Here is a 57,671-nt window from a genome sequence, read left to right as displayed (position 1 = left end):
AGGGCGGGGCACGTGAAACCCTGTCTGAATTTGGCGGGACCATCCGCTAAGGCTAAATACTCCTGAGAGACCGATAGTGAACCAGTACCGTGAGGGAAAGGTGAAAAGAACCGTGAATAACGGAGTGAAATAGATCCTGAAACCATACGCTTACAAGCGGTCGGAGCCCTTTAGTGGGGTGACGGCGTGCCTTTTGCATAATGAGCCTACGAGTTAACGTTGCTGGCAAGGATAAGTGATTAAGTCATGGATCCGTAGCGAAAGCGAGTCTGAATAGGGCGCTTTAGTCAGTAGTGTTAGACGCGAAACCGTGTGATCTACCCATGGGCAGGATGAAGCTGTGGTAACACATAGTGGAGGTCCGAACCGGTTGACGTTGAAAAGTCTTCGGATGACCTGTGGGTAGGGGTGAAAGGCCAATCAAACTCGGAAATAGCTCGTACTCCCCGAAATGCATTTAGGTGCAGCGCGGCGCATAAAGTTATATAGAGGTAGAGCTACTGATTGGATGCGGGGGCTTCACCGCCTACCAATTCCTGACAAACTCCGAATGCTATATAATGTTTCGCCGCAGTGAGGGCATGGGTGCTAAGGTCCATGTCCGAGAGGGAAAGAACCCAGACCATCAGCTAAGGTCCCCAAATATATGCTAAGTTGAAAAAACGAGGTTTGTCTGCCCAGACAGCTAGGATGTTGGCTTGGAAGCAGCCATTCATTTAAAGAGTGCGTAACAGCTCACTAGTCGAGCGGACGAGCATGGATAATAATCGGGCATAAGCATATTACCGAAGCTATGGACTTGTATTACTACAAGTGGTAGGGGAGCATTCTATCAGGGTTGAAGGTGTGTCGTAAGGCATGCTGGACTGGATAGAAAAGAAAATGTAGGCATAAGTAACGATAATGCGGGCGAGAAACCCGCACACCGAAAGACTAAGGTTTCCTCAGCTATGCTAATCAGCTGAGGGTTAGTCGGGTCCTAAGGCGAACCCGAAAGGGACAGTCGATGGCCAACGGGTTAATATTCCCGTACTTCTTATAATTGTGATGGGGTGACGGAGTGATGAAAGTACCGCGAACTGACGGAATAGTTCGTTAAAGCACCTACCTATAAGAGCCGCAGGCAAATCCACGGCTTTTGGGGAAATGCGATAGTACTCGGAGTCTTCGGACAAAGAGATAGTGTACCTAAGGGCTTCCAAGAAAAACCTCTAAACTTAGATTATAAGAACCCGTACCGTAAACCGACACAGGTAGTCGAGGAGAGAATCCTAAGGTGCTCGAGAGATTCATGGCTAAGGAATTAGGCAAAATAGACCTGTAACTTCGGGAGAAAGGTCGCCAGCGCAAGCTGGCCGCAGTGAAAAGGTCCAGGCGACTGTTTATCAAAAACACAGGGCTCTGCAAAATCGTAAGATGAGGTATAGGGCCTGACACCTGCCCGGTGCTGGAAGGTTAAGAGGAGATGTTATCTTCGGAGAAGCATTGAATTGAAGCCCCAGTAAACGGCGGCCGTAACTATAACGGTCCTAAGGTAGCGAAATTCCTTGTCGGGTAAGTTCCGACCTGCACGAATGGTGTAACGATCTGGACACTGTCTCAGCCATGAGCTCGGTGAAATTGTAGTATCGGTGAAGATGCCGATTACCCGCAGTGGGACGAAAAGACCCTGTGCACCTTTACTATAGCTTAGTATTGGTCTTGGATAAGTGATGTGTAGGATAGGTGGGAGACTATGAAGTGGCGTCGCCAGGCGTTGTGGAGTCATTGTTGAAATACCACCCTTTGCTTATCTGAGGTCTAACCCCGTTTTACGGGGGACATTGCTTGGTGGGTAGTTTGACTGGGGTGGTCGCCTCCAAAAGAGTAACGGAGGCTTCTAAAGGTTCCCTCAGCACGCTTGGTAACCGTGCGTAGAGTGCAATGGCATAAGGGAGCTTGACTGAGAGACATACAGGTCGATCAGGTACGAAAGTAGAGCATAGTGATCCGGTGGTTCCGTATGGAAGGGCCATCGCTCAAAGGATAAAAGGTACGCCGGGGATAACAGGCTGATCTCCCCCAAGAGCTCATATCGACGGGGGGGTTTGGCACCTCGATGTCGGCTCGTCACATCCTGGGGCTGGAGAAGGTCCCAAGGGTTGGGCTGTTCGCCCATTAAAGTGGCACGCGAGCTGGGTTCAGAACGTCGTGAGACAGTTCGGTCTCTATCTACTGTGGGCGCAAGAAATTTGAGTGGATCTGATTCTAGTACGAGAGGACCGAATTGGACAAACCTCTGGTGTATCTGTTGTTCCGCCAGGAGCACCGCAGAGTAGCTACGTTTGGAAGGGATAAGCGCTGAAAGCATATAAGCGCGAAACCCACCACAAGATGAGATTTCTTTTAAGGGTCGTGGAAGATGACCACGTTGATAGGCTATAGATGTAAAGGCAGTAATGTCATAGTCGAGTAGTACTAATAACCCGTAAGCTTATGTACGTCATCCAGCCTCGCAAGAGGCTGGAGAAACTTTCTTCCATAAAATTATTTTTTTTATCTCAGTATGTTAAGATATTGTGTAATGCTAATTGACAACAAGTTGATTATCCGTTGCAAACCGGTTTAAGGTGGTTATTGCGTCGGGGCTCACCTCTTCCCATTCCGAACAGAGAAGTTAAGTCCGACTGCGCAGATGGTACTGCAGTTATGTGGGAGAGTATGTCGCCGCCTTTTTTAGTGGAAAGCCTGTCTTTTAGACAGGCTTTCTTGTTTTTAAGCGGTGCGGCGCAGTCGCAGGCTCGTGTCGCCGCCTTTTTTTTGAAACCCTGTTCATTTATTTGATGGGGATTTTTTGTTTTATATTAATGTCCGAAAGGTATTTTCTCTATTATATCCGAGTATTGCTTCGTTTGTTCGTTGAATTTTCGAATGTAGATGGCATCACAGTTAAATTGAAAATTTACCTCAGTATTTTGAAATAATTTATAAGCGGTTTCCATCTTTCCGGCATCGAGTCCGCGGGCAATGCTTAAATGAGCGTTAGCCGATTTAGCTTTGAAGCCTAAGTATTGGTGCAAATCGAGGATAAGATTATCAAGATATTGCTGAGAAGTTTCATCCGGCGCAATAAAAAAAGTCCTTTCACCAAAAGAACTCCATGCATTTAAGGTTACATTTTGAGTGATAACTGTTTTGCAAAATGCTCTAATTTGTTCAAGATGAAGATTGAGCATAAATTCATTGTCGAATTGTATTATGGTTATATGTGCCGTGGCATTGGCACTCCCAAACCAACCAATATGACTTTTAAGTAACTGTTTATAGGATTTCACAAGCGCCATTTGTTCAGGAGAAGGAAAGATGACTAGTGAAAAAAGTGGAATTTGTTTCATGATTTATGCGAATTGCGTGAGGGATAGGAGAGGCTACCCTGCCTGACGCCAGGAAGGCATGTAGCCCGGATAGCCCGGCCCCTTTCGACAGGCTCAAGGCAGGCCAAGGGGACACGCCCCGATTATAAAGTTTTTAAAGGATATTGACAGTTATTTTGAATTGGACAAAGCGGACATTTCGGATTAGTTGGGCGACAGGTTTCCCTTCCTAAAAAGGATATTGCCATGCCGACTTCACCCCAAATGGCTTTCGGAAGTGCTTCCATCAATTGTTTTTCGACTTTATTACCGTCTTTGGCTTCTTGGATGACACCAATTCTTGGTGCGACTCGAATGACGTGTAAATCTGCTATAATGCCTTCGGCCGGGACTTTCATTTCACGCATAATCACATTGGCTGATTTTCTTCCAATACCTTTTAAAGCAATTAATTCAGGTAAATTGGTTGGTATGTTACTGTCGGTTTTCAGGGTTTGTGCAATTTCAATGAGCCAACTTGATTTGGTGTTGAAGTTACGCACTTTGCTCACCAAAGGAAATAAACTGTCAAAAGTAGCCGTGGATAAAGCTTCTAAGTCGGGATATTCTTTGAATAAAGCCGGCGCTATTTTATTGATATTAGCGTCTGAATCCTGAGCCGACAAAATCACCATGACCATTAATTGGTATAGGTTTTCGTAGTCTAAAGGATGTTTTTTATCTCGGTATAAGTCGATGATAGGTTGTAGTTTTGGAGCCCAATCGGTGGTTTCAAATAAACTCATAACTTATGCTTTTAAAAATTCTTTAATGCGATTAATAACAATTTCATTGCCTAATATTTTGCGATGGCCTAAGTGTTCGGTAATCATCAGTTCACTATTTTCAAGGTGTTTGTCGATATTGTAAGCCGCTTTTACCGATACCTCGGAATCATCTTGATCGTGTATGACCAGCACGGGGATTTTAACTTTTTGAGCGGCAAAATGAGCCGAATAGTTCTCCATGGTTTCTCCAAACTTCTTTTCAAAATGCTGCTTCAGCATCACAGCGATTTTGGGTTTTAGTTTTAGCTTTAGTACAAAATCGTCTAAAATGTCCTGTATAATATCACCGCTACCTATAGTCACCGCTTTTTTTACCTTAAAACCTTGTTTTATGGCATTCAAAATCGACATGCCGCCAAGTGAATGGCCAATTGCAAATTCGAATGGGCCACATTGTTTTTCAATTTCATGAATAGCTGCAATAAACTCGGTCATAATGGTAGCTTTTCCTTGAGATTTGCCGTGCGCCGGGGCGTCAAAACTTAAGGTTTGGTAGCCCATTTTTAGCAATTCATCCGCTATTTTTACCAATTGCGTTCCTCTGCCGGACCAACCGTGAACCAATAAAACTTTCTTTTGTCCTTCACCATATTCATAAACAGTAATTTCTTTTTTGATGCTGGAAACCAATAATTTGCTTTGACGGCTATTTTGCTCCATGTGTAGTTCTCTCTTGGGAATTTTGTGTTTTATGGGAGTCGTAAATAATTTAGCAGCAAAGAGTGTGACTAATTTTGGAGAAATTGCCTCTAATAATGTAGCCGTAAGAAGAATTGGCTTAGGAATTTGCAATGATTGGTTGCTTATTGGGGATTTTTTTGTCATTTCAATAAATTTTGTGGCTGACCAAAAGTTAAAATAATTTTTTTTAAATTTCAACATCATAAATATAAGTCAAAATGCAAAATCAAACCCGAATAATTATTGAAAATGTCACGCCTCAATTGGATGGAGGTGCTTTTTATATCAAGCGAATTGTTGGACAGACTGTTGTAGTAAAAGCCAATGTTTTTGCTGATGGTCACGATGTGATTGCTTGCTGTGTTAAATTCAAACATGAAAAAGACAAAAAGTGGCAAGAGGTAAGATTAAATGCTTTAGGCAATGATGAATGGACTGCCCAATTCAAAGTAGAAAAGCAAGGACATTATTCATATTATGTTGAAGGTTGGGTTGATTATGCATTAAACTGGCAACACGGAACGGAAAGAAAAATACAAGACAACCAACACGTAAAATCAGAATTACTCGAAGGCGCCGAATATTGTCAAGCGATTTTAAAAGAAGTCGATGCAGCCGAGAAAGCCTATCTAACTTCAGCTATCAAAGCCTTCCAAGACGAAAAGCAATACGATAAAGCTACTGAGATTGCTTTATCAAAAGAGTTACACCACATCTTCGAAAAATACCCAACCCGAACATTAGCCAATACTTCTGCCGAATTAAAAATTTACGTCGACAGAAAGAAAGCGTTGTTCAGTACGTGGTATGAATTTTTCCCGCGTTCCGCTTCCCAAGAAAAAGGCAAACACGGCACGTTTAAAGACTGTGAAAAGTTATTGCCAAGAGTAGCCGCAATGGGATTTGATACTTTGTATTTTCCACCAATTCATCCTATAGGAGAAGTCAATCGTAAAGGGAAAAATAATGCGACCAATGCCCAATCCGGTGATGTTGGTTCGCCTTGGGGAATCGGTTCCAAATATGGCGGGCATAAGTCAACGCATCCTGAATTGGGAACAATCGAAGAATTCAAATCTTTAGTTAAAACGGCTCAAAGTTTGGGAATTGAAGTCGCTATGGATTATGCGTTGCAAGCCGCACCGGATCATCCTTACGTAAAAGATTTTCCACAATGGTTCAAATGGCGTCCGGACGGAACGGTACAATATGCCGAAAACCCACCCAAAAAATACCAAGATATTCAGCCGATTTACTTCGAAAGCAGTGATTGGAAAAACCTTTGGAAAGAATTGCTCGACGTGGCTTTGTTCTGGGTCGAAGAATGTGATATTCGTGTATTCAGAGTCGATAATCCGCATACCAAACCGTTTTATTTTTGGGGCTGGCTAATCGCCGAAATCAAGAAAAAACATCCTGATGTGCTCTTTTTAGCCGAAGCTTTTACGGCACCAAAAGTAATGCATGAGTTGGCCAAACAAGGTTTCTCACAATCCTATACGTATTTCACTTGGCGCAATACCAAAGCCGAACTAATCGAATATGTGGAAGAACTCACCAAAACCAATCAAGCCGATTTTTACCGACCAAACTTTTGGCCCAACACGCCGGATATTTTACCGTATGCTTTACAAAGCGCCAACGAAAGTGTATATCTTCACAAATATTTCTTAGCAGCTACCTTGAGTTCCAGCGTTGGAATTTACGGTCCGGCCTATGAATACATGGTTTCCGAAGCGATGCCGGGCAAAGAAGAATATTTTAATTCAGAGAAATACGAAGTCTATCATTGGGATTGGACTGTGCAAAACAAATTGATTACGCTGATTACTCGATTAAACCGAATCCGCCACGAACAACCTTCGCTTCAGCAAACCAACAATATTCAGTTCTGCAATACCGACAACGACCAAGTCTTGGCTTATTACAAATACGACGATTCGCGATTAGATGAAACGCTGATGATTTGCAGTCTCGATCCTTATTATGCCAAGCAAACTTGGGTGCAGTTGCCTTTGCAAGCTTTGGGAGTTCAGCCCGGGCAAACCATCAAAGTAGTCGATTTGATTACCGGTAACAGCTATTATTGGGATAAAGAATGGAACTTCGTAGAATTACATCCGGCACTGCCATTTCATTTATTTAAAATTCAGAAATAATGATTGATGCAAAAATTAATGAAGATGAATTTATCAATCCTTATGTTTTTAAAACGGATTGGAAAACCGCTTTTGAAGACGATGATTTTGTCAAAGTATTCTCGTCTGATATCTTAGAAAACTATATCATTAACAAACGATGGTATGGCGGAAAAGCGAGCACGCTAAAGTATATCGAAGTCGTAGATTGGTTTAAAATCACTTCGAAGAAGAATACTTATTATGGAGTTCTATTGGAAGTTAATTTCAAGGAGGCTTTTTACCAACATTATTTTATGCCGATTTCCTTCATGTCGGAAGACGAACTCGATACCAATACGATCATCGCGCCTGTAAAAATGGGTGGACAAGAAGGGTTTTTAGTCGATGCGTTACACCAAGAAGATTTCCGAAGATTATTATTCGATAAAATAGTCACTTCTGCAGGAAAAGACGAAAAAGTCAAGTTCCACAAAGGCGAAAAGCTTGAAGAGACCGAATACAAATCGTCTAAATTCATGGGCGTGGAGCAAAGCAATACGTCTATTATTTACAATGGAACTTTGGTACTCAAAATCTTCCGAAGAATCTACATCAGCATGAATCCCGATTACGAAATCAGCCGCTTCTTAACCGAAACAATGGATTTCCAACATTCGCCGGCGTATACGGGAAGCATCAGTGTTGTTTTATCCGAAGGAAATATCACACTAGGTTTAATGCAAGAACTGGTGCCGAATCAAGGCGATGCCTGGCAGTTTATGCTCGAAGAAGTCGATAGAATTTTTGACAACCTCAAACACAAAAAAATTAAAATCGCCAAACTTCCCGATATCGAATTGTTCAAGCGACTCAAGATAAACGAAGTACCACACGAAATCATCGATTGGGCCGGATTGAGCATTTTTCTGCGTATTCACACTTTGGCAACACGCACGGCCGAAATGCACATCGCACTCGGAGGCGATATTCGCGATACGGCTTTTACACCAACGACTTACAACGGCGATTATACCGTTTGGCTCAAAAATCGTTTGACATATCAGTTCCAAAACAGATTGAATATTTTAGAAAACAATTTGCACAAACTCGATGGTTTGGCGCTTGAACTCGCCAATCAATTTCTGGACAACAAAAAAGAAATCCGTAAAATTTTCCTCGATTTCGACTGGACCAAAATGAAATCAGAACGCATCCGAATCCACGGCGACTACCATCTCGGACAGGTTTTGGTCAACGGAGACGATTTTTATCTGCTTGATTTTGAAGGCGAACCCGAAAGCACGATTCGTGATAGAAAAGTAAAACAACCGCCGCTGAAAGACGTCGCAGGTATGTTCCGCTCTTTTCATTACTCGATTTACGCGACCATTTTTAACAACAAGGACAAATATCCGTACGAACAAAAAGAACTGTTCCAAGCTGGTGAAATCCTGTTCAAATATTTCGTAGGTGTGTTTTTGCAAACCTACACCGAAGTCGCCCAAGGCGGCAATTTAAATATAGGGTACCGAAAAGAAATCGACTTCCTGCTCAAATATTGCATCCTCGAAAAAGCGGTTTACGAACTCGGCTACGAACTCAACTCACGTCCACGCTGGGCCGTTATTCCACTAACCGGAATTGCCAGTATAATGGAATTTGAAGCGAAAGTGTAGGGCAGTTTCAGGAATGGCAGTTCCCGCTTTCCGGGCTACGCGGTAGCCTCTACAATCGGGGCTAGATAGGATTTGAATTGATATACAATAAAAGACAGTCGCGAATTCGCGATAAAAATAAAAAACAACATGAACCAAGTACAAGTACATTCGCTTTTTACCGATTTTGACATCGATTTATTCAAAGCCGGAAAACATTTCAGACTCTATGAAAAACTCGGCGCTCACCTCACCGAAGTGAATGGCGTAAAAGGTGTTTACTTTGCCGTTTGGGCGCCATCAGCACGCTCCGTTTCAGTTGTAGGTGATTTCAACTATTGGATACAAGGTGAGCACCAACTCAACGTACGCTGGGATTCTTCCGGAATTTGGGAAGGATTTATTCCCGGAGTTGATAAAGGCACGACTTACAAATACAAAATACAATCCAACAACAACGGCATCATCACCGAGAAAGCCGATCCGTTTGCGCTCTACTGTGAGCATCCGCCACAAACTGCTTCCGTCATTTGGGACTTAGACTACAAATGGAAAGACAAAAAATGGATGGACACGCGTAAAGACAAAAATGGTTTAGACAAACCTTTTTCGGTATACGAAGTACATTTGGGTTCATGGCGAAGAAACAGTGAGGGCAAATTTTTGACGTATTTGGAAATGGCAGACCAATTGGTCGCTTATGTCAAAGAAACCGGTTTCACCCATGTCGAATTCATGCCGGTCATGGAATATCCGTACGATCCTTCATGGGGTTATCAGTTGGTGGGTTATTTTGCCCCAACATCCCGTTTTGGAAAACCGCAGGATTTCATGGTTTTGGTCGATAAATTACACCAAGCCGGTATCGGAGTCATCTTGGATTGGGTGCCGTCGCACTTCCCGGATGACGCACACGGACTCGGATTCTTCGACGGTTCCAACTTATACGAACACCCGGACAGAAGAAAAGGCTATCATCCCGATTGGAAAAGTTTGGTATTCAATTATGGCCGCAATGAAGTACGTTCGTTCTTAATCAGCAATGCCATTTTTTGGTTACAACAATACCATGTTGACGGTTTGAGAGTAGATGCAGTGGCGTCGATGTTGTACTTAGATTATTCCAGAGAAGAAGGCGAATGGGAACCAAACATTTACGGCGGAAGAGAAAACTTAGATACCATTAGTTTCCTAAAAGATTTCAACGAAGCGGTTTACAGCGCTTTTCCGGATGTGCAAACCATAGCCGAAGAAAGCACGAGTTTCCCAATGGTTTCGCGACCAACCTTCATAGGTGGTTTAGGCTTCGGCATGAAATGGATGATGGGCTGGATGCACGATACTTTGCAATATTTCAAAAAAGAACCGATATACAGACGTTTCCACCAAAACGATTTGACTTTCTCAATGACGTATGCTTTTACAGAGAACTTTATGTTGCCGTTGTCGCATGACGAAGTCGTTTATGGCAAACATTCTATTTTAGGCAGAATGCCCGGCGACGAGTGGCAGAAATTTGCCAATCTTCGTTTGTTGTATGGCTATATGTTTACGCATCCGGGCGGAAAATTATTGTTCCAAGGAGCCGAATTCGGGCAAAGCAGCGAATGGAATTTCGAAGGCAGTTTAGATTGGCATTTGCTACAATACGGCTACCACGAAGGCATCAAAAAATGCATCACCGATTTGAATGCGTTGTACAAAAACAATCCGGCGATGTATGAAAAACAATTCCACGTTGACGGTTTTGAATGGATTAACTACACCGATAGCGATAATGCGGTATTGAGCTATATTCGAAAAGGGCTGGATCCTAAAGATGATTTGATTATCGTGGCCAATTTCACTCCGGTAGTAAGAGAAAATTACAGAATAGGATTGCCTGCAAAAGGAAAACTCACGCAGATTTTCAACTCAGACAGTGTCGAATACGGCGGTAGTGGTGTAGTAGCAACCAAACCAATTAAAATTGACAAGACGGCCTGGAATTACAGAGGTTATTCAGCCGAATTGGTATTGCCGCCATTAGGAGTTACCGTTTATAAGATTTCGTAAAAGGTTATATATTCATTTACTAAACCTGTCAGATTTTTAAAATCTGACAGGTTTAATTATACTATCATCAACCGCAAACGTTGTAGTTAAAAACTACTTTACCTATATGTAAAATTATCGTTGTCATCTTTGTAAATTTGGCATTCGACACAAATAAATCAGTATGATTACCAACACAGAACTGGAACACAAAGGAGATCAATTTCCCTCCAAAATAGTTTCCTTCGAACAAGATGTTGACAATATTTATTTCAACACTGACAACAATGTAATATTAAAAATTACAATACTTCGCGACAGTCTGATTCGCTTCCGTTATACTACTAAAGGTTATTTTAGCAATGATTTCTCCTATGCCATAGACAAAACGCAATCACATGGGTACAACCAACTTGAAGTGGTTGAAGAGCAACAGTTTTATCTAATCAAAACCAGTAAAGTTTTTTGTAAAGTCAACAAAAAAGATTTAAAAGTCTCAATTCACGATATTGACGGATTTACGATATTGGAAGATGAAATTGGTTTCCATTGGGAAGAATGTTATGAACATGGAGGAAATATCGTAAAGATGAGTAAACTGTCTAAAGACGGTGAAAGTTTTTACGGACTGGGTGACAAACCAACGCATTTGAATCTGAAAGGAAAACGCGTTGAGAATTGGGCCACCGACCAATATGCGTTCCACAAAGACCAAGAACCTTTATACAAAGTAGTGCCATTTTACATTGGTTTACACCACAACAAAGCCTACGGCATTTTCTTTGACAATACCTTTAGAACTTATTTTGATTTTTGTCACGAACGCAGAAATGTGACCAGTTTTTGGGCCGAAGGTGGAGAAATGAATTATTATTTCTTCTACGGACCGAAGATGAGCGATGTTGTAATCAATTATACGCATTTGACCGGGAAACCGGAATTGCCACCGATGTGGACATTAGGTTACCATCAATGTAAATGGAGTTATTATCCCGAAAGCAAAGTAAAAGAAGTTACCAGTAAATTTAGGGAACTTAAAATACCTTGTGATGCTATTTATTTAGACATCGATTATATGGAAGGCTTCCGTTGTTTTACTTGGAGCAAAGAATATTTTCCCGAACCCAAACGTATGGTTGCCGAATTGGCCAAAGACGGTTTCAAAACTGTCGTTATAATTGACCCCGGAATTAAAATCGATAAAGATTATTGGGTTTACCAAGAAGCTTTAGCCAAAGGATATTTTTGTAAACGTGCCGATGGTCCGTTTATGAAAGGAAAAGTATGGCCGGGCGAATGCAATTTCCCCGATTATACCAATCCCGAAGTGCGCGAATGGTGGGCAGGATTGTTCAAAGAATTGATTTCGGAAATAGGCGTAAAAGGTGTTTGGAATGATATGAACGAACCGGCTGTAATGGACGTTCCGGGGAAAACTTTCCCAAATGATGTTCGACACGATTACGACGGAAATCCATGTAGTCATAGAAAAGCACACAACGTTTACGGAACCCAAATGGCGCGTGCAACGTATGAAGGAGTTAAGCGTTTTGCTTATCCGAAAAGACCTTTCATCATTACGCGTTCGGCTTATTCCGGTGCGCAGCGATATACGTCGTCTTGGACCGGTGATAACGTTGCGAGTTGGGAACATTTATGGATTGCCAATATCCAAATGCAACGCATGTCGATTTCAGGAATGGGCTTTACCGGTTCTGACATCGGTGGTTTTGCTGAGCAGCCTTCGGGCGAATTGTATGCGCGTTGGATTCAGCTTGGGGTTTTCCATCCTTTTTGCAGAACACATTCTTCGGGCGATCACGGTGAACAAGAGCCTTGGTCATTTGGCGATGAAGTAATTGATATTACCCGAAAATTCGTGGAATTGCGTTACCAGTTATTGCCGTATTTGTACACCATGTTCTGGCAATATGTGAATGAAGGAACGCCGATGTTAAAACCTTTAGTGTATTTTGATCAAGAAGATTTCCATACGCATTACAGAACGGATGAGTTTATTTTTGGGAACCAAATTTTGGTGTGTCCAATATTGGAACCCAATGCGCAAGGTCGCAGAATGTATTTGCCTAAAGGCAATTGGTACAACTTCTGGAACAATGAAGTGATTGAAGGGAAAAGAGAACTTTGGATTAATACCAGCTTCGACCAAATCCCGATTTTTATCAAAGAAGGCGCTATTATCCCAAAATATCCGGTGCAACAGTATGTAGGCGAATTACAATTTGATGAACTCATTTTGGATGTTTATTACAAATTAGGGAAAGAAAAATCAACGGTGTATGAAGATGCTCAAGACGGTTATGATTACAACAAAGGCCGTTTTTCATTGCGTACATTTACCTTAAATGGTAAAGAAAAAGAACTGATTATTCAGCAACATACCGAAGGAACCTTTGAAACACAGTATTCCAAATTTATAATCAACTTAAAAGGATTACCGTTTAAGGTTAAAAAGGTAGAAGTTGATAATGAAAAAATCAGTTTAGATAAAGTCCACCTAAATGGAGCTAATTCCTTAATTATTGATAAAGATTTCACAGAGTTGCACTTGATTGGATAATAAATTATGTAAATTTATAAGCCAAATTATGTAACCTTTTGAGATATGAATTAGGTAAATTTGTAATTCAAATTAAACAATTATGAAAAAAGGAATTTTATTTTGTGCACTGCTGACTATTATGTTGGTAGCTTCGTGTGCTAAAAATCCGTTTACCGGAAAAAGTACCATGGCTTTGGTAGACAACAGCCAAATTTTCCCAACAGCATTTCAGCAATATGGGACATTCTTAAAGGAAAACAAAGTAGTGGTCGGAACTGCAGACGCAAAAAAGGTAGAAACTGTTGGGATGAAAATCAAAGCGGCTGCCGAAAAATGGTTGAATGCTAACGGCTATTCAGATTACTTAAAAGATTACCAATGGGAATATAAATTGGTGGAAAGTAAAGAAGTGAATGCTTGGTGCATGCCCGGCGGAAAAATTGTAGTATACTCGGGGATTCTTCCTATCACTCAAGACGAAACAGGATTGGCCACAGTTATGGGTCATGAGGTTTCACACGCTTTGGCCAACCACGGTCAGCAGCGTATGAGTGCCGGAATGTTACAACAAGCAGGTGCGGCCGGTGTAGCTGTTGCTACCGGAAGCAAAAGCGCTGAAACACAACAATTAGCCATGTTGGCCTATTCAGGTGTTTCACAGTTTGGCGGTATGATGCCTTTTAGCAGAAGCCATGAAAGTGAGGCTGATATGATAGGACTTAAATTGATGGCCATTGCAGGCTACAATCCTGAAAAAGCAGTTGATTTTTGGCAAAGAATGTCCTCTAAATCGGGTGGGCAAAAACCACCTGAATTCATGAGTACTCACCCGTCTGATGAAACAAGAATCGCCAACATCAAAAAACAAATTCCCGCTGCAAAAGCAGAAGCCGCTAAGTTTGGTGTTACATTTAAATAAAAAATAACTTATATTTGAATCCCGTTCCATGTTGAGCGGGATTTTTTATTTAAAGCTAATTTTTATGTCAGCACTTCCTAAAGGTCATCCAAAATTACTCAATGCCTGGGCTTTCTATGACTGGGCTAATTCAGTTTATAGTTTAGTGATTGCTTCGGCAGTTTTTCCGATATTTTATAATGCCTTGTTTGAGGAAGACAATCCTTATGTAAATCTGTTCGGATATAGTTTTAAAAACTCAGCATTGATTAGTTTTGTAACAGCAGGTGCTTTTCTTTGTGTTGCCATTTTTTCTCCGTTATTGTCCGGAATTGCCGATTATACAGGAAACAAGAAAATCTTCATGCGCATCTTCAATTATATTGGTGCTTTATCGTGTATTGGTTTGTACTTTTTTGATTTAGAAAACATTCTTTTAGGATTGGTTTTTTACTTTTTTGGACTAATAGGTTTTTGGGGAAGTTTAGTTTTTTATAATTCGTATTTACCGGACATTGCTTTTGAAGAACAACAAGATAAAATTAGCGCCCGTGGTTATTCTATGGGTTATTTGGGTAGTGTTTTACTCCTGATAATCAATTTGGCCATGATTATGAGCGCCGATAAAGCCGATAAAATTGACATGATGAAATATTCATTTGTTATGGTTGGAATTTGGTGGATAGCATTTAGTCAATATACCTATTATTATTTGCCTAAAGGCAATGCGAATCAACAAAAAGTAACCCGTTCTGTCATTTTTAATGGTTTTAAAGAATTGAGAAAAGTTTGGAACAAACTGCAAACAGAAGTGCCATTGAAAAGATATTTGTTGAGCTTCTTTGTATTTAGTATGGCTGTACAAACCGTGATGTTGGTCGCGACTTATTTCGGAGCTCAGGAAATTGAATGGGCAAACGACGAAGAAAGTCAAACCGGATTAATTACCTGCATACTTTTAATACAACTAATTGCGGTATTGGGTGCCTTTTTAACCTCTAGGGCTTCCGGCAAATTCGGTAATATTAAAGTATTGATTGTCTTGAACGCTTTTTGGGTTTTACTATGTGGATTTGCTTATTTCATTACTTCACCAATGGAATTTTATATCATGGCTTCCTTAGTCGGATTGGTGATGGGTGGTATACAATCTTTAGCCCGTTCCACTTATTCAAAATTCTTACCCGAGACAGAAGACACTACTTCTTTTTTTAGCTTCTATGATGTTTCTGAGAAAGTTGGAATCGTAATAGGGATGTTGGTTTATGGATTGATTGACCAAATTACAGGTAGTCCGAGATTTGCCATTGTTTTTTTGGGATTATTTTTCTTATGTGGATTGTTATTATTGTTGAGAATCCCAAAAAAACACTTGTCATCAATTTAAAAAAAATTATATTTGAGCAATATTTACAAAATGGTTATGAAAAACATCAAATTTTTAGCCGGAATAGTTTTGTTCCTTACGGCTTTTACCTTTACTTCTTGTGAAAATGAACCTATTGATCCGGCCATTGATTTAGACAATTTCGGAGGAGGAACCACTGGTCCGGCAGTTTTTAAAGCAGATTTTAGTGGAAATACTTGGGTTGCTTCAACCGCTCAAGCATTGATAGGAGGAAATTATATTACAATCTCAGGGATAAAACCTAACGGAGAGGGATTTGGTCTTTTGGTGGAAGCATCAGCTACAGGAACTTATCCTGCCAATACTAATATATTGGCTTTCACACCGGCAGGTTCAGAATACAGCTATTGGTCGACTAACTTTGACAATCCGGAAGAAAATACGGGCTCAATTACTATTACAAATATTAATACAGTTAACAATACAATTTCCGGAACTTTTAGTTTTAAAGGATATTGGTCGGATACCACAACAACTTCAATACTTCCGGTACAGTTCTCAAATGGTGTATTTGAAAATATTCCTTTTGTAACACAAGGGCAAACCGGAGATAGTTTCTATGCTAAAGTTGGTGGCGTTGAATTTGTTGATACCGATATTTTTACGGCCGAATTTTTTATAGGTGCTGAAGAATGGCTAACTATTGCTGCAGAAGATGCCAATTTCAATGCCATTAATGTTTCCGTAAGAAGAAGTGTTGGTGCAGGAACTTATGCCATTACAGGAAATGTGGGCGTTGACAGCGCACAAGGAGTTTATACCTTAGGCGATACCGATTATGATTCGGTTTCTGGTTCAGTGACCATAATCAGTAAAACAGCTACCAGAATCAAAGGAACGTTTAATTTCCAAGCATCAGACGGAACTACAACAAAAACAATAACCGAAGGTGCTTTTGATGTAGAATACAATTAATTTTTACATTGTCAATATATGAAATCCGTCAATTTGGCGGATTTTTTTTTCGGCACAATCCTTGACTTATCTTAGCGCTTTACTTTAGTATTGTTGTAATATTGAAGTTAGACTATAACAACTGCCGTACATCGATTATAATTTATCACAATTGAAAGTTGTCCTACATTTGTTTAGCATTATATAATTTTAATGTCAATTTGACTAAATCAATTACCACATGTCAAACCACAATATTTTAACTCTTGACAATCTGTCACTACAAGAGTTCGATACCGAAACGGATTTAATTCCACTTTTGACTCCCGAAGATGAGGAGGAAATGAATAAAGAAGAATTACCCAATTCGTTGCCTATTTTACCGCTTCGCAATACTGTTTTGTTTCCCGGAGTTGTAATTCCGATTACCGCCGGTCGTGATAAATCTATCAAACTGATAAATGATGCCAATGCCGGTAATAAAATCATTGGAGTAGTAGCGCAAAAGAATGAGGAAGATGAAGATCCAACCAAAAATGATATTCACAACATTGGTACAGTAGCCCAAATTCTGAGGGTTTTAAAAATGCCAGATGGTAATATTACAGTAATTCTCCAAGGAAAAAAGCGTTTCGAAATAGACGCAGTAACTTCGGAAGTACCTTATTTAAAAGCTACCATCAAAGAAGTTGAAGAAAAACGTCCGAGGAAATTGGATACCGAGTTTCAAGCCATCGTGGATTCTATCCGTGAATTGGCCATTGAAATTATCAAGGAAAGTCCAAACATACCGACCGAAGCGACATTTGCCATAAAAAACATCGAAAGTCAATCGTTCTTAATCAATTTTGTCTCTTCCAATATGAACCTTACGGTTAAGGAAAAGCAAGATTTATTGATGATTAACGTATTGAAAGAAAGAGCTTTGGAAACGTTGCGCTACATGAACGTAGAGTTGCAAAAGTTGGAATTGAAAAACGATATCCAGTCTAAAGTGCGTTTCGACCTCGACCAACAACAACGAGAATATTTTTTGCACCAACAAATGAAAACCATCCAAGAAGAATTGGGTGGCGTTTCGTATGAGCAGGAAATAGAAGAAATGCGTCAAAAAGCCAAAACCAAAACTTGGGATGAAAAGACCGCCAAGCATTTTGAAAAAGAAATTTCTAAAATGCAACGCATGAATCCACAAGCACCCGATTTTGGCATCCAAAGAAACTATTTAGAGTTGTTTTTGGAACTGCCTTGGAACCATTATTCTAAAGACAATTTCGATTTAAAACGGGCTGTTAAAATACTAGACCGTGACCATTTTGGTTTGGAAGATGTCAAGAAAAGAATCATCGAACATTTGGCCGTATTGAAATTGCGAAACGACATGAAGTCGCCGATTATTTGTTTGACCGGACCTCCGGGTGTCGGTAAAACGTCTATCGGAAAATCTATTGCCGAAGCTTTAGGGCGAGAATACGTTCGTATTTCATTAGGCGGTTTGCGTGATGAAGCAGAAATTCGCGGTCACCGTAAAACCTATATTGGTGCCATGCCGGGCAGAATTATCCAAAGTCTGAAAAAAGCAGGAACTTCCAATCCGGTGTTTGTATTAGATGAAATCGATAAGTTGTCCAACAGCCACCAAGGTGATCCATCATCGGCTTTGTTGGAGGTTTTAGATCCTGAACAAAACAAAGAGTTCTACGATAATTTCCTTGAAATGGGTTATGATTTGTCGAAAGTGATGTTTATTGCCACTTCCAACAACATGGCTGCCATTCAGCCGGCACTAAAAGACCGTATGGAAGTCATCAAAATGACCGGTTACACCATCGAGGAAAAGATTGAAATTGCCCGCCAGCATTTGTTGCCCAAACAATTAAAAGAACACGGGTTAACGACTAAAGACTTGGTAATTGGTAAAAAGCAATTGGAAAAAATCGTAGAAGGGTATACCCGTGAATCCGGTGTGCGTAGTTTGGAAGCCAAGATTGCTCAGGTAATCAGAAATGCGGCCAAATCGGTTGCCATGGAAGAAGAATACAATAAGAAAGTAACCGATGAAGATATTGTCAAAATTCTTGGCGCACCCAAATTAGCCCGTGACAAATCCGAAAGCAATGATGTGGCCGGAGTAGTTACCGGTTTGGCATGGACTTCAGTTGGCGGCGATATTTTATTCATAGAATCGTTAATATCTGCCGGAAAAGGAGCTTTAACCTTAACCGGGAATTTAGGAACTGTGATGAAAGAATCTGCGACGATTGCTTTAGAATACATTAAAGCTAACGCCGAAATTTTTGGCCTCGATCCTGAAATGATTGCCAAATACAACATACACTTACACGTACCGGAAGGCGCCACACCTAAAGACGGACCAAGTGCGGGAATTGCAATGTTGACTTCATTAGTGTCTTTATTTACACAAAAGAAAGTGAAGAAAAACTTAGCCATGACCGGCGAAATCACTCTTCGCGGTAAAGTATTACCTGTTGGTGGTATCAAAGAAAAAATATTGGCCGCCAAAAGAGCCAATATCAAGGAAATCATTTTGTGCCACGAAAATAAAAGTGACATCGATGAAATCAAACCGGAATACATTGAAGGTTTGACTTTTCACTACGTAAAAGAAATGAGTGAAGTCATTGATGTAGCCTTGACCAATCAAAAGGTAAAAAATGCTAAATCGTTGAAATAAAACTCAAATTAGAACTAATAATAAGGCAGGAGCAAAATAAACTCGTGCCTTTTTTTATTAACTTTTTTCCTCCGATATAAAATAATATCTTCGCATTTCCGTTATAGTAATAGCCATAAGCTTATTTTAATGTTTAGAACAACAATTTGTATTGCCTTTTGCCTCGTCGGTTTGGTCGCTTTCGGACAAGTGGGCGGTAGGTCGGTATACCAATTTCTAAACTTAGTTACCTCACCCAGACAAGCAGCGATTGGGGGAAAAGTGATTACTTTTTATGACCAAGATGTCAACCAAGCCCATTTTAATCCGGCTTGTATTAATGCGGAAATGGACAACAAGTTATCGTTGAATTATGGTAGCTATTTTGGTGAAGTGACTTACGGAACAGCTTCTTATGCCTATACTTATGACCGACATGTACAAACGTTTTTTGGCGGTGTTAATTATGTGAACTACGGAAAGTTTGATGGTTACGACGAAAACGGCCAACAAACGGCAGACTTTACCGGAAGCGAGATTGCACTGTCTTTTGGGTATGCTTACAATATACCCTTTACCGATTTTTATATTGGTGCCAATGCCAAACTGATTTCTTCCACTTTGGAAAGTTACAATTCTTTCGGAGCTGCAGTTGATCTTGGCGCCTTGTTTATCGATACCCGAAACGATGTCAATTGGGCCATTTCCATCCGAAATCTTGGAACACAAATCACGCCTTATGCAGAAACCAGAGAAAAATTGCCTTTGGAGGTATTGATTGGGGTTTCCCAGTTAATGGAAAACGTTCCGATTCGTTGGCATTTGACCTTGGAAAACATGCAGCAATGGCAAGTGGCTTTTGCTAATCCTAATAGAGCAGAAGGTAATTTAGACGGCGGTGCTACACCGGAAAAAGTTTCTTTTTTTAACAACGCTTTGCGCCACGTGATTGTGGGTGCCGAATTGTTTCCGGAGAAAGGATTTAACATACGTTTGGGTTACAATTTCAGAAGAGCCGAAGAATTGCGTATCTTAGAGCAGCGAAATTTTTCCGGATTATCGGTGGGTTTCGGTTTGAAAGTCAATAATTTAAAATTCAATTATTCCTATTCTCGTTACACTTTGGCGGCCAACACGAGTTTGTTCGGGTTGACCATCGATTTTTCGGGAAATAGGTATTAAAATATAAAAAAAGCGTTTTGAAACCGAAGGTTCACAAACACCAAAAAATAATTAAAAATTGTGAGTAAAAAAATTACGATTGCCATTGACGGATTTTCTTCCACGGGGAAAAGCACTTTAGCCAAGCAGTTGGCCAAACATTTAGGTTATGTTTATGTCGATTCTGGTGCGATGTATCGCGCGGTGACTTACTTTGCGATGCAAAACGGTTGTATCGGTGCAGAGTTTTTTGACAAAGAGACCTTAATCAACAGTTTGCCGTTTATCAAATTGCATTTTGAGTTCAAAGCCGAATTGGGTTTTGCCGAAATGTATTTGAATGGTGTCAATGTTGAAAAGGAAATCAGAACGATAGAAGTGTCCGGTTTTGTAAGCAAAGTGGCTGAGGTTTCTGAGGTTCGTGCCAAATTGGTAGAGCAACAACAATCGATGGGCAAAAAGAAAGGTATTGTTATGGATGGTCGTGATATAGGAACCGTTGTTTTTCCCAATGCCGAACTCAAAATATTTATGACGGCCAGTCCTGAAACAAGAGCGCGTCGTCGTTATGATGAATTGCAGGCAAAAGGAGAAAATGTAACCTATGAAGCGGTTTTAAAAAACGTGGAAGAGCGTGACCATATTGATACTCACCGAGATGATTCTCCGTTGGTCAAGGCTGTTGGTGCTATAGAAATTGATAATTCGGCACTAACACGTGAAGAGCAATTCCAAGCCGTCTTGGCTTTGGTAGATAAAGTTTCGAAATTATTGTAAATATTTTTTTATCTCAATATAAATAGTAGATTTACGGGTTGATATTATAAAACCAAAAACCACTATTATGAGTATAAAAAACAGATTAATTGCCATGAACTTCTTTCAGTTCTTTGTTTGGGGTGCATGGCTTATTACGATTGCCAACTTTTGGTTCGGAACCAAACAATGGGATGGAACAAAATTCGGATTGGTATTCGGTACCATGGGAATTGCCTCTTTGTTCATGCCAACATTAACCGGAATTATAGCTGACCGATGGGTAAACGCCGAAAAATTATATGGTGTTCTTCACATATTGTATGCTTTAGTTTTGTTTTATCTTCCTCAAGTCACTTCACCCGATAATTTTATTTATGTGATGCTTTTGGCGATGTGTTGTTATATGCCAACGATTGCCTTGTCAAATTCCATTTCCTATAATGCTTTAAAAAACAGCGACGACAGTGATGTTGTGAAAGATTTTCCACCGATTAGGGTTTGGGGAACCATAGGTTTTATTGCGGCGATGTGGTTGACTAATTTATCCGGAAATAAAGCCACAGCTTACCAGTTTTACATAGCCGGTATTGCTGCTGTTTTGCTTGGATTGTATTCTTTTACCTTGCCAAAATGCAAGCCACAACATACCAAAAGTGATAAGTCTTCTTTTGTAGAATCATTAGGATTGGAAGCCTTTAAATTATTCGGGACCTATAAAATGGCGTTGTTTTTTATCTTCTCCATGTTTTTGGGTGGTGCTTTGCAATTGACTAATGCTTATGGTGATGTGTTTTTAGATGAGTTCAAAAATGTTCCGGAATATGCCGATTCATTTGTGGTAAAATATTCTACCATCATTATGTCGATTTCACAAGTTTCAGAGACCTTGTTTATTTTAGCTATTCCTTTCTTTTTGAAGCGATTTGGAATCAAACAAGTCATGTTGATTTCCATGTTTGCTTGGGTTTTGCGTTTCGGATTGTTTGCTTACGGCAATCCAACCGATGGTTTGTGGATGATTATTATGTCTTGTATTGTGTACGGAATGGCGTTTGACTTTTTCAATATCTCCGGTTCTTTGTTTGTTGAAACTTCCACTGATGCTAAGATTCGTTCGTCAGCTCAAGGATTGTTTATGATGATGACCAATGGTTTTGGGGCCGTTTTGGGAAGTTTTACTTCAGGTTGGGCAATAGAAAAGTACTTTACTCATGATGGAGCCAGAGATTGGCATAGCATCTGGTTGGCTTTTGCGGCTTATTCATTAGTTATTGCGATTGCTTTTGCGGTATTATTCAAACACAAACACGACCCGAATGCGGTGGCGAATGTGAGTCATTAAAAATATATAGTTTATATCAATTAGGCCTAACGGATTTAAAAATCGGTTAGGCTTTTTTGTTGCCAAGAATGCAATGCCAAACCTATTCTAGCCCTGACAGGAGCGGCTACCGTGTAGCGCGGATGGCAGGAAAACGGAAACCAATAATCCCCAAGCCATTCGCTCCTAAAAGAAACCGTCTTTTCTCTTTTTTCTTTGGTCTTTTTTCTTTTCTAATTGTTTTGTAATTAAGAAATTATGATTACTTTTGCAGTCCTTTTGGCGGAGTAGGGTTTCCAAAAGGGTTAAACAACTTATAACTAACACTGCTGTGTTTTTATTCGCATCAAGAAACTCAAGAAGCATAGCATACAAATTTTTTATCAGCATGTCTGAATTAAACAAAGAACAACAAGCGTTTTTAAACGAATTTAACTGGCACAATTACGCAGAAGGAATTGATGCAGTAGATCAGAAAAACTTACAAGAGTTTGAAGATTTAGTTACTAAAACTTTCATTTCTACCGATCAAGAAGAAGTAGTAGAAGGTGTGGTAGTTAGAATCACAGACAGAGACGCTATCGTTGACATTAACGCGAAATCAGAAGGAGTTATCTCTTTAAATGAATTCCGTTACAACCCTAACTTAAAAGTGGGTGACAAAGTTGAAGTATTGATTGACGTTCGTGAGGACAAAACAGGTCAATTGGTATTATCACACAGAAAAGCAAGAACTATCAAATCATGGGATAGAGTGATTGCAGCTAACGAAACAGGAGAAATCGTTAACGGTTTCGTGAAATGCAGAACTAAAGGTGGTATGATCGTTGACGTATTCGGTATCGAAGCGTTCTTACCGGGATCACAAATTGATGTGAAGCCTATCCGTGACTATGATGTATACGTAAACAAAATGATGGAATTCAAAGTGGTAAAAATTAACCACGAATTCAAAAATGTTGTTGTTTCACACAAAGCGCTTATCGAAGCTGACATCGAAGTTCAGAAAAAAGAAATCATTGGTCAATTAGAAAAAGGACAAGTATTAGAAGGTGTGGTTAAAAACATTACTTCTTACGGTGTGTTTATTGATTTAGGTGGTGTTGATGGATTAATCCACATTACAGACCTTTCTTGGTCAAGAATCAATCACCCAAGCGAAGTGCTTGAATTAGACCAAAAATTAAACGTGGTAATCCTTGATTTCGATGATGAGAAAACAAGAATCCAATTAGGTTTAAAACAATTAAACGCTCACCCATGGGATGCTTTAGACTCTAAATTAACTATTGGAGACAAAGTAAAAGGTAAAGTAGTAGTAATCGCTGATTACGGTGCATTTATCGAAGTGGCTGAAGGTGTTGAAGGTTTAATCCACGTTTCTGAAATGTCTTGGTCTACTCACTTGAGAAGTGCTCAGGATTTCGTAAAAGTGGGTGATGTAGTGGAAGCTGTTATCTTGACTCTTGACAGAGACGATAGAAAAATGTCTTTGGGTATCAAACAAATGACACAAGATCCATGGACAGATATCACGTCTAAATATCCTGTAGGTTCTAAACACACAGGTATCGTTAGAAACTTTACTAACTTCGGTATATTCGTTGAGTTAGAAGAAGGAATCGACGGTTTAGTGTATATCTCTGATTTGTCTTGGACTAAGAAAATCAAACACCCATCAGAATTTGTTAACGTAGGTGATAAATTAGAAGTAGTAGTATTAGAGTTGGATGTTGAAGGCCGTAAGTTATCTTTAGGTCACAAACAAACTACGGCTAATCCTTGGGACAAACACGAAGATGCTTTCGCAGTGGGAACAATCCACACCGGAACTATCGCTGAGATTGTTGACAAAGGTGCTACTGTAGATTTCGGAGATGATGTAGTTGCGTTTATTCCAACACGTCACTTAGAAAAAGAAGATGGTAAGAAATTGAAAAAAGGTGAAGAAGCAGAATTCAAAGTAATTGAGTTCAACAAAGAATTCAAAAGAGTGGTTGCTTCTCACACGGCTATTTTCAGAGAAGAAGAAGAGAAAAATGTTAAAGCGGTTGCTGAATCAGTAGCTTCTAATAACAATGCTCCGGCTTCAACTCTTGGAGATAACAATGACATTCTTGCCGGATTAAAAGCAAAAATGGAAAAGAACGAGAAAAAGAAATAATTCTTGTTTTTGAATAATAGAAAGCCTCGAGAAATCGAGGCTTTTTTGTTTTAGCATGATTATCAACTAATTTGCTATATTTGAGCAAAACAAGGTCAAACCATGCTGTTCAACTCCTTAAGCTTTGCCTTCTTCTTACCGTTAGTTTTTATACTCTATTGGTTTGTATGCCGCAAAAACTTACGCTATCAAAATATACTATTAGTGGTAGCGAGCTATTTCTTTTATGCTTGTTGGGATTGGCGCTTTTTGTTTCTGCTCGTTTTTTCTACGGTATTGGATTATTTTTCCGGAGTTAAAATGGCGGAAGCCAATAATCAGCGGGTCAAAAACTTTTGGTTTTGGTTTAGTATTTCAGTCAATTTAGGATTTTTAGGGTTCTTTAAATATTACAATTTCTTTATCACAGAGTTTGCTGAAGCTATAGCGAATTTAGGTTTTCAAGTCAATCCTTGGACCTTGGAAGTCATTTTGCCGGTTGGAATTTCATTCTACACTTTTCATGGTTTGTCGTATGTGATTGACATTTACAAAGACAGAATAAAAGTCGAGCGCAATTTTATAGACTATTCACTTTTCGTCAGCTTCTTTCCGTTATTGGTTGCCGGACCGATAGAAAGAGCGACGCATTTATTGCCTCAAATAAAAAAGAAACGAATTTTTGATTTTACTAACGCCGCCGATGGAATGCGACAAATTCTTTGGGGATTGTTTAAAAAGATTGTCATTGCCGACAAATGTGCCGAGTACGCCAATGAAATTTTTAACAACTCCGGAGATTATTCGGGAAGTACGCTCCTTTTAGGTGCGGTTTATTTTGCGTTCCAAATTTACGGTGACTTTTCAGGCTATTCCGATATTGCTATTGGTACGGCCAAACTCTTTGGCATTGACTTATTGCGGAATTTTTCTTTTCCTTATTTCTCCAGAGATATAGCCGAGTTTTGGCGGCGCTGGCACATTTCATTGTCTTCTTGGTTCCGAGATTATTTATACATTCCGTTAGGCGGAAGCCAAGGCGGTATTTGGATGAAAATCAGAAATACGTTTATCATCTTTTTGGTTAGCGGTTTTTGGCATGGTGCCAATTGGACTTTCATCATTTGGGGATTGCTCAATGCCTTATACATCATGCCTTCGATTATTTTTAACACCAACAGAAGCAATCTGGATATCGTCGCCCAAGGAAGGTATTGGCCTACTTTCAAAGAGTTTTTCCAAGTAACACTGACTTTTTGTTTGACGGTTTTGGCTTGGATATTTTTCAGAGCCAACGATTTAACACATGCATTGCGTTATGTTTCAGACCTATTTTCGTGGAGCTTGTTTGCGTTGCCGACCAAAATGCCGGCCAACTCTAATACTTTTATCATGTTGGCATTCTTCCTTATCATAGAATGGCTGGGCAGAGAACAACCTTTTGCTTTAGCCAGAATAGGATTGAAATGGAAGCGACCGATAAGATGGGCTTTCTACTACATCATCATCGCCATTATTTTTTATTGTGTGGATTCTAAAGAGCAACAGTTTATCTATTTTCAATTTTAAGCGGCATGAAAAAATTCATTCAATACTTGTCTTATTTTGCCTTACCGATTTTTTTGGTGATTATCGCTTTTGAAATTTACTTGCGGCAAATTGACACCAGTTATACCGAGAAAGAAAAAGGTATTCTTCAAAATCAAAAAAAGATTGAAGTTCTGATTTTAGGGAATTCAAGAGCTACATTGGGCATTGACCCGAATCAATTTGAAAGGTATACCTATAATTTGGCCAATGTGGCGCAGCCGTTGTATTATGATAAAAGGATTGCGTTAAAATATTTGGACCAACTCTCTAATTTGAAATACGTTTTCATTACTGTAGACTGCGGTTCTCTCAATTATTCCCGGATGGGCAGTCGCGAAATTTGGTCCTATTACGGCAACGGCATTGAATACAAAGACGAAATGCCGTTCTTTCCGAAATACAGTTATTTAAACGGTTATTCCACCAGTATTGCCCTCAAGTTATTGAAAAACGATTTAAGCGGAAAGTACAAAGTCATCAAAGCCATTGATTTGGACACAGATTACGACTTAAATAGGCCTATTGAAAAAGGTTTCTTTGGTTATAAAGGTACCAGAGAAGAAGGTATGACGGCAATCCATATTTTCAACAGAGCAGGAAAAGGTTTGGATGAAGGGATTTCACCAGAAAAAAGGGAAATTACAATGGATTTGGAAGATTTTATCAGAATTCTTAAAACCAAAAGCATTACCCCGATACTGTTAACCATGCCTTGCCATAAAGATTATGTGAAGGCGCTTCATAAAAATATGGTGAAAAGGGCAGAAAGTGATTATCAAAAGTTAGCTCAAAAATACCAGCTCGAATACTGGAATTATTTAAACTTCCCAATGGAGCGAATGAATTTTCACGATTGCGATCATTTGAATATAAAAGGAGCTGAAAAATTTTCCAAAGTGCTCAACGAACGATTGATGGAGAAAATACAAAAAGATAAAATCAATCAAGTCAAATAAAAAAATGCCCGAATTTCTTCGAGCATTTCTTGTGTTATTTGAGAGTTATTGTCTTAAACTGGCACCCAATTCATTTTCTATATTCTTCTGCAACTTGCCCATGATTTTGTCAATTTGGTCATCGGTTAAGGTTTTTGAATTGTCTTGTAAAGTGAAACTCACCGCATAAGATTTCTTGCCTTCCGGAAGGTTTTTACCTTGGTAAACATCAAACAAACTAACGTCTTTTAAGAGCGATTTCTCCGTTTGGCGTGCAATCGCATAAATCGCATCAAAAGCTACTGAATCATCTACCAAAAGCGCTAAATCTCTGCGCACTTCGGGATATTTCGGAATATCAGTGAATTTGATTTTGCTGCCGATGAGTTTTAAAATTAAGTTCCAATTGAAATCAGCAAAGAACACTTCTTGTTTGATGTCAAAATGTTTCAAAATCGATTTCTTTACGGTCCCGAATTCCACCAAAGTATCATTTCCGGAAGCCATCGCCAACCCTTCGGCAAACACATCTGAAGTTACCGGTTTGTTTTGCACTTTAGTAATCCCTAATCGGTCTAAAACCGAACTTACATAACCTTTGAACAAAAAGAAATCAGAAGGCTTTTGAGGATTTGCCCAGCTTTCTTCATTTCGGTTTCCGGTAACAAATAACGTTAGGTGTTTGGGTTCTTTATAGCCGTTCAGTTCTTTGTGATAGGTTTTCCCGAATTCGAATAATTTCAAATCGCTATTTCTGCGGTTGATGTTATACGAAACAGCTTCTAATCCGGAGAACAATAGCGACTGACGCATAGCCGACAAGTCATTGCTCAACGGATTCAACATCATCACATTGTATTCTTCTTTCAACATTTCGGATAGACCAACATAATCAGGTGTCGTCAATGAATTCGCCATCATTTCATGGAATCCTAAACCATTCAATTGCGCGGCAATGATATTTTGTACTTTATAATCTTCTGTTCGGGCCGAATTGGAAACAGTAGCATTTAATTTTTTGGTGAAATTGATATTATTATACCCGTAAACCCTTAGAATTTCTTCAATCACATCTACTTCACGTTGTACATCCACACGATAAGACGGAATCATTAATCCTAAACCGGCATCAGAAACGGTATTGACTTTGATGTCTAATGACGCCAAGATTTTCTTGATGGTTTCTTTTGGTAATTCCTGCCCAATCAATTTATAAGTCTTGTCAAAATGCAAGAAAACCGGAAAGTCTTCAATCTTTTTAGGGTAAATATCAACGATGTCGGAAGTAATCTCGCCACCGGCCACTTCTTTAATCAAAAGCGCAGCACGTTTCAAAGCAAACTCGGTAATATTTGGGTCGATTCCTCTCTCAAATCGGAAAGAAGCATCGGTATTCAAAGCATGTCTTTTAGCTGATTTTCTGATAGAAACCGGGTTGAAATAAGCACTTTCTAAGAAAATGGAGTTCGTAGTTTCAGAAACGCCTGAACCTTTACCACCAAAAACGCCTGCGATACACAATGGTCCTTTTTCGTCACAAATCATTAAGTCTTCTTCATGTAACGTTCTTTCTATGTCGTCTAAAGTCGTGAACTTTGTTCCGGCAGCTACCGTTTTGACTACAATTTTGCCATTGATTTTTGCAGCGTCAAAAGCGTGTAAAGGTTGGCCTAAATCGTGTAAAATATAATTGGTAACGTCAACAATGTTATTTTTTGGCGTAAGCCCAATGGCTTTCAAACGGTTTTGCAACCATTCGGGTGAAGGTTTTACGGTTAGACCGGAAAGGGTAACACCGCAATATCTCGGAGCCAATTTACTGTCTTTAACGTCAACGTCAATTTTTAAAGTTCGTTTGTCAATTCTGAAAGTACTTACGGAAGGTGTAATCAATTCGACGTTGCTGTTTTTTTGCAATAAACTCGCACGCAAATCACGCGCTACGCCGTAATGTGACATCGCATCAGCACGGTTGGGTGTTAATCCAATTTCGAATACTTCGTCATTTTCTATATTGAAAACTTTGGCACAAGGTGTTCCCGGTTTTAAATTGGTATCCAAAACCATAATGCCATCGTGACTTGTTCCCAAACCTAATTCATCTTCGGCACAAATCATTCCGTGGCTTTCCTGTCCGCGAATTTTTCCTTTTTTGATTTCGAATTCTACGCCTTCTTGGTCAAATAATTTGGTTCCGATAGTGGCCACAGGAACTTTTTGTCCGGCCGCCACATTGGCAGCACCACAAACAATTTGAACCGGAGTGCCATCGCCTAAATCAACGGTAGTGATTTTCAAACGGTCGGCATCGGGATGTTTTTCGCAAGTCAATACGTGACCAACCACAACACCTACTAATCCGCCGCGAACCGATTGGTATTTTTCCACCACTTCCACTTCCAAACCTAAATCGGTTAAGATGGCTGCCGTTTCTTCTGATTTTAAATCTATTTTAATGAATTGTTTTAACCAATTGTAAGAGATTCTCATGTACTGTACTTTAAGGCTGCAAATATAGGGATTGTAGTTTTTAGTTTAAAATATATTTTCGACGAATGACACCATTTACTACAATAGATTGCATTGTTAAATTTGCGATTTTTTACAACTATTTTTTGGGTTAATACATTTATTAATACTCAAAAATTACAAATCAATAAAATTGTGCTATAAATTGCCCGAATTGTGCTATTCCGGGTTGGCGATTGAAATTACATTTGATTAAATCAAAAAAATATAATTATGAGTAATTTAATTCAAAGACCTACTTTCAAAGATAAGTATGACAATTACATAGGCGGAAAATTTGTAGCGCCGGCATCAGGACAGTATTTTGATGTAGTTTCTCCGGTAGATGGAAAAGTATTTACCAAAGCAGCACATTCCAACAAGGAAGATTTGACACTGGCAGTTGATACTGCTCACGAGGCGTTCAAAACCTGGAGTAAAGTTTCGGTGACTGACAGAAGCAATTTGTTGATTAAAATCGCGCAAGTGATGGAAGACAATTTAGAATATTTGGCTGCCGCCGAAACAATAGACAACGGAAAAGCCGTTCGTGAAACTTTAGCCGCCGATTTGCCTTTGGCGATTGACCATTTCCGCTATTTTGCCGGCGTTATCCGTGCCGAAGAAGGTTCGGTAAGTGAATTGGATGAGACCACCGTTTCTTTAATTGTTCACGAACCTATTGGTGTAATTGCCCAGATTATTCCGTGGAATTTTCCCTTATTAATGGCCGTTTGGAAATTGGCACCGGCTTTGGCCGCAGGAAACAGTGTGGTCTTAAAACCGGCAGAGAATACGCCGATTTCAATCATGATTTTGATGGAATTAATAGGCGATTTAATACCGGCAGGTGTACTTAACGTTGTCAATGGTTTTGGTTCTGAATTGGGAAGAGCTTTAGTGACCAATCCTAAAGTAGCCAAAGCAGCGTTCACCGGTTCAACCGCTACCGGAAGAATGGTGATGCAATACGCTACCGAAAATATTGTTCCGGTAACTTTAGAGTTAGGGGGAAAATCCCCTAATATTTTCTTCCCGTCAGTAATGGACGCGGATGATGAGTTTTTAGACAAGGCAATAGAAGGAGCTGTTTTATATTGCTTAAATCAAGGAGAAGTTTGTACTTGTCCGTCACGCTTATTAGTACACGAAGACATCTACGATCAATTTATACAAAGAGTCATCGAAAGAGTAGCTGCTGTAAAAACCGGGAATCCTTTAGACCCGACTGTAATGATGGGTGCACAAGCTTCAAAAGTGCAAAAGGATAAGATCATGTCGTACATCAATTTAGGAAAAGAAGAAGGTGCAGAGTTGTTAATTGGCGGAGACGAAAATAAATTAGGAGGTGACTTGGACAACGGTTACTACATTAAACCGACAGTTTTCAAAGGAACGAACAAAATGAGAATCTTCCAGGAGGAAATTTTCGGACCGGTATTGGCAGTGACGACTTTTAAAACCACCGAAGAAGCCATTGAAATTGCCAATGATACGCTTTACGGTTTAGGAGCCGGTGTTTGGACACGTGATGCGCACGAATTGTATCAAGTGCCGAGAGCTATTCATGCGGGAAGGGTTTGGGTAAACAGTTACCATGCTTATCCTGCCGGAGCTCCGTTTGGAGGATACAAACAATCAGGTATTGGTAGAGAGAACCACAAAATGATGTTGGCCCACTATCGCCAAACCAAAAACATGTTAATCTCTTACAACAAAAACAAATTAGGATTCTTTTAATATAAAGTACAACAATTGGTTAGACACCGCAGGTTGATTTCACAGCGTCGACTTGCGGTTTGTTCATTCATAAAAATAGTTAAGTATGAAACGATTAGCAGTAACCGAAGCCGCATTGACATTGATAGCAATGCTCAAAGAAAAGTTTGGAGATTTAATGTTCTACCAAGCCGGAGGTTGTTGCGAAGGCACACAGCCACAATGTTTTGAAAAAGGCGGTTTTTACATCAGAACGGGCGATGTTTGTATTGGTCAGGTAGACGGATTTGATTTTTGGCTCGACAAAGATTTATTCGAATATTGGAAAAACGCACATTTCACTTTAGATGTCATGGACGGAATAGGAGCCGGCGGATTTTCTTTGGAAACGCCTTACGGCAAAACGTTTATCATTAACTACCGATTGTTTACCGAAGCCGAATTGGAACAGCTTGAACCCGTAAAGTATAATACTTACGATTAGTGTGAACTGAAGTTCATCAATTGGTATTGTTTCGGGGTAACGCCTTCGTATTTTTTAAACAGTCGTATAAAGTAATTGCAATCCTCAAACCCGCTGGCATAAGACACTTCATTCACATGAATGTTCGGATTGCTCAGTAGTTTTTTGGCGTATTTTATCTTTTCGTTTAAGATGTATTCTATCGGACTCATGCCCAATTCTCTTTTGAAATAGCGGTAAAAGGAAGTTGTACTCATACAAGCTTTATCGCTCAAATCTTTTAAGTTGATATTCTCACGGATGTTGTTTTTGATAAAGGCTATCGAAGGCGAAATCGGGCTGCTACTGTCAATATATTTTTCATTCTCAAATCGTTTTGCCGTTTGTGTTTGGATGATTCGGATAATTAATTCCTGTAAAGTCAAATCGGCTATGGCGTCTTTGGTAATCGAATTGCCCATACATTCTTTGATCAGCTTGTTGATGGTGCCCGCCAATTCTACGTTGTTGTAGAAAAAGTAATTTTCGTGGTCTAATTTCCAAAGGTTGTTTTTGCCTTCTTTAGGGTATTTTTCATTTAAGAAATCCAAAGTATCGGTGATGATTTTATGATCAATGGCCAGTGCAATGCATTGGGTTGGATTTTCTTTGGAAGCTTCCGGAAAGTCAATTTTCATTTCCACATTCGAAGGAACAATAACAGTTTCTCCTGGTAAGTACTCAAATTGCGGTTCGTCAAAAAGATGCATGATTTTTTTCCCGCGAAGCATACTGGTTACCACCAAATCATTAAACTTCAACGGCACCAATTCCGATTTTTGATAGGTTTCAAAAATGTTCAATTCGCAATGGTCTAAGGAAAAAATAGTACGGTTTTCCACCAAAGTCTTTAACGACTTTTCGTGAGTCAATGCAGGTTTGTTGAGTAAAATTTTGGATGCCATAAAAATACAATCGAACTACTAAGATAATATTTAAAACAACAACATTTTAAAATCAGGATTGATTTTGTTGCTAATTAAGTATACTTACAACAGTTCCTCCACGTGCCTTTTAATATTTGAAGCAATTTTACCGGTCGGTAAATCATTGGCATCAGCACCAAAAGGATCTTCAATTTCTTCGGCTATTAATTCTAAAGAGGCCAAAACATAAAAGATAAATACCACAACCGGAATCACATAATAGCCCAAACTGAAGACATATCCAAACGGTAAAGTCATCACATAAAAGAAAATAAATTTCTTGATAAAGGCACTATAAGAATAGGGAATAGGCGTGTTTTTAATCCGCTCGCAAGCACCACAAACATCGGTAAAAGATTGTAACTCGGAGTTCAAAATGATTAACTGTTCACCGGAGATTTTCCCGGATTGGTGTAAGTCATTAATTTTTTGAAACAAAATTTGGGCTACTTGGTTGGGCTTGTGTTTTTGGTGGTTGATTTTTAACTCGACATCTTCAAACAAAATTTGCCCCACTTCCTCATTGCTCAAATGTTTAGACAAAATAGAAGCATAAGTCGGAATCAAAAAACGAAGGTATTTTTTATCGTGTTCGTCTTTTAATATAGCCGAAAGTTTGATGGCCAAATTACGACTGTTGTTCACCAACGAACCCCAAAGTTTTCGACCTTCCCACCAACGATCATAAGCGGTATTGGTTCGGTAAGCCAACAATAAGGAAATTACAAATCCCAGCATTCCATGCATGATGGAAATGTTTTTGACATGACTGTCTTGGGACAATTTCCAGTATTCCACTTCTAAATAACAAATGCCGGCAGAATACAGTGCGATAAATATCATCATCGGAAACAATTGTCGAAAAGTGTCTGATTTGTGAAAGCGAAAAATAAAAGTGATCCAGTCTTTAGGGTCGTATTTTACCATGTTTAAATTGCTGATTTGAGTTCAAAAATACATTAAAAACTCAAATTTCCGGCCAATTCTTTTAAGGTGATTTCATAAATTTTGGTCAAATACATCGCATTGCTGTAACGCACTCTCGCATCAAGAAAATTTTGCTGTGCGGTTCTGAACTCAATTGGCGTTATAGTTCCGATTTTGAATTTGGCCAAAGTAATATCCAAATTTTGTTTGGCAATTTCCAAGTTTTTGGCTTCTACTTTTGATAGTTCCAAATTGGTTATATAACTCGTAAATGCTGAATTCAATTGACTTTCCAAACTTCTTTTTTGTTGTTCCAATGTTATGTTGGCGTTTTCCAACTGTACTTTGGCAATTTTTTCATTGCGATTTTGCAGGTTGCCGTTAAAAATAGGAACCGAAGCATTTATGCCATAAACCAATCCGCGACCCGAAGATTGCGTCACAAATCCCAAAGAAGCTTCCGAACGCGTAAAATTGTAACCTGAAGTGATGCGAACTGTAGGATAACGACCGGCTTTGACTTGTTTTAATTGTTGTTCCGCGCTGTTCTTGGTTAATAATTGCGCTTGCAATTGTGGATTCTGACTGTCAGCAGATGATTTTAAATCGTCATATTTTAATTGCTCGTCCACCGAGATTTCGTTGGTTACAGTAAAATCGGTTTGGACATCACGAGCTAAAATTTCGTTCAAACGAATTTTTGTGGTCTTGATTAATTCTTGTTGTTTGAGTTGCAAACTCTTGTCTGAATTCAAGTCGACTTGGGCATTCAATACTTCCAATTTGGAAGCTTTTCCAATGCTGAATCGGTTTTGCGCCGTATTGACTCTTTCTTGTGAAATGACAATCGCAGTGTCAATTGCAGCCAATTGTTGCTGTTGTTGGACTAAGTCGAAATAGTTTAAATAAACATCGCTTATTCTGGTTAGGATGGCCAATTTTAATTCGGCTTCGCCTTGCTTTTGCAAGATGTTGAGTTGCTCTTTTCGGGCAAACATTCTCATACCGTCAAAAACCGTCCAATCTAAACCAACGCCATAGGTGAGGTTCATATTTCTAGCGCCATCCAAAGTTCTTTCCGAACCGTCAGCTTGGGTTTGTGTGGTATTTAGAATGCTGTTGTTGTTGACCACTGTAGCATTAATGGTAGGCAACATACCGGCATTTCCGATGGTGTTGTTGAGCTCGTCAACGGTCAATTCATTTTTAGCTAATTTGATGTCGTAATTGTTTTCCAAAGCAATTTTAACCGCATCTTCCAGTTTTAATAACGCTTGTGATTGTATTTTTGGTACAAAAACCAACAGTAAAAAGAGGCTATATAATGATTTCAATTTCATAAGACTTATTTTTCTAAAGCTTCCAAGTTGTCAAATTCAGGGCGGTGTTTCTTTGCTTTCGACCACATTAAATAGAAAGCAGGAATCACAAATAAAGTCAGAATTAAGGAGAAAACGGTTCCGCCTACAATCACAACTCCCATTCCTATTCTACTCGTTGAAGCGGCACCAAGTGACAATGCAATAGGCAACGCACCCAAAGCAATCGCTAAACTCGTCATCAAAATAGGACGCAATCTTGCTTCAGAAGCTTGTATAATGGCATCATATTTCGATAAACCTTGCTCTCGCAACTGATTCGCAAATTCGACTATAAGGATGCCGTTCTTCGTGACGAGACCAATCAACATCACCGTTCCGATTTGGCTAAAAATATTCCACGTTTGGCCAAACAACCAAAGCGAGAATAAAGCACCGGCCACTGCCATTGGTACGGTTAAGATGATAATAAACGGATCGATAAAACTTTCAAATTGCGCTGCCAAAATCAGATAAATTAACAGTAAAGCCAATCCGAAAGCAAACAAAGTGTTGGAGCTGCTTTCCACAAAATCGCGAGATTCTCCGCCTAAGTCGGTGGTGAAACTGTCATTCAAGACTTTTTCCTTGATTTGATCCATGGCTTCGATACCGTCTACCATACTTTTCCCGGGTGCTAAACCTGCAGAAACAGTCGCCGACATATAGCGGTTGTTGTGGAATAATTGCGGTGGATTGCTTTGCTCTTCTACTTTGACAACATTGTCTAATTGAATTAGTTCGCCTGCCTTGTTTTTGACAAACATAGAAGTCAAATCTAGTGGTTCGTCTCGGTCTTTTTCATCAAACTGTCCAATGACTTGGTACTGTTTTCCGTTGCGCATGAAGTAGCCAAAACGTTGTCCACTCAGCGATAATTGCAGTGTTTGCGCCACATCTAAAACAGAAATCCCTAAACTTTCCGCCTTTTCTCTGTCGATGGTCACATTGATTTCGGGTTTGTTGAATTTTAGGTTGACATCTACATTGGAGAAAGTCTCATTTTTACTGGCTTCTTCCATAAACTGCGGAATTTTTTCGCGCAATTGTTCAAAATTTGGTGCTTGAATAATATACTGAATAGGCAATCCACCACGACGGTTAACCGAAATAGTAGGTTGCTCAGAAACCGTTACTTTGGCCTGTGAATATTTTTTAGTCCATTTGGTAAAATTCTCCGCAATTTCTTTTTGAGAACGTTCGCGGTCTTCCGGATCTGTTAACGCCAATCGAACTCTTCCCGCATTGACAGAAGAGGATAAAAATCCGGGCGAAGTAATGACTAAGGCTATTTTTTTCCCCGGAATACTATCATTGATTAAATCAGACATGTCTTGCATAAAACGGTCGGTGTAATCATAGGTAGAACCTTCCGGTGTAGTTACGCCGACAACTACTAAATTCCGGTCATCATAAGGAGCGGTTTCTTTGGGTAAAATAGAGAAAAATAACCCAATCAATCCCAAACAGATAATTACAATGGGAAAACTCAACCATTTTTTTTGCATAAAATTTTCCAAAGCCGAAGCATATCCTTTGTTTAAACCTTCAAAATAAGGTTCTGTAAAAGTGTAAAACTTGGTTTTCTTTTGTTCGCCGCCTTTCATTAGATAAGCGTTTAACATTGGCGTAAGCGTTAAAGAAACAAAAGCGGAAATGAGCACCGCAGCACCAATGACGACACCAAACTCTCGGAACAATCGACCTACAAAACCTTCTAAAAAGATAATGGGTAAAAACACCGCTGCTAACGTGATTGAAATTGAAATTACGGCAAAGAAAATCTCGTTAGAACCTTTAATTGCAGCTTCTATCGGAGACATGCCTTCTTCCACTTTTTTGAAGATGTTTTCCGTAACTACAATTCCGTCATCCACTACCAATCCTGTCGCTAAAACGATGGCCAACAAGGTCAACACATTTATCGAAAAGCCACACAAATACATGATGAAAAAGGTAGCAATCAAGGAAACGGGAATATCAATTAATGGTCGGAAGGCAATGGACCAATCTCGGAAAAATAAAAAGATAATCAAGACCACTAAAATAATAGAAATCAAGAGTGTTTCCGCCACTTCTACTACTGATTTTTTGATGAAAAGGGTATTGTCTAAAGCGACATTAATTTGGATGTCTTTGGGTAAATCTTTTTTAAATAGGTCAAATTGTTTGTAGAATTCTTCGGCAATATCTAAGTAATTGGTTCCGGGTTGCGGAATAATTGCAAGCGCTACCATCGGTTGGTCATTGGCTTTTAACTGCGTTTCAAGATTTTCCGGACCTAATTCGGCTCGACCGATATCACTCAAACGCACAATTTTATCGGCATTGGCAATGATAATGATGTTGTTGAATTCGGTTTCGTTGGATAAATTCCCCATGGTTTTTACCATCAACTCGGTATTGGCACCGGTTAATTTTCCTGACGGTAATTCGACATTTTGTTTTTCCAAAGCAGCTCTGACTTCCGAGACCGTAATACCGTAAGAACTCAGTTTTACTGGATCAATCCAAATGCGCATGGAGTATCTTTTTTGACCCCAAATTTGAACGCTACTTACGCCCGGAATCGTTTGCAAACGCTCGGCAATGACATTTTCGGCATAGTCACTCAATTCCAAAACATTTTTGGTATCACTTTGAACCGTCATGGAAATTATCGCATCTGAATCGGCATCCGCTTTTGACACCACCGGTGGTGCATCAATATCTTGCGGCAAACTTCTGATGGCTTGCGACACTTTATCGCGTACATCATTGGCCGCTTCTTCTAAGTTTTTTTCAAGCTTGAATTCGATAGTGATATTGCTCGAACCTTGGTTACTGGAGGAAGTAATATTTCGAATCCCATCTATAGAATTGATGGCTTTTTCTAAAGGTTCAGTGATTTGTGACTCAATAATATCAGCATTGGCACCGGTATAATTGGTACGTACCGAAATTTGTGCCGGATCAATCGAAGGAAATTCTCTAACGCCCAAATAGCTATAGCCAATAATCCCAAAAAGAATAATGGTCAGATTGACAACAATCGTAAAAACCGGTCGTTTGATGCTTAAAGTGGATAAACTCATAATTATTTAAGTTTTACTTTAATTTCGGCTTCATCTTTTAAAGACATTACCCCGGAAGTCAGTACGGTATCACCGATTTTCAGCCCTGAAGTAACAATAACATCTTTATCGGTTCGGGTTAAAGTTTCTATTTTTACTTCTTTAGCCTTCCCATTGTTAGCTATAAATACTTTTTTACCGTCTTGGATTGGTATGATTGCTTCGGTTGGAATGATGATGGCGTCTTTGATGTTTTTTAAAGGCAGTTCAATATTGGCAAAAGTACCCGGAAGTAATTTTCCGTTTGAATTATCTGTCAAGGCTCTGATTTGTAATGTTCTGGTAGTGGCTTCAATCGCAGGTTCCAAGGCGTAAATTTTGGCGGTGAATTGGTCGGCCACATTCGGTACCGTAAAAGTGATTGGGCTGTTTTTATTGATTTCGGTAGCGTATTTTTCAGGAATGGAAAAGGTAATTTTTAAAGGATTGGTGCTGACTAATTTCGCAATCAAAGTGGTTGGTGTAACATAAGTTCCCGGAGAAATGCTTCGCAAGCCGATTTTTCCCGAGAATGGTGCTCTGACAGTAGTTTTGCCAATTTGTGCTTGTATCAATTGAGTTTGCGCTTTGGCAGTTCTAAAATCTGCGCTGGCTATGTCATATTCTTCTTGGCTGATGGCTTCTTTTTGCAAAAGCAATTTAGCTCTTCTTTCGTTTTCTGAGGCCAAACTTTCTCTGGTTTTGGCTTGTGCCAATTGCGCTCTGAGTTCTATGTCATTTACTTTGAACAAGACTTGTCCTTTACTGACATCACTGCCTTCTGTAAAAGAAATCGTCTCAACAATTCCGGAAACTTCGCTTCTAATTTCAATTTGTTCATTGGCTTCAATCGAACCCGAAAGCGAAATGGTATTCGAAAATTCTTGAGGTACAACGACAATTGCACTAACACCAATAGGTGGTTTTTTGCCGTTTTTGTCGTTTCCTTTTTCGTTTTCGGCTTTGTTTTTGGTGATTCGGTAGGCAATCATTCCTCCAAGAGCAATGACTAAAATGGCGATGACAATATTCTTTATTTTCATTGAAATTCCTGAGTCTAAATTAGATGTTGGTTGTTACTGCAAAGCTAATTCTTACCAATGAAATCGGCGGTACAGTTAGTTTTTATTTAACACTTGTAGGTACAAATATCTATCAACTGATGTAATTCCAGATATTTTTCTTTTTGGTGAGTTCAATGAAAACTGCCCGAAGGGTTTGGTGTTCGGGTAAAGTCATTGAAGCATCTTTTTTGAGGAGTTTCATCGCTTCGTGTCGTGCCAAAAGTAAAATGTCTTTGTCTTTGACCAAATCGGCGATTTGCAAATTCAAAACACCACTTTGTTGTTTGCCCATGATATCACCGGGTCCGCGGAGTTTTAAATCGACTTCCGCTATTTCGAATCCGTCATTGGTTTTGCACATGGTTTCCAAACGAATTTTACTATCGTTCGATAATTTGAAGGAAGTCATTAAAATGCAGTAGCTCTGTTCGGCACCGCGACCTACACGACCGCGCAATTGGTGCAATTGCGATAACCCGAAACGTTCGGCACTTTCAATAATCATTACACTGGCGTTGGGAATATTGACCCCAACTTCAATCACCGTAGTTGCCACCATAATATTGGTTTTGCCTTCGGCGAAGCGTTTCATTTCGGCCTCTTTTTCAGCGGGTTTCATTTTGCCGTGAACGATGGAAATACTGTATTGCGGCAAAGGAAAATCGCGGGAAATGCTTTCGTAACCGTCCATTAAATCTTTGTAATCCATAGTTTCGCTTTCCTTGATTAAAGGATAAACGATGTAGATTTGGCGACCTTTAGCGATTTCATCTTTGATAAATTTCCAAACTTTCAAGCGGTTGCTGTCATAACGATGAACGGTTTGAATGGGTTTTCTTCCCGGTGGCAATTCGTCGATGACAGAAATGTCTAAATCGCCATACAAACTCATCGCCAACGTACGTGGAATTGGCGTGGCGGTCATCACCAGAATATGTGGCGGAATATCATTTTTTTGCCAAAGTTTGGAACGTTGTTCCACGCCAAAACGATGTTGTTCATCAATAATGGCCAAACCTAAATTATGGAACTTAACTTTGTCTTCCAGCAAAGCGTGGGTTCCGATTAAGATGTGCAAACTGCCATTTTCTAAGGCTTCGTGAATGATTTTCCGTTCAGCAGTTTTGGTCGAACCGGTTAGTATTTTAATATTAATATTTAAGTCTTTCGCCAATTCGGTTAAGCCATTGTAATGTTGGGTGGCTAGAATTTCCGTCGGCGCCATCAAGCAACTTTGGAATCCATTATCCAACGCAATCAGCATCGCCATCAAAGCGACAATGGTTTTCCCCGAACCCACATCGCCTTGTAACAAACGGTTCATTTGCGCATTGGTACCCATATCGTTTCGGATTTCTTTGAGTACTTTTTTCTGCGCGTTGGTGAGTTCAAACGGCAAATGATTTTGGTAGAAATTATTGAAATTTTCACCAACAACCGTAAACGGATGGCCTTTGATTTTGTGTTTTCGAACCAGATTTTTGGTTATCAATTGCAATTGGATAAAAAACAACTCTTCAAACTTCAATCGGAATTGGGCTTTGGCCAAAAGTTCGGGGCTTTTCGGAAAATGAATGTTGAATAACGCGGCATTTTTCGGAATCAATTTTAATTCCTCAACCAAATAGTGTGGTAAGGTTTCTGTAAACTTAGCCTGGGTTTCCAAAAAAACCTGTTGCATCATTTTATTAATTACCCGATTGGAAATCCCGCGATTGGTTAATGTTTCCGTCGATGGATAAACGGGTTGCATGGCCGAACGCAAACTTTGTTCGTGTTCGTTGAGCAATTCCATTTCCGGATGTGCCATGCTGTATTGACCATTGAAGTTGGTCACTTTTCCAAAAATCACATATGGCGTATTGAGTTTTAAAGTATCTCGAATCCACTTGTGGCCTTGGAACCAGTTGAGTTCTAATTGTCCGGTTTCGTCTACGAAAACAGCGACTAATCTTTTTTTGGCTTTGCCGAACTCGACGGTTTTGATGTTGATGATTTTACCGATAATCTGAACTTCGGCCGGATTGTTATTCAGTTCGTTGATTTTGTAATAACGGGTTCGGTCGATATACCGATTCGGGTAAAAATTGAGTAAATCTTCATATCGGTGAATGCCAACTTCCTTGCGCAACAACTCGCCACGCTGCGGGCCAACGCCTTTGAGGTATTCGATAGGAGTTTGCAAAAGATTGTTTGACATCGACAGAAATTGTTAAAGCGAAGATAGTTTTTTAATTTAAAATTGGCGTAAGCATAAAGTGTAATTCTGTATATTCGTATTACTAATTTATTCCAAATGCGCCTCCTTTTTTTTCTTTTATTTACCGTTTTCACTTTCGCCCAGCAAACGGCTAAAGTGGATTTTATTAAATGCAATTCGATTGTTGCGCCTGATTTTAATTTGAAAAAAGTAGTTGGTTCAGCGGTTTATCATTTTAAGGTTTTAAAACCAATAGATACGATTCGCATTGACGCAAAAAACATGAATTTTTCTCAGGTGAAAATCAATAATCAACCGGTTAAATTTAAAAATAATTCCAAAGAATTATTACTTTTTGAAGGTTTTACTAAAGGGATGAATTGGGTAAGTTTTAGTTATGAAGCTATTCCAAAGCAAACGATTTATTTTGTCGGACAAGGAGATAATCGTCAAATTTGGACACAAGGACAAGGAAAATATACAAGTCATTGGATGCCGAGTTTTGATGATGTCAATGAGAAAGTAGTTTTTAATCTTAAAATCATCAGTCCGAAGGATTTTGTAGCCTTGTCAAACGGTGTCTTAAAAAAGACCATACCTGTTGATAACAGTTTTAAAGCCTGGTTTTACGAAATGCAAAAACCCATGAGTTCGTATTTACTTGCCATGGTCATAGGCGATTTTAGGAACAAAGTTATTGCTTCTAAATCGGGGATTCCGTTACAGTTTTTTATTCAGCCGAACGACACGGCGAAGTTTGAATCGACTTACAGACATTCGAAGCAAATATTCGATTATTTGGAAAAAGAAATCGGTTTTAAATATCCTTGGCAAATTTACAAGCAAATTCCCGTAGAAGATTTTTTATATGCCGGAATGGAGAATACGAGTTGTACCATTTTTGCACAAGATTTTGTTATAGATGATATTGGTTTTAACGACCGGAATTATGTGAATGTCAACGCACATGAGTTGGCGCACCAATGGTTTGGCGACTTGGTTACGGCAAAATCAGGGAAGCATCATTGGTTGCAAGAAGGATTTGCTACTTATTACGCTTTGTTGGCGGAGCGTGAAGTTTTCGGCGAAGATTATTTTTACCATCAATTGTATCGAACGTCGTTACAGTTGAAAAATGCTGCCAAAACCGATACGATTCCGGTGATGCATGAAAAAGCGAGTACGTTGTCGTTTTACCAAAAAGGCGCTTGGGCATTGCATACCATTCGCGAAGCTATTGGTCCAAAGTTGTTCCAAAAAGCGGTTAAAACCTATTTGAAAAAGTACCAATATAAAAATGTGGAGACCGATGATTTTTTAGCCGAAATCAAAAAAGTAGCGCCCACCTTTGATACCGAAAAATTTAAGAAAACCTGGTTGGAAGATTATCGTTTTCAAACCGAAGAAGCCAATGCTTTGCTAAAGAAAAATACTTTCATACAAACCCTTTTTGAGACACAACTATTGCGTAAAAAGTCCTTAACGGAAAACAGACAGAAGTTCATGACGTTATTGCAATCAAACATCTTTTATCCGGTCAAGACAGAGATTTTATACCAATTGAAAGAAGTCTCTTTTCAGGACAAAAAGGAATTTCTTGTCTTGGCGATGCAAACCAATGACATCAAAGTGAGACAAGCGGTAGCCGAGTTTACAGAGGAAATTCCGCTTGAGTTCAAAGCATTATACGAAACCTTATTAGACGATGCCTCTTATGACACTAGAGAAATAGCGTTTATGAATTTATGGAAAAATTTCCCTGAAAGCAGAATCGGTTATTTGTCGAAAGCCCAAGATTGGATAGGTAATAATGACTTGGGTTTACGGACAACGGTTTTATTATTGGCACAGATGACAGCTGATTTAGACGAAAAAGAAAAGGAAAAATATTTTAAGGAATTGGTTGATTACTCTTCTCCTAAATACGAAAGCACAACAAGGCAAAGTGCTTTAAGTGTTGTTTTTCAAGTTAAACAAGCAATAGAGAGAGAAGAGACTAATGAAGCTTTAAAGAATTTGGTTAATGCGACCACGCATCACAAATGGCAATTCACCAAATTTGCCCGAGATTATATTCGTAAGCTTTTGACTGTTGACAGCTACAGAAAGACCTTTGAATCTTTGTTGCCCACTTTACCCGAAAGTGAAAAAATCCAGTTGGAAAAACTGTTAAGTGAAAAATGATGAGAGCATTAGTAATTTCGGGTGGTGGAAGTAAAGGAGCATTTGCCGGTGGTGTAGCGCAGTATTTGATGCAGGAAAACGGTTGTGAATACGATATACTGATCGGCAGTTCAACCGGAAGTTTGCTCATTCCGCATTTGGCTTTGGGCAAAGTGGATAAGATTTACAACATCTATTCTAATGTCAATATGCGCAGTATTTTCGATATCAGTCCGTTTGTAGTCAAAAATAAAAATACACCCAATGAAACGGTTACCATCAATCACTGGAATGTGTTGAAGCAGTTTTTAAAAGGCAGACGTACTTTTGGTGAAAGCCACAAACTTTTGGAATACATCAAAGAGAATTTTACTCCGGATGAGTTTGCTTTGCTCAAATCAACCGCTTGTGAAGTGGTGGTTACGGTCACGAATCTTTCCAAAAATGAAGTCGAATACAAATCGATTAAAGATTATGATTATGAAGAGTTTTGCGAATGGATTTGGATTTCCTGCAACTACATTCCGTTCATGAGTTTGGTGACCAAAAACGGCTGCGAATATGGCGATGGCGGCTTTTCGAGTTTGGTGCCGATAAGAGAAGCGATTAATCGCGGTGCGACCGAAGTAGATGTGGTTATTTTGGAAACAGAAGTTCAAACCAGAACCAAAAAAATCGGTAGAAATCCGTTTTCATTGATGATTGATTTGTTTCAAACTTTGTTGACACAAGTCGAAAAGCACGACATTACCATTGGAAAATTAGCGGCTAAAAATAAAGACGCCAAACTCAACTTATATTACACGCCAACACAACTCACCGACAATGCTTTGATCTTTAACAAAGACAAAATGAAAGATTGGTGGCACAGAGGTTATCAATACGCTAAAAACAAGAGTGAGTTGATGAGTGATAATGTGCAGTAATTCAATAAATATATTCTTTCAAAATTAATTATTTGTAACTATTTTACTATTTTTATTTTTTAAAAAGTAAGATATGTTGGTAAAAGTATTTGGTAGTGCCGTTTTTGGAGTTGAAGCTACGACCATAACAGTTGAGGTTAATATTGACAAAGGTATTGGATATCATTTGGTGGGTTTGCCCGATAATGCCATTAAGGAAAGTAGTTATCGCATAGCTGCAGCGCTTAAAAACAATGGCTACGAATTTCCGGGAAAGAAGATTACCGTCAATTTGGCTCCGGCCGATTTGCGCAAAGAAGGTTCTGCTTACGACTTAACTTTAGCCATTGGGATTTTAGCTGCTTCGGGTCAAATTAAATCCGATGAGGTTGATCAATATCTAATTATGGGAGAATTGTCTTTAGACGGAAGTCTACAACCCATAAAAGGAGCCTTGTCCATTGCCATCAAAGCCAAAGAAGAAGGGTTTAAGGGTTTCTTTTTGCCGATTCAAAACGTTAAAGAAGCCGCTATCGTAGACGGATTAGAAGTGTATGGTGTTGAAAATGTGTTACAAGTGATAGACTTTTTTGAAGGAAGAGGAACGATTGAGCCAACAGTAATCAATACACGCGATGAATTTTATAAAACCTTAGATTTTCCGGAGTTTGATTTTGCCGATGTCAAAGGACAAGAAAGCATCAAACGCTGTATGGAAATCGCTGCTGCCGGTGGACACAATATTATTTTAATTGGTCCGCCTGGTTCAGGGAAAACGATGTTGGCCAAAAGATTGCCGAGCATTTTACCACCAATGACTTTAAAAGAAGCTTTAGAAACGACTAAAATTCACAGCGTCGCCGGTAAAATCAAAGACGCCGGATTGATGAATCAACGACCATTTCGGAGTCCGCATCACACAGCAAGTTCGGTTTCATTAGTCGGCGGAGGAAGTTATCCGCAACCGGGTGAAATATCTTTGGCGCACAACGGAGTCTTGTTTTTAGACGAATTGCCTGAATTCAAGCGAGAAGTTTTGGAAGTCATGCGACAGCCTTTAGAGGATAGGGAAGTTACTATTTCTCGGGCCAAATTTACGATTACCTATCCGTCGTCATTTATGCTAGTGGCGAGTATGAATCCGAGTCCGGGTGGTTATTTCAACGATCCCGATGCGCCGGTCAGTTCGTCACCTGCCGAAATGCAGCGGTATTTGAGTAAGATATCCGGACCGTTGTTGGATAGAATTGATATTCATATAGAAGTCACGCCGGTGCCTTTTGAAAAACTCACGGAAACGCGTCCGGCAGAGAGCAGTGTTTTGATTCGGGAACGCGTGACCAAAGCCAGAGAAATTCAGTCACAGCGTTTTGATGCCTTAGACAACATTCATTATAATGCACAAATGAGCACTAAACAAATACGGACTTATTGTGCTTTAGATGAAACCTCATTACAACTATTAAAAACAGCAATGGAAAGATTGAATCTTTCGGCCAGAGCTTATGACAGAATTCTAAAAGTTTCGAGAACCATAGCCGATTTGGAACAAGCTGAAACCGTTAATTCTAATCACATTGCAGAAGCGATTCAGTACAGAAGTTTGGATCGAGAGGGTTGGCTGGGTTAATTGAATTTGTAATAGCGAGCGCCAACCAGTACCGGATTTTCTTTTTCAATTGAACTCAAATAAAACTCATTTTTTGGTGTGATAACCGATTGCTTTAATTCTTTTTTATGAAGTTTTTCATAAGTCGAAAAATCAATCGCAGTGGCTTGTTCCAAAGTTTCGAAGAGCTGTATTTTTTTGATTACTGATTGCCATTCTGGAGAAACTTGCGCTTCAAAAACTTTTGATTTGGAACCACTACCGTAAGCAATAAACCCGAATTTTTTATTCTTCAAATCAGATTTTTGTTCAAAATGATAACTTAACGTTGACAACAATCCCAAGAAAATTGAACCGGTGTAAATATTTCCAATTTGTCCTGAAGCGATTTCGGAAGGCAATATCTTTTCGTTTACTAAACTCAGATATTCCGGGCTTTTGGCTAAGGCTTTGAGTTTGTCTTTGGGCGTTTCCCCAATTTGAGCTTCTAATAACTGCGCATTTTCTTGGGCAAAAATTTCAATGAAAGTTCTCCTGCCTTGAAAACAGTAAGGAAGATGCATTAATATAGCCGTCCAATTTTCATAGACTTTGCCGTTTTGATTGCTTTCGGACTTGAAGTGTTTATAGGCTTCCGAAATTCGGTTGATGTAGCATTGGTTTGAATATTGCCCGTCAAAAACGGGTTGCTCTTTGTAGATAGCAATTTCACTTTCCAAAACGCCCTGCCATTCCGGATTGTCGTTTAACTCTAAAGCTTCTTTACCAACTGTTCGTCGGGGTTTAAAAAAATCAAATACTCCTTGGGTTGAAACGCCCACTTCATTTGAAAAACTTAAAATCCTTGGTGTAGAAGTGATTAACATAGCGATAGCGCCGGCGCCTTGGGTGTATTCTCCGGTTGAGTTTAAATCGTATTTGGCATTGTCAGAAGCAATAACTACCGCTTTTTTAGTTGGGTTTAATCGGATATAATCGAGGCAGTTTTGCAACGCATCAATCGCACCGATACAAGCAAAAGTCAAATCGACTACATCACAGTTTCGGAAACTGCCTTCGCCTAAAACATTTTCCAAATTTGACAAAACATAAGAAGCCACGGGTTTCGAACTATCGATGCCGCTTTCGGTTCCTACATATATTCGGTTGATTTCTGTCGGGTTTAAATTTTCCTGACGAATTAGTTTCAAAGCTGCATTCGAAGCCATCGTTACCACATCTTGGTGGACGTCAAGAAAACTCATTTTGTGCAATCCCAAACCTTTAATTAGTTTGTCTGCTTCAATGTTTCGGTTTTCGGCTAAAGTGGTTATGGGAAGGTATAGTTGCGGAATGTCAAATGCGATACTGTCGATGCCTACTTTCATTTCTTTTTCGTTTTTTGCTTAGCAAAATTAAAAAAGACAACTTCAAAATAACTTGAAATTGTCTTTAAAATTGAGGTGTTAAACACGATTTATGATTAATGCAAAAAAGAATACTTTTAATTTTCGAATTGTGATTTTTGCTAAAATTTACTGATTTTTTTTAATCCATTATTGTCGAGAAGGTATCGCCTTGTTTAATATCACCTGAGTTGTATCCTTTTTTAAACCAATACATTCTTTGTTCAGAAGTTCCGTGTGTGAAAGTATCCGGAGTAACATGACCTTGCATTTTGCGTTGAATGGCATCGTCACCAACAGCATGAGCGGCACTTAATGCTTCTTCTATGTCGCCTTCTTCCAATAGGTTTTTGTTGTAATGAGCCCAAACACCGGCATAAAAATCGGCTTGTAATTCTAAGCCGACAGATAGCTTATTGGCTTCGGTTTCGCTTTTCCCTTGTTGCAATTGACGCACTTTCCCCGAAGTTCCCAAAATGGTTTGCAAGTGATGTCCCATTTCATGAGCAATCACATAAGCAATCGCAAAATCACCGCCTTGGGCTCCAAATCGGGTTTTTAATTCTTCAAAAAATCGCAAATCCATGTAGATTTTTTTGTCACTCGGGCAATAAAATGGACCTGAGGCAGAGGTAGCACTACCACAAGCAGTATTAACGCCGTCATAAAACAGTACCATACCCGGTTCTTCAAAATCCATGTTGTTTTCTTGGAAAACTTTGGCCCAAGTTTCATTGTTGTAAACAAAACAAGATTCTGCAAAATCGCCTAATTCTTTTTCTTCAGCAGACAATTCTCGGGTTTGAGTCGGCTCTGTTTCCGTGCCTTGTGTTTGTTGTATGATATTGCCAATCGTTTGTCCGGTTTCACCACCAAACATATTAAGTAACAAAACTACAATTCCAATAAGTCCGCCTCCAATTAGGGCTTTCCCACCGCCGGACATGCCTCTTCGGTCTTCAAAATTACCGCTGTCTTTTCTTTCCCATTTCATAATTCCGTTGATTTTAGTTTAATTTCATCAAATCTCGAATAATTTTCTCCAATAATTCTTTGTCTATTGGCTTTGGAATGTAGTCGTTCATTCCGTTTTCGATACACTTTTCTTTTTCACCAACAACTGTGCCTGCTGTCAAGGCTATAATCGGAATACTGGCTGTATTGGGTAATTTTCTGATGGCTTGCGTCGATTCGTAACCATTCATTACCGGCATTTGGATGTCCATTAGAATCAAATCAGGCAAAAGGGTTTGTACTTTTTCAAAGGCTTCTTTTCCGTTTTCAAGCTGGATAATTTGGGCATTAGGTAAAATTTGTTTGACTAAGGTTTTGGCCAAAAGCATGTTGATTTTGTTGTCTTCCACGATAAAAACAACTTTATCCGCGGTACTGATAACATTAGTCAATTGCCCCGATTTATCAAACTTATCCATCGATTTGTTGTTTTCTGTAGACAAATTAGAATAGGTAACATCCAAAACAAAACTAAACACACTGCCTTTGTTAGGTTCGCTAATCAATTCCAGTTTGCTGTTCATCAAACTCAAAAGCTGGTTGGATATAGAAAGTCCCAAGCCGGTTCCGCCAAATCTTTTGGAGGTGGAATTGTCTTCTTGTGAGAAGGCTTCAAATATTTTTAGTTGGTTGCTTTTTTTGATGCCGATGCCGGTGTCTTTAACGGCAAATTGCAACTGTATACTATCGTCATCGATTTTTTCGTACACTGCTACGGATAATTCAATACTGCCTTTTTCGGTAAATTTAACCGCATTACTCAGCAGGTTGATTAAAACTTGTTTCAGGCGGATGTAATCAACCCAAATGTATTTTGGTACTTCTTTTTGTACCATTAAACTAAGCTTTAGGTTTTTGAGATTGGCTTCATATTGAATTAAATCTACCACTTGATTCAATAGTTCCTCAATGTTGATTTTTTCAATGTTGAGTTCTAATTTGCCCGATTCAATTTTGGAAAAATCGAGGATGTTGTTGATTACTTCCATCAATGAATTGGCCGATTGGTTGATAGTATCCATGTATTTTTTTTGGATATTTTCCAAATTGGTATTCATCAAAAGTTCGGTAAAACCTATAATGCCGTTTAAAGGCGTTCGGATTTCGTGACTCATATTGGCCAAGAACTCCGACTTAGCTCTGTTGGCGGCTTCCGCATAATTTTTGGCTTTGATGGCTTCTTCCGCTTCCATACGAGAAGTGATATCGATAAAAATTCCAACGATGTATACAATTTGATGGTCTTTTAAGATAGGTTCACCAAATTCTTCTACCCAAATATATTGTCCTAACTTGTTAATTATTCGATAGATTAAATGGATTTTTTGTTTGTTTTTAAACAAGTCGTCGGCTTTTTCCCTTACGATGGCTATGTCATCAGGATGAACCAAATCGATGTAGAAAATTTTGTTTTGCAGAAATTCTTCTTTGGGATAACCGGTTAGTTTTTCGATTTGATCGTTAAGGTAAATTTTAGACCATTTTTCATCATACCGCGAAAGGTGTACTGTTCCCGGAATATTATTGGCCAAAAGCCTGAACTTTTCTTCACTTTCTTTGATGATGGCTTCATTGATATTTCTTTCGAAAGCAGAAGAGATGTTATTGGCTAAAGATTGTAGTATGGTAATTTCATCAATAGACCATTCTCTTTCAAGGGTTGAATCGTCAAAAACCAAGAAACCATGCAAATCATTTTTGACAAATATCGGCAAAAACAAAACCGATTTAATCTCAAAGGTTTCCAAGAAACTTCTCGTAGTTTCGTCTTTAATTTTACGAACTACAGCCGCGTAATAATAATTTTCTACCATGTGCTTCATCACGAATGAAAGCATTTCCGGAGTTATATTTTGTAGTGCTTCTTGGGGTTGGGCAAATCCTTTTTCTGCAGCAAGCCATCGGTGTTTTTGATAATAAATAATGTTTTTTTCACTTTTGGCAAAGAAAGAAATTCGATCTACTTTTAATACTGTGCCAATTTCATTTACAATTCCTTTGAGAATGTCGTCAGTATTTTTGTTGAGTAGGAATTTGTCAATATTCTTACTGATTACGGTCAAAATTTCACTCTTGTACGATAACTTTTTATCGGATTCCAATAGTAATTGAGCCTCAATGGCAATCGCTATCAAATCGGCTATAGAGCGAGCAAAATTGATGTCTTCGTTGTCCCACTCAAAAGGAGTTTCGGTTTTTTCAAAACACAATATTCCAATGATTTTGCCATTGATAAAAATCGGAGTGTCAAGCAATGACATAATATCATTTTTGGGAATGTAATCATAACACAACTCTTGCGTGATACTATTGTTGTAAACATTCGAGGCCACTATTTGCATACCGGTTTCTATATTCTTAAAGTAGTTGGGGTAACTTTCTTTGCCTAAGAAAAAATTCTTTTCAAACCGGTCACTTTTTAAGTAGTAGGTGTTTTCACATTTCAGGCCTTCAGGAATGTATGACCAATAGCCAACCCTGTCGATGTTACAATTAGTACCTGCTACTTTGAGAATGTTTTTGAGGATACCGCTAAAAGTATCTTTATTGGAATAACTTTGAGAAGTTAAAGTCTTTAGTGTTTCATTGTGAATTCTAACTTTTTTGCTTCGGTTGTAATGTTCGATTTCAAGATTTTTTACCAAGGTAATATCTCTGGCAATAGCCGAATAGCCAATGACTTCGCCAAAATCATTTTTCTTTAAAGTCACTTTTTGAGAAACCCAAATGGTTTCGCCGTCTTTTTTTAGCAACGGAAAAACCAAATCGTTGTATTCGGGTGTTTCTTTGGGAATTTCTTTATAAAAATCGGTCACATAATCTAAATAATCCGCTCGGACAAAATTGGAAAAATGTTTGCCTAGAATATCTTCTCTTTCATAGTGAAGCGTTTTTACGGCGAATTGGTTTACATAGGTGACCACTGCTTTTAAATCGATTTCATAAATCAAATCGGCAGCCGATTCAATCAAGCTGCGGTATTGGTCTTTGATTTTTACTTGTTCAGTTACATCTTGGCCAATTCCAATAGTGATATCATCAGAATATTTTTTGTCTTTCCATTGAATGTATTTGTAATCACCGTTTTTGCATTTCAATTTTCTGATGTAGGATCGATCATCTACAAAAGTGTTATGATAAGCTTCTCCGATAAATTCAGGGTCTTCAGTAAGAATCCAAAATCCCATTCCCAACACTTCTTCCACTTTATAACCTAAAATGGCTTCTATCGATTCGCTGCAAAATGACACTTCGCCTTTGGTATTGGTGGTTATGATTAACGAATTTCCGTTGTTGACAATGATGTCTGAAAAGAGGAATTTATTTTTGGTTTCCAATAGAGCCAAATGCCTTGAAATATGGATGGCCACTGTAGAAAGAAAGGTACAAACCAATAAAATTGTTAACTTGCTCTCAATTAACTCTGTTTGGTAACTAAAGATAAAAAAAACAAAAATCGACAGTACAAAAATCCAATAATGAAGAATGTTTTTTAGAACAAAATAGGAAAGAAAAAAAGCCACAATAAAACTGGCATAGGAGATTACTTCATAGGAATTAAAAAATAAATTGTATCCAATAAAACAAAAATAACCGATATAGATTAAAGGAAAAATGAGCGTGATTTTTTTATAAAAATAATCATAGCGACTGCATAAGAAATAAAGCAGTAGCATCAGCGCTCCGACGGTAAAATTTACCCCAACATGCTGTGTAGCCCTTAATTCGAAAACATCTACTATGGTTTCAATTAAGGGAATAGTGATACCAAAAAACAGCAAATAAATCCGGAACTGTTCTTCTTTGGGTTCATATTCGGAGTATTTATTGCTTAGATTTAATTTCTTCTGTAAAGTTTTATGAATAGCGATATAAAACAACAATGAAATAATCAATAATAAACAGATTATTACGTAGCTATTGATATTGGCAAATGAAAAAAGATAATTCAATGTATTGTAGAGATTTAACCAATTAAACGATTTTGATTTATAATATTACCACTTTCGCATTACAATATACATAAAAAATAATTTACTCATCACTATTTGAAAGCCATAATCAAGAAAACCAATTTAATAATTTTTTGATAGAATTTAATTTGCCCTGATAAGGTGCATATCTCGTTGGGATATCTAGCCAATTGGCTTTTTTAACCACCGCTTTTTGGTGTGAAAAAAGGTCAAAACTTCGTTTGCCGTGATAGGCACCAATACCGCTGTGTCCGACGCCGCCAAAGGGCAAACGCTTGTTGGCAAAATGAATTAGCGTATCATTGACACATCCTCCGCCGAAAGCATATTTTGTTATTATTTTTTTGGCAAAACCATTATTTTCAGTAAATATGTATAGCGACAGTGGTTTTTCATAACAGGAGATAATTCTTTCCAAATCGGCTTCCGTTTCATAACACAAGATTGGTAAAACTGGACCAAAAATTTCTTCCTTCATCACCAAACTATCCATGGAAGGTTCATCCAATAAAGTAGGCGAGAGGTAAAAATCTTCAGCAGTTGATTGTCCGCCCAAAAGAATGGTTTGGTTTTCTAAAAGAGCCAATTGTCGTTTCCAATTTTTTTCATTGATGATGCGAGGATAATCCGGTGAAATCTGAGCGTTTTCTCCATAAGCCACAATGATTTCTTCTTTTAGTAAATCGATGAGCCTCGGTTTGATGTTTTGGTGAACCAACAAATAATCGGGTGCAATACAGGTTTGTCCTGCATTGAGGAATTTACCCCAAACGATTCGCTTGGCAGCCAATTTCAGATTGGCCGTTTCATCAATAATACAAGGGTTTTTTCCGCCCAATTCCAAAGTAACCGGCGTTAAGTTTTCCGCAGCAGCTTTGGCCACAATTTTACCCACATTTACGCTACCGGTGAAGAAAATATAATCCCAGCGTTGTGCCAATAATGTCTGAGCGATTTCTGTTCCGCCTTCAACACATTTTACATGATTTTCCTCAAAGGTTTTATGGATGATTTTAGCGATGACTTTTGAAGTATTTGGTGTCAGTTCAGAAGGTTTGACCACCACTTGATTTCCGGCGGCAACCGCTGCAATCAAAGGAGAAAAAACCAATTGGTAAGGATAATTCCAAGGGGCGATGATCAAAACCTTTCCAAAAGGTTCTTGGTAGAGATAATCAGTAGAGGGGAAATTCAAAAGAGAAGGCAAAACCCATTTAGGTTTTGCCCACTTATTGATGTTTTTAATCGTTTGTTTTAATTCGGTAACGATATACTCAGTCTCCGTAAATACTGCCTCAAAAGCCGGTTTTTTGAAATCATCATACAATGCCTTGATGATTTCGGCTTCATGTTCTTGAACAGTTACCAGTAATTTCAGTAACGATTGTTTTCTGTAATTGAGGTCCGTTTTAAAAATCATGATGGGTTTAATTAGCTAGGCTAATATAGGATTTTTAAAAGACAAATTCAATTTTTTATTATAGAAATGCCCAACGGAATCCGGTGTAAATATCGCCTTGTTTGCTGTCGCTAACCAAAGCAGTTACCAAAGAACTGGTTCCTAGATAAAAACCGCCTAATCGGAATCCTAAACCAACGTTAGTACCTGAAATCTCATTGAAAGTTACCGGCACATAAGTCTCAAAAAAACCTAAGTTTACTCTTGGGGTAATGCTGAAAATATTTGGCACCGTGATTTGGTCATTGTCGGAATCTTCATTGACTTTTTGTTGTAAATAAGCAGTTACATAAAATTTTGAAACCAATTTGAAATCGACATAAGTTGAAAGCACTGTGGGTAATTTGACTTTAAAATCGTTTTCTTGTGGCATCTCTGTTAAATAACCATTTTCTCTTAGAATGGTTTCTACATCGCCTAAATTTTCAACATCATCAAACAAACTTAAATCTAATGGGTCAGATTGAGGAATATTCAAAACATAATTAGTAGAGGCATTGTTATCATCTTTAAAAGTCATGGTACCAATGTTTCTGATGGCCAAACCGGCATTCAGTTTGTAGTCTTTGCCTTTTTTCCATTGGTAGTTAAAACCGATATCACCGGCAAAACCGTTCAATCCGCCAAAGATGGATTTGCTGTAATCGTCAAAATTGGTAAAACTATCCGCCAGATTCCCGGAATATGCGATATTTAAATTAGCCGGTGAATTGGTATGTAAGAATGCTCCAGTTAGGGTTTCATTAATTTCTCCATTTAAATTGCTTAAACCAAAGTTAGAATACGAGCCGGGAAATAATATTTTCAAAGTAACACCCGCGCTGAACTTGTGGTTGTCATTTTCAAAAAAGGTTCTCGCTGCCGACAAGCCCACTTCACCATAAGAAGTGCCACTCAATCTTTGATTGTTAGGGTTATTCAAAAGAGTTGTGTTCAAGATGATATTGTCATTGGTAATGGCATTTCCAATAGTCGGGTCAATATCAATCATATCAAACTTAGCATAGGCTTTAGTGGTAATGGCAAAACCCCATTTTTTCCAACGCATCGCAACACCGGGTCCCATAATTTCCGCATCAATGCGAGCGTTTACCGGACTAGAGCCTTGAAAGATTAAAGTTTCAAAGTCGGCATCAGACGAAATATCACTAAAAGCAATTTTGTTATTGGCCACATTAAAACTTAGTCCGTAAATATTAACCTCAAATTTTTTAGACAAATTGGCCAATTCAGCCGGATTGACATTGGCATTCAATATTCCCACTCGATTAGAAGTACTGATACCCGAAAAGTGGTCTTGGGCAAAAGCGTTGAGTCCGATTAATAGACTTGCAGTTAAAATGATTTTCTTCATGGTAAGATTGATTTAGGTTTACAACAGTTGGGTTTTTAAAAACCCTAATTAAAGTATAAACGTAAAAATAGTCATTTTAGTTTACAAAGCGTTCCAAATAACATCATTTGGTGTGGGCGCCATAATTTCAAGAGTTTCTTTGGTCACCGGATGTGTGAAAACCAATTTTCGGGCATGAAGATGGATACCGCCATCAGGATTGCTGCGGTCAAACCCATATTTCAAATCGCCTTTTATCGGGCAACCAATCGCCGACAATTGTGCTCTGATTTGGTGATGTCTTCCGGTGTGAAGATGGATTTCTAATGCAAAATAATTGTTGAGTTCTTTGATGATTTTATAATCTAAACTGGCTTTTTTGCTTTCCGGAACTTCTTTGAGATGTGCTTTGGAGGTATTGTTTTTTTCGTTTCTTTTTAAAAAATGAACAAGATTCTCTTCCGTTTTCGGTGGTTTGTTTTTCACTACAGCCCAATACGTTTTCTGTGTTTCTCGCTTGCTAAAAAGCTCGTTCAGCCGAGTCAAAGCCTTACTGGTTCTGGCAAAAACTACAATTCCGGTGGTTGGTCTGTCTAATCTATGAACCACGCCCAGAAAGACTTCTCCGGGTTTGTTGTACTTTTCTTTGAGGTATTCTTTTACAACTTCAGATAGCGGTTTGTCTCCGGTTTTGTCTCCTTGTACAATATCGCCAACACGTTTGTTCACCACGATGATGTGGTTGTCTTCGTGAAGAACCTGTAGATTATGTTTTGTAGAAATTTCTTTAGACATAAAAGTCTAATTAGTATTGCTCTGATTTATTTGGGAAATCCTGTGATTTCACATCACTTACATATTGTCCAATAGCTGTAGTCATACCTTCATACAAATTCATATAGCGTCTTAGAAATCTCGGACTGAATTCATTGTTCATCCCAAGCATGTCGTGAATCACCAAAACCTGTCCGTCAACGCCACCGCCGGCTCCAATTCCGATTACCGGAATCGAAATCGTTTTGGCTACTTTCTCCGCCAATGACGCCGGAATTTTTTCCAACACCAAAGCGAAACAGCCTAGTTTTTCTAACAATTTGGCATCTTCAATTAATTGTTCCGCTTCGGCTTCTTCTTTGGCACGAACCGTGTAAGTCCCGAATTTGTAAATCGATTGAGGCGTTAGTCCCAAGTGTCCCATCACCGGAATTCCGGCATTCAAAATGCGTTTGATGCTTTCCTTGATTTCGCTTCCACCTTCCAGTTTTACGGCATGACCGCCACTTTCTTTCATGATTCTAATGGCAGAACGTAAGGCTTCTTTTGGGTCCGATTGGTAACTTCCGAATGGCAAATCAACTACCACCAAAGCCCTATCAATCGCTCTTACAACAGAGGAAGCGTGGTAAATCATTTGGTCCAAAGTAATCGGCAAAGTCGTTTCGTGACCGGCCATCACATTACTGGCAGAATCGCCTACCAAAATTACGTCAACACCAGCTGTATCAACAATCTTCGCCATAGTATAATCATAAGCGGTCAGCATCGATATTTTCTCGCCGTTGGCTTTCATGTCAAAAAGTGACTTGGTCGTAATTCTTTTGTAATCTTTTTTTGCTGTAGACATAGTGATTCGTTTTGGAGCTGTAAAAGTATTAAATCTATTTTTGATGCAACAAAATTAAGTCGGTTAATGTGATTTTATACTACTTTTGTCAAAACTGATTCGGAGCGAGCGGCTTGGGCCAAGAATAAACCCTATTCCTGCTTTCCGTTGCAATCTTTTTTGCCTCACCTCGGGTTAAACCCAAGGCAAAACAAAAAAGGATTTTCACTTCAATCAGGGCTAAAAAGGCAACCATGAATTGCCCAAATAAACGAATAACCAAATAACCGAAGCAACTAAAATATGCCCAAAATATTAATCATCGAAGACGAAGCTACCATCAGAAGAGTATTGATCAAAATACTATCTGAAGAAAGCGATACTTATACCGTCGAAGAAGCCGAAGACGGAAAACAAGGTTTTGAAAAAATTAAAAATGAGGATTACGACTTGGTGTTGTGCGACATCAAAATGCCTAAAATGAGCGGTGAAGAACTACTCGAAGCCGTAAAAAAAATCAAACCCGAAATCCCGATGGTCATGATTTCAGGTCACGGCGATTTAGAAACAGCTGTAAACACGATGCGTCTGGGCGCTTTTGATTACATTTCCAAACCACCGGATTTGAATCGATTACTGAATACCGTTCGCAATGCTTTAGACAAAAAGCAACTGGTCGTAGAAAATAAAATCCTAAAGAAAAAAGTTTCCAAAAACTATGAAATCATTGGCGAAAGCGAACCTATCAACCAAATCAAACAAATGGTTGACAAAGTCGCTCAAACGGATGCCAGAGTTTTAATCACCGGACCAAACGGCACCGGAAAAGAATTGGTGGCCCATCAATTGCACGAAAAAAGCGAAAGAGCTAATGCCCCGATGATTGAAGTCAACTGTGCTGCCATTCCATCTGA

At 39.0% G+C, this 57,671-nt stretch carries 37 protein-coding genes and 2 rRNA genes (2 of these 39 only partly in view); 22 read left to right on the top strand and 17 right to left on the bottom strand.

What is annotated here, in order from left to right; all coding sequences use genetic code 11:
* Together HA632_RS13865 and rrf are read left to right on the top strand one after the other, a co-directional pair.
* Nucleotides 1-2,481, top strand: a 23S ribosomal RNA gene (locus HA632_RS13865); it begins 398 nt to the left of the window's first position.
* A 124-nt stretch (nt 2,482-2,605) separates the two neighbouring features.
* Nucleotides 2,606-2,715, top strand: a 5S ribosomal RNA gene (gene rrf / locus HA632_RS13860).
* A gap of 128 nt (nt 2,716-2,843) precedes the next feature.
* Here rrf and HA632_RS13855 read toward each other — a convergent pair.
* From HA632_RS13855 to HA632_RS13845, 3 genes are all read right to left on the bottom strand, one after another.
* A complete protein-coding gene (locus HA632_RS13855) occupies nt 2,844-3,374 on the bottom strand; it encodes a 2'-5' RNA ligase family protein (RefSeq protein ID WP_176307786.1) in 531 nt (176 codons plus the stop codon).
* 122 nt (nt 3,375-3,496) lie between these two features.
* Entirely contained in the window at nt 3,497-4,138 is a 642-nt protein-coding gene (nth, locus tag HA632_RS13850) for an endonuclease III (RefSeq protein ID WP_176307785.1), read from the bottom strand.
* Nucleotides 4,139-4,141: 3 nt separating this feature from the next.
* Nucleotides 4,142-5,005, bottom strand: a complete 864-nt coding sequence (locus tag HA632_RS13845) for an alpha/beta fold hydrolase (protein WP_176307784.1) — start codon at nt 5,003-5,005, stop codon at nt 4,142-4,144.
* 74 nt (nt 5,006-5,079) lie between these two features.
* Here HA632_RS13845 and HA632_RS13840 point away from each other — a divergent pair, with 74 nt between their 5' ends.
* The 14 genes from HA632_RS13840 to HA632_RS13775 all read left to right on the top strand — a co-directional run bounded on the left by HA632_RS13840 (nt 5,080) and on the right by HA632_RS13775 (nt 27,037).
* Nucleotides 5,080-7,020, top strand: coding sequence for an alpha-1,4-glucan--maltose-1-phosphate maltosyltransferase (locus tag HA632_RS13840; protein ID WP_176307783.1), 1,941 nt, complete (start codon nt 5,080-5,082; stop codon nt 7,018-7,020).
* Nucleotides 7,020-8,657, top strand: a complete 1,638-nt coding sequence (locus tag HA632_RS13835; protein ID WP_176307782.1) for a trehalose synthase — start codon at nt 7,020-7,022, stop codon at nt 8,655-8,657. The genes HA632_RS13840 and HA632_RS13835 overlap by 1 nt, the downstream gene beginning before the upstream one ends.
* A 129-nt stretch (nt 8,658-8,786) precedes the next feature.
* Nucleotides 8,787-10,691, top strand: coding sequence for a 1,4-alpha-glucan branching protein GlgB (glgB, locus tag HA632_RS13830; protein WP_176307781.1), 1,905 nt, complete (start codon nt 8,787-8,789; stop codon nt 10,689-10,691).
* A 163-nt stretch (nt 10,692-10,854) separates the two neighbouring features.
* Entirely contained in the window at nt 10,855-13,251 is a 2,397-nt protein-coding gene (locus HA632_RS13825; protein ID WP_176307780.1) for a glycoside hydrolase family 31 protein, read from the top strand.
* Nucleotides 13,252-13,333: 82 nt separating this feature from the next.
* Nucleotides 13,334-14,152: a M48 family metallopeptidase gene (locus HA632_RS13820; protein WP_176307779.1), complete on the top strand. Its 819-nt coding sequence runs from the start codon at nt 13,334-13,336 to the stop codon at nt 14,150-14,152.
* A 64-nt stretch (nt 14,153-14,216) separates the two neighbouring features.
* Nucleotides 14,217-15,518, top strand: a complete 1,302-nt coding sequence (locus tag HA632_RS13815; RefSeq protein WP_176307778.1) for an MFS transporter — start codon at nt 14,217-14,219, stop codon at nt 15,516-15,518.
* 36 nt (nt 15,519-15,554) lie between these two features.
* The gene (locus HA632_RS13810; protein ID WP_176307777.1) at nt 15,555-16,454 is read left to right on the top strand and encodes a DUF6252 family protein; all 900 of its coding nucleotides are present in this window, start codon (nt 15,555-15,557) and stop codon (nt 16,452-16,454) included.
* Nucleotides 16,455-16,674: 220 nt separating this feature from the next.
* Nucleotides 16,675-19,128: an endopeptidase La gene (gene lon / locus HA632_RS13805; protein ID WP_176307776.1), complete on the top strand. Its 2,454-nt coding sequence runs from the start codon at nt 16,675-16,677 to the stop codon at nt 19,126-19,128.
* A gap of 129 nt (nt 19,129-19,257) precedes the next feature.
* A complete protein-coding gene (gene porQ, locus HA632_RS13800) occupies nt 19,258-20,289 on the top strand; it encodes a type IX secretion system protein PorQ (protein WP_176307775.1) in 1,032 nt (343 codons plus the stop codon).
* 60 nt (nt 20,290-20,349) lie between these two features.
* The gene (gene cmk, locus HA632_RS13795; RefSeq protein ID WP_176307774.1) at nt 20,350-21,045 is read left to right on the top strand and encodes a (d)CMP kinase; all 696 of its coding nucleotides are present in this window, start codon (nt 20,350-20,352) and stop codon (nt 21,043-21,045) included.
* Nucleotides 21,046-21,112: 67 nt separating this feature from the next.
* Nucleotides 21,113-22,369, top strand: coding sequence for a nucleoside permease (locus HA632_RS13790; RefSeq protein ID WP_176307773.1), 1,257 nt, complete (start codon nt 21,113-21,115; stop codon nt 22,367-22,369).
* A gap of 367 nt (nt 22,370-22,736) precedes the next feature.
* On the top strand, nt 22,737-24,512 hold the full coding sequence (gene rpsA, locus HA632_RS13785) for a 30S ribosomal protein S1 (RefSeq protein WP_176307772.1): 1,776 nt from the start codon (nt 22,737-22,739) through the stop codon (nt 24,510-24,512).
* Nucleotides 24,513-24,614: 102 nt separating this feature from the next.
* Nucleotides 24,615-26,060 carry an MBOAT family protein gene (locus HA632_RS13780; RefSeq protein ID WP_176307771.1) on the top strand — a complete coding sequence of 482 codons (1,446 nt, stop codon included), beginning with the start codon at nt 24,615-24,617 and terminating at the stop codon, nt 26,058-26,060.
* Nucleotides 26,061-26,065: 5 nt separating this feature from the next.
* A complete protein-coding gene (locus HA632_RS13775; RefSeq protein ID WP_176307770.1) occupies nt 26,066-27,037 on the top strand; it encodes a hypothetical protein in 972 nt (323 codons plus the stop codon).
* A gap of 45 nt (nt 27,038-27,082) precedes the next feature.
* On the opposite strand, the gene pheT is transcribed toward HA632_RS13775, so the two are convergent.
* Nucleotides 27,083-29,506: a phenylalanine--tRNA ligase subunit beta gene (gene pheT, locus HA632_RS13770; RefSeq protein WP_176307769.1), complete on the bottom strand. Its 2,424-nt coding sequence runs from the start codon at nt 29,504-29,506 to the stop codon at nt 27,083-27,085.
* Nucleotides 29,507-29,758: 252 nt separating this feature from the next.
* On the opposite strand from pheT, the gene HA632_RS13765 reads away from it, so the two are divergent.
* Together HA632_RS13765 and HA632_RS13760 are read left to right on the top strand one after the other, a co-directional pair.
* Entirely contained in the window at nt 29,759-31,264 is a 1,506-nt protein-coding gene (locus tag HA632_RS13765) for an aldehyde dehydrogenase family protein (protein WP_176307768.1), read from the top strand.
* A gap of 85 nt (nt 31,265-31,349) precedes the next feature.
* Nucleotides 31,350-31,727: a DUF779 domain-containing protein gene (locus tag HA632_RS13760; RefSeq protein WP_176307767.1), complete on the top strand. Its 378-nt coding sequence runs from the start codon at nt 31,350-31,352 to the stop codon at nt 31,725-31,727.
* On the opposite strand, the gene HA632_RS13755 is transcribed toward HA632_RS13760, so the two are convergent.
* The 6 genes from HA632_RS13755 to recG all read right to left on the bottom strand — a co-directional run bounded on the left by HA632_RS13755 (nt 31,724) and on the right by recG (nt 41,312).
* Complete coding sequence (locus HA632_RS13755; RefSeq protein WP_176307766.1) at nt 31,724-32,650, bottom strand: AraC family transcriptional regulator N-terminal domain-containing protein; 927 nt, start codon at nt 32,648-32,650, stop codon at nt 31,724-31,726. The genes HA632_RS13760 and HA632_RS13755 overlap by 4 nt on opposite strands.
* An 84-nt stretch (nt 32,651-32,734) precedes the next feature.
* Nucleotides 32,735-33,598 (bottom strand): bestrophin family protein, encoded by an 864-nt coding sequence (locus tag HA632_RS13750; protein WP_176307765.1) that lies wholly within the window; start codon nt 33,596-33,598, stop codon nt 32,735-32,737.
* A 32-nt stretch (nt 33,599-33,630) separates the two neighbouring features.
* A complete protein-coding gene (locus HA632_RS13745) occupies nt 33,631-34,938 on the bottom strand; it encodes a TolC family protein (RefSeq protein ID WP_176307764.1) in 1,308 nt (435 codons plus the stop codon).
* A 5-nt stretch (nt 34,939-34,943) separates the two neighbouring features.
* A complete protein-coding gene (locus tag HA632_RS13740; RefSeq protein WP_176307763.1) occupies nt 34,944-38,030 on the bottom strand; it encodes an efflux RND transporter permease subunit in 3,087 nt (1,028 codons plus the stop codon).
* Between the two features lie 2 nt (nt 38,031-38,032).
* The gene (locus tag HA632_RS13735; protein WP_176307762.1) at nt 38,033-39,091 is read right to left on the bottom strand and encodes an efflux RND transporter periplasmic adaptor subunit; all 1,059 of its coding nucleotides are present in this window, start codon (nt 39,089-39,091) and stop codon (nt 38,033-38,035) included.
* Between the two features lie 112 nt (nt 39,092-39,203).
* Nucleotides 39,204-41,312 (bottom strand): ATP-dependent DNA helicase RecG, encoded by a 2,109-nt coding sequence (gene recG, locus HA632_RS13730; RefSeq protein ID WP_176307761.1) that lies wholly within the window; start codon nt 41,310-41,312, stop codon nt 39,204-39,206.
* A gap of 96 nt (nt 41,313-41,408) precedes the next feature.
* Here recG and HA632_RS13725 point away from each other — a divergent pair, with 96 nt between their 5' ends.
* The 3 genes from HA632_RS13725 (at nt 41,409) to HA632_RS13715 (ending at nt 46,010) form a co-directional block, all read left to right on the top strand.
* The gene (locus tag HA632_RS13725) at nt 41,409-43,496 is read left to right on the top strand and encodes a M1 family metallopeptidase (protein WP_176307760.1); all 2,088 of its coding nucleotides are present in this window, start codon (nt 41,409-41,411) and stop codon (nt 43,494-43,496) included.
* Nucleotides 43,496-44,401: a patatin family protein gene (locus HA632_RS13720; protein WP_176307804.1), complete on the top strand. Its 906-nt coding sequence runs from the start codon at nt 43,496-43,498 to the stop codon at nt 44,399-44,401. The genes HA632_RS13725 and HA632_RS13720 overlap by 1 nt, the downstream gene beginning before the upstream one ends.
* 73 nt (nt 44,402-44,474) lie before the next feature.
* Nucleotides 44,475-46,010 carry a YifB family Mg chelatase-like AAA ATPase gene (locus HA632_RS13715; protein ID WP_176307759.1) on the top strand — a complete coding sequence of 512 codons (1,536 nt, stop codon included), beginning with the start codon at nt 44,475-44,477 and terminating at the stop codon, nt 46,008-46,010.
* Here the strand turns inward: HA632_RS13715 and HA632_RS13710 are convergent.
* The 7 genes from HA632_RS13710 to panB form a co-directional block, all read right to left on the bottom strand.
* Nucleotides 46,007-47,356: a hydroxymethylglutaryl-CoA synthase family protein gene (locus HA632_RS13710; protein ID WP_176307758.1), complete on the bottom strand. Its 1,350-nt coding sequence runs from the start codon at nt 47,354-47,356 to the stop codon at nt 46,007-46,009. The genes HA632_RS13715 and HA632_RS13710 overlap by 4 nt on opposite strands.
* Nucleotides 47,357-47,516: 160 nt before the next feature.
* Nucleotides 47,517-48,368 (bottom strand): neutral zinc metallopeptidase, encoded by an 852-nt coding sequence (locus tag HA632_RS13705; RefSeq protein WP_176307757.1) that lies wholly within the window; start codon nt 48,366-48,368, stop codon nt 47,517-47,519.
* 13 nt (nt 48,369-48,381) lie between these two features.
* The gene (locus HA632_RS13700; protein ID WP_176307756.1) at nt 48,382-52,341 is read right to left on the bottom strand and encodes a PAS domain S-box protein; all 3,960 of its coding nucleotides are present in this window, start codon (nt 52,339-52,341) and stop codon (nt 48,382-48,384) included.
* Between the two features lie 109 nt (nt 52,342-52,450).
* Complete coding sequence (locus HA632_RS13695) at nt 52,451-53,782, bottom strand: aldehyde dehydrogenase (RefSeq protein WP_176307755.1); 1,332 nt, start codon at nt 53,780-53,782, stop codon at nt 52,451-52,453.
* A gap of 58 nt (nt 53,783-53,840) precedes the next feature.
* Nucleotides 53,841-55,175, bottom strand: a complete 1,335-nt coding sequence (locus HA632_RS13690) for a hypothetical protein (protein WP_176307754.1) — start codon at nt 55,173-55,175, stop codon at nt 53,841-53,843.
* 81 nt (nt 55,176-55,256) lie between these two features.
* Complete coding sequence (locus HA632_RS13685) at nt 55,257-55,949, bottom strand: RluA family pseudouridine synthase (protein WP_176307753.1); 693 nt, start codon at nt 55,947-55,949, stop codon at nt 55,257-55,259.
* Between the two features lie 10 nt (nt 55,950-55,959).
* Entirely contained in the window at nt 55,960-56,778 is an 819-nt protein-coding gene (gene panB / locus HA632_RS13680) for a 3-methyl-2-oxobutanoate hydroxymethyltransferase (RefSeq protein ID WP_176307752.1), read from the bottom strand.
* A 282-nt stretch (nt 56,779-57,060) separates the two neighbouring features.
* Here panB and HA632_RS13675 point away from each other — a divergent pair, with 282 nt between their 5' ends.
* Nucleotides 57,061-57,671: the 5' portion of a sigma-54 dependent transcriptional regulator gene (locus HA632_RS13675; protein WP_176307751.1), read on the top strand. 553 nt of this gene lie beyond the right edge of the window; the window shows 611 of its 1,164 coding nt (coding positions 1-611); it begins with the start codon at nt 57,061-57,063; its stop codon lies beyond the right edge, outside the window.

The organism is Flavobacterium sp. J49 (genome assembly GCF_011742145.1).
Lineage (GTDB): Bacteria > Bacteroidota > Bacteroidia > Flavobacteriales > Flavobacteriaceae > Flavobacterium.
This window is presented reverse-complemented; position numbering and strand designations above follow the sequence as displayed.

Bases quoted from the DNA above. Each gene is read 5' to 3' on its own strand.
- HA632_RS13750 (WP_176307765.1), bottom strand. From the start codon at position 33,598: ATGGTAAAATACGACCCTAAAGACTGGATCACTTTTATTTTTCGCTTT.
- HA632_RS13690 (WP_176307754.1), bottom strand. From the start codon at position 55,175: ATGAAGAAAATCATTTTAACTGCAAGTCTATTAATCGGACTCAACGCT.
- HA632_RS13790 (WP_176307773.1), top strand. From the start codon at position 21,113: ATGAGTATAAAAAACAGATTAATTGCCATGAACTTCTTTCAGTTCTTT.
- HA632_RS13735 (WP_176307762.1), bottom strand. From the start codon at position 39,091: ATGAAAATAAAGAATATTGTCATCGCCATTTTAGTCATTGCTCTTGGA.
- HA632_RS13820 (WP_176307779.1), top strand. From the start codon at position 13,334: ATGAAAAAAGGAATTTTATTTTGTGCACTGCTGACTATTATGTTGGTA.
- HA632_RS13835 (WP_176307782.1), top strand. From the start codon at position 7,020: ATGATTGATGCAAAAATTAATGAAGATGAATTTATCAATCCTTATGTT.
- HA632_RS13745 (WP_176307764.1), bottom strand. From the start codon at position 34,938: ATGAAATTGAAATCATTATATAGCCTCTTTTTACTGTTGGTTTTTGTA.
- HA632_RS13815 (WP_176307778.1), top strand. From the start codon at position 14,217: ATGTCAGCACTTCCTAAAGGTCATCCAAAATTACTCAATGCCTGGGCT.
- HA632_RS13810 (WP_176307777.1), top strand. From the start codon at position 15,555: ATGAAAAACATCAAATTTTTAGCCGGAATAGTTTTGTTCCTTACGGCT.
- HA632_RS13755 (WP_176307766.1), bottom strand. From the start codon at position 32,650: ATGGCATCCAAAATTTTACTCAACAAACCTGCATTGACTCACGAAAAG.
- HA632_RS13685 (WP_176307753.1), bottom strand. From the start codon at position 55,949: ATGTCTAAAGAAATTTCTACAAAACATAATCTACAGGTTCTTCACGAA.
- pheT (WP_176307769.1), bottom strand. From the start codon at position 29,506: ATGAGAATCTCTTACAATTGGTTAAAACAATTCATTAAAATAGATTTA.
- HA632_RS13765 (WP_176307768.1), top strand. From the start codon at position 29,759: ATGAGTAATTTAATTCAAAGACCTACTTTCAAAGATAAGTATGACAAT.
- HA632_RS13775 (WP_176307770.1), top strand. From the start codon at position 26,066: ATGAAAAAATTCATTCAATACTTGTCTTATTTTGCCTTACCGATTTTT.
- lon (WP_176307776.1), top strand. From the start codon at position 16,675: ATGTCAAACCACAATATTTTAACTCTTGACAATCTGTCACTACAAGAG.
- HA632_RS13760 (WP_176307767.1), top strand. From the start codon at position 31,350: ATGAAACGATTAGCAGTAACCGAAGCCGCATTGACATTGATAGCAATG.
- HA632_RS13845 (WP_176307784.1), bottom strand. From the start codon at position 5,005: ATGACAAAAAAATCCCCAATAAGCAACCAATCATTGCAAATTCCTAAG.
- HA632_RS13695 (WP_176307755.1), bottom strand. From the start codon at position 53,782: ATGATTTTTAAAACGGACCTCAATTACAGAAAACAATCGTTACTGAAA.
- HA632_RS13780 (WP_176307771.1), top strand. From the start codon at position 24,615: ATGCTGTTCAACTCCTTAAGCTTTGCCTTCTTCTTACCGTTAGTTTTT.
- HA632_RS13840 (WP_176307783.1), top strand. From the start codon at position 5,080: ATGCAAAATCAAACCCGAATAATTATTGAAAATGTCACGCCTCAATTG.
- nth (WP_176307785.1), bottom strand. From the start codon at position 4,138: ATGAGTTTATTTGAAACCACCGATTGGGCTCCAAAACTACAACCTATC.
- HA632_RS13720 (WP_176307804.1), top strand. From the start codon at position 43,496: ATGAGAGCATTAGTAATTTCGGGTGGTGGAAGTAAAGGAGCATTTGCC.
- panB (WP_176307752.1), bottom strand. From the start codon at position 56,778: ATGTCTACAGCAAAAAAAGATTACAAAAGAATTACGACCAAGTCACTT.
- HA632_RS13710 (WP_176307758.1), bottom strand. From the start codon at position 47,356: ATGAAAGTAGGCATCGACAGTATCGCATTTGACATTCCGCAACTATAC.
- recG (WP_176307761.1), bottom strand. From the start codon at position 41,312: ATGTCAAACAATCTTTTGCAAACTCCTATCGAATACCTCAAAGGCGTT.
- HA632_RS13825 (WP_176307780.1), top strand. From the start codon at position 10,855: ATGATTACCAACACAGAACTGGAACACAAAGGAGATCAATTTCCCTCC.
- HA632_RS13715 (WP_176307759.1), top strand. From the start codon at position 44,475: ATGTTGGTAAAAGTATTTGGTAGTGCCGTTTTTGGAGTTGAAGCTACG.
- HA632_RS13705 (WP_176307757.1), bottom strand. From the start codon at position 48,368: ATGAAATGGGAAAGAAAAGACAGCGGTAATTTTGAAGACCGAAGAGGC.
- HA632_RS13740 (WP_176307763.1), bottom strand. From the start codon at position 38,030: ATGAGTTTATCCACTTTAAGCATCAAACGACCGGTTTTTACGATTGTT.
- HA632_RS13725 (WP_176307760.1), top strand. From the start codon at position 41,409: ATGCGCCTCCTTTTTTTTCTTTTATTTACCGTTTTCACTTTCGCCCAG.
- HA632_RS13855 (WP_176307786.1), bottom strand. From the start codon at position 3,374: ATGAAACAAATTCCACTTTTTTCACTAGTCATCTTTCCTTCTCCTGAA.
- porQ (WP_176307775.1), top strand. From the start codon at position 19,258: ATGTTTAGAACAACAATTTGTATTGCCTTTTGCCTCGTCGGTTTGGTC.
- rpsA (WP_176307772.1), top strand. From the start codon at position 22,737: ATGTCTGAATTAAACAAAGAACAACAAGCGTTTTTAAACGAATTTAAC.
- glgB (WP_176307781.1), top strand. From the start codon at position 8,787: ATGAACCAAGTACAAGTACATTCGCTTTTTACCGATTTTGACATCGAT.